This is a genomic window from Mycobacterium sp. 134 (genome assembly GCF_048282715.1).
Lineage (GTDB): Bacteria > Actinomycetota > Actinomycetes > Mycobacteriales > Mycobacteriaceae > Mycobacterium > Mycobacterium septicum.
This window is the reverse complement of sequence record NZ_JBLVUN010000008.1, coordinates 3,857,107-3,912,107: the sequence shown is the minus strand read 5'-3', so window position 1 is coordinate 3,912,107 and position 55,001 is coordinate 3,857,107. Positions and strand designations below refer to the sequence as shown.

Sequence of the window (55,001 nt, the reverse complement as noted above, 5' to 3'; positions counted from 1 at the left end):
CGGCACGCCTCGGCGTGGACGTCCTCCCACGGCAACCCGATCACGTCGACGAGCAACCGCTCGGCCAGCCGGTGCTTGCGCATCACGGCGACCGCGAGGGCGCGGCCCTTGTCCGTCAGTTCGAGGTGGCGGTCGCCGGCCACGTGCAGCAGGCCGTCGCGCTCCATGCGCGACACCGTCTGGCTGACCGTCGGACCGCTCTGGTCGAGCCGTTCGGCGATACGGGCACGCAGCGGCACCACGCCCTCTTCCTCGAGGTCGTAGATCGTTCGTAGGTACATCTCGGTGGTGTCGACCAGATCGTTCATGCGCGCCTTCCCAGCCCAAACGTCACCGCACAGTCTACCGTTCCCGGCGTCTGAACTGCGGCGCAACATCGGGGCGTCGGGCAGGTCACATCGTCGCGGAAAACCCCAGGACATACGGGCAAAAACGACCGGAAACGCCTGGATACGCGATGTGCCCCGCCGGAAAACCGGCGGGGCACATCGTCAGGAGGGACTAGCTGGCGTAGGAGCGGAGCCGATCGGCGCGCTCGCCATTGCGGAGCTTGGACATCACTTCACGCTCGATCTGGCGGACCCGCTCGCGGGACAGGCCGAACAGCTTGCCGATCTGGTCCAGGGTGCGGGGCTGACCGTCGTCGAGGCCGAACCGCAACCGGATCACCTGCTGCTCACGCTCGTCGAGCGTGGCCAGGACGTGGCGGATGTCGGTGTGCAGCAGCTCGGAGATGACCGCGTTCTCGGCCGACATCGCATTCTCGTCTTCGATGAAGTCGCCCAGCGGGGCTTCCTCGTCGGTGCCGACGGGCATGTCCAGGCTTACCGGGTCGCGGCTGTGCTCCAGCAGGTCGTTGATCTTCTCGACCGGGATGCCGGACTCTTCGGCCAGCTCCTCGTCGGTGGCCTCGCGGCCGAGGTTCTGGTGCATCTCACGCTTGATCCGGGCCAGCTTGTTGACCTGCTCGACCAGGTGGACGGGGAGCCGGATGGTGCGGCTCTGATCCGCCATCCCACGGGTGATGGCCTGCCGAATCCACCAGGTGGCATACGTGGAGAACTTGAAGCCCTTGCTGTAATCGAACTTCTCCATCGCGCGGATCAGGCCCAGGTTGCCTTCCTGGATCAGGTCCAGCAGCGGCATTCCGCGACCCGTGTAGCGCTTCGCCAGTGACACCACCAGGCGGAGGTTGGCTTCCAGCAAGTGCCGGCGCGCCGCCTCGCCATCGCGGACCACGGTGGCCAGATCGCGCTTGCGGTTCTCGCCCAGGCGCTTCTTCGTGCTCAGCACGTGCTGGGCGTACAAGCCTGCCTCGATGCGCTTTGCGAGCTCTACCTCATCGGCGGCGTTGAGCAACGCCGTTTTGCCAATGCCGTTCAGATACACGCGCACGAGGTCGGCGGCAGGGCTCTGGGCGTCCAGATCACTGTCGACGCGGCTTGTGGTGGCATTTGCCATGACGGCCTCCTGATCAGCTCGAACTGTCATGATCTACAACGTCGTAGACGCCATGAGAGTTCCCACGGATCTCCGGATTCATACCCGTTGAGCTGCGGTTTTTCCGACCCGACCTGAGAATGTCCTGAGAATAGCTAAAGAAGCCGCTCAGCTGGGGTCATCGTCGCCGGACCGCGCCGCGTCCGGTTGCGGTGGCACAAACGGTTCCTTCTGTAACGCCGGCCGCTCCGCGGTGGGGAACAGTGGGATCCGCTCGCCGCGACCGGCGTAACGCCGTGGCTCCTCGGCGCTGCGCGGGGGACGATCGTTGGCGATCAGCACCGCCATCCAGGGCAGCGGTATCGACGCCACGATGATTGCGAGCGAGATGAGCCCGTTCTGCCAGATGTTGTAGGCGACGGCGGCCAGGATGAGCGCGGGGATACGGAAGGCCATCAGCGTCAGATACTTGCGGACGCGCTGGCGATGCTGCACTTCGTAGGAGGGTGCGGCTTTGGTGATGAGAACCGGGCGGGCTTCCTTGCCGAAATCGTCGCCGAAATCGTCGTCGAAACTCAGCTCGTGGCTTTGTTTCATGCCTCTACTGTTCCACACCTGGACCGCGTGGTGGCAGGCGGATTTCCCTATGCCCTGCAGCCAGGCACAATAAAACCCGCGGACGTGAGGAGCACAATAAAACTATGCAGACCCAGACCATCGAGCGCCCGGACACCGACGAACGCGTCGACGACGGGACCGACGACGACACCCCCAAGTTCTTCCATTACGTCAAGAAGAACAAGATCGCCGAAAGTGCCGTCATGGGCACACATGTGGTCGCGCTGTGCGGCGAGGTGTTCCCCGTGACGAAATCGGCCAAGCCGGGCTCTCCGGTGTGCCCGGATTGCAAGAAGATCTACGAATCGCTCAAGAAGTAACTCACGAAGCGGGCGGCGGCCGGGGCGGTGACAGGGGCTCGGGCATCCGGGATTCGACGGGTGCCTGGGTGCCGCCGTTGAGGGCTTTGTCCTCCAGCCATTCCCGCAGTCTCCTGGCGTGGGTGTCCGGCGCGGGCCACTCCTCTTGAATGGCGGCATTGAGTTCGGCGCCGAGCATGATGGCAAAACCCAGGAAGAACGCGAACAGCAGGAACGCGATCGGCGTGGCCAGCGCGCCGTAGGTGTAGCCGGTGCTGGTGATCCAGGTCAGGTAGATCCGTAACCCGAACGTGGCGACCAGGAACACCACGGTGGCCAGTACCGCGCCGAGCATGAGGCGATGCGTCGGGATCGGTGCGGGCAACGAGACCCGGTACAGGATGGTCACCCCGACGAAGACCGCCAGGAACAACGCTGGGTAGTAGCCGTACCGCAGCACGTTGTCCCAGCTGTCCGGGATGTGTTCGGAAATCGCCCGGGGTCCGAGCGCCAGCAGCGGCGCCAACCCGATCGCTGAGACCAGCATGATCACGTACAGGCCGAGCGCGTAGAAGCGCTGCCGCACCGGATGTCGCAGCGGCGTCTGATCGTGTGCCTCCACGATGGAGTCCACGAAAGCCGACACCGCCGACGACCCGGCCCACAACGAGATCACAAAACCCACCGACACCACCTCGCCCCGGGCGCCCTTCACGATGTCGCGGATCGTCGGTTCGATGATCTCGTTGACGACGTTGGGGGAGAAGAAGCTGTTCGCCGCGTTGATCAGTTGATCCTGGATCGTCGGCAGGGTGTCCGGCCCGAACAACGGTGCGATGTAGGCCAGGCTGCCGAGCATCCCCAGCAGGAGGGGAGGCAATGACAACGCGCACCAGAACGCCGCCTGCGCCGATTCCGAGAAGATGGAATCGTCCCAGCTCTTCGACAACGTGCGTCGAGTGATGTGCCAGATGTGGTGGCGTGATGGTGGTACTGGAAGCGGCTGGCCAGTCATGACCAGTCAAGCATTACTGACGAAACGTGCTCCTGCCCAGGCGGGTGGTGTCCGAGGCGACGGCTGATGGCCGTCAGGCGTCTGCGGTGCTGTTTTCCAGCACCGCGGCCAGCTCGACCAGCTTGGCTTCGTGCTCGTTGGCATGGTGCTGGCAGAAGAGCAGCTCGGCCCCCGAAGGCAACTTCGCGCGCACGCGCGCCGCAGCACCGCAACGATCGCAGCGATCGGCTCTGGTTAGCTCCGGGCTTGTCAGAGTTGCGTTCATGGCTCCTCCGTCTTCTGCTCTGCGCATCTCGGCAAAGGCGCCGTGATTGCGTATGTCTACTCTGTCAGACGTTTTGGATTCCGGCCTTGTTCCCCAGGGGTTCACCGGTGTGTCGTGTCTCACTTGGCCGCCGTGTTGCTGGACAGGCAAGCTGACGGTATGCATCCATCCCCGCGTGTCCTGCTTCACTTGTGCAGCGTCGAGGACTGGCTGACGGCTCAGGGTAGCGGGGAGCACCGTCCGGACTCGCTCGGCGCCCAGGGCTTCGTCCACCTCTCGGCCCCTGAGCAGGTGCATCTGCCGGCGAACCGGCTCTACTCCGGACGCGGCGACCTGGTGCTGCTGCACATCGATCCGGCGAAGCTCACCGATCCGGTGCGCTGGGAGCCGGGGGTGCCGACGGATCCCGAGGCGATGCTGTTCCCGCATCTGTACGGTCCGCTGCCGGTGGACGCTGTGATGACCACCACGGTCTACCAGCCCGACGATCAGGGGCGGTTCGCGCCGCTGGCCGACACGCCGTCGGGGTAGAGCGCAGCTCAGCGGCCGGTGCGGCACGTGACATGCTCGTCACGTGTCCGGCGCAGCCCAGAATCGGCAGGGCGCGGCCACCCGGCTGCGCCTGGTGAAGGCTGCCGAACGACTGTTCGCCGCCCAAGGGGTGGATGCGGTATCCGTGCGGGCAGTCAACGCGGCCGCGGGCCTCGGTGCGGCGTCGGTGCACTACCACTTCGGATCCAAAGATGACCTGCTGCGCGCGGTGCTCACCGATGTCGGTGCGCCGGTGCGTGACGAGATTGCGGCCAATGTGGCGATGCTCGCAGCCGATCCGGATGCGCCCAGTCCCGATGCTCTGGTCCGGGCGGTCACCGGACCGTATCTGAAACTGCTGCTCCGCCACCGGGTCCGGGGCATGCGGTGGATCAAGATCATCGCGCAGATCTCGCAGGAGGACAATCCGGTGCTGCGCGATACCGAGCAGCATCTGCCCGACGAATTGTTCGCACAGGTCCAGCGGGCGTTTCCCGATTCGGATCCGGCCCGCCTGGAACTGCGGTGGGCAATCTCCGTCATGAACTTCATCCAAGCGCTGAGCCGGGCCGACGAATGGCGCCGCAACGGTAGCCGGCTGGATGAGGACGAACTGCGGGACTTCTACGAAGACCTCGTGTGTTTCGTCGTCGGCGGAGTCGATCGTCTCCTCGGCTCCTGACTGATCGGTCCTACCCAGCGGGAGCTTTCGCGGCAAAATTTCTGGATCACTTGATCCAATCATTTGATCCAGATAACGTCCGGGGCATGTGGAATTCGAGCTCGATCAAGTTCGGGGCGTTCCTGGCGCCCTATCACCCCCTCAACGCCGACCCGGCACTGCAGCTGCGGCGCGACATCGATCTGATGGAACATCTCGACCATCTCGGATTCGACGAGGCCTGGATGGGTGAGCACCACTCCACCGGATCCGAAATCGTTCCTGCGCCAGACGTGTTCATCGCCGCGGCGGCCGAACGCACCGAACGCATCCGGTTCGGCACCGGCGTGATGTCGCTGCCGTACCACCACCCGCTGATCACCGCGGACCGCATCACCCAACTCGATCTGCAGACGCGGGGCAGGCTGATCGTCGGCACCGGCCCGGGCAAGATCCCGCTGGACGCGCACATGATGGGGATCAACCCGATCGACCAGCGCCGGATGCAGGGGGAGGCGCTGGAGGCGGTGCTGCGCCTGCTGCGCGGCGAGGTCGTCAACATGGAGACCGACTGGTTCACCCTGCGCGATGCACGGGCCCAGCTGCCCACCTACGATCCGGCCGGCATCGAGGTGGCGACCGCGTCGACCATCTCGCCGAACGGGTCGGTGCTCGCAGGCACGCACGGGTTGTCCCTGCTGTCACTGGCCGCCAGCTCGCCGAGCGGATTCGAGGTGCTCGACCGCAACTGGGGTGTGTACGAACAGGTTTCCGCCGAGAACGGGTATCGGGCGGACCGCTCCACCTGGCGCCTGGTCAATCCGATGTTCATCGCCGAGACCCGGGCCGAGGCCGAACGGGCCGTCAGCCGCCGGATCCATGCCATCGCCGAGTACGTCAACCGGCAGCAGGGCATCCACCCCGACTGGGCACAGACACCCGAGGGCATCGTCAACCAGTGGCGTACCGACAACCTGGGCGAGTTCGGTCAGGTGATCATCGGCACCCCCGAAGATGCGATCGCACAGATCAAGCGACTCATCGAGAAGACCGGCGGATTCGGCACGCTGCTGATCCTGCATGTGGACATGGCCAGTTGGGAGGACACCAAGCGCAGCTACGAACTGTTCGCCTCCGAGGTGGTACCGCATTTCAAGCAGCGCAACGCCGGCAGGCAGGCCAGCCTGCAATTCGCCGAGGACAACAGCGAGTACCTCCTCGGCGGCCTGATCGGCGCAATCACCAAGGCGCACACCGACTACTACGGCCAGGCTGCCGAGCAGCTCGCCGGGCAGGGGGCGTGATGCGCGCGGCGGAGTACTTCGACGGTCGGTTCACCGTCACCGACGTCACCGAACCACCCGCCACCGGGCCCGGGCAACTGCGCATCAAGGTCGCGGCCTGCGGCATCTGCGGTAGCGATCTGAGCATGTCCAAGGATCCGTGCCGGTTCGTCTCGGTCGCGGCCGCCGGAGGGTTCCCGCTCGCCGTGTTCGACCACAGCAAGCCCATCGTGCTCGGGCATGAGTACGCCGGCACGGTCGTCGAATGCGGCCCGGGTGTCACCGATTTCGAGGTGGGCGACCGGGTCGCGGGCATCGGCGTGGCCACCGAGGCCGGCACCGGAATCCCGACGATCATCGGCTATTCCAACGAATACCACGGGGCATTCGGCGAATTCATCGTCGTCGACGGCTTCTGGGTGCGCAAGGTGCCCGACGGTCTGTCACTCGAACACGCCACCCTGGCCGAACCGCTGCACGTGGGCGAGATGCACGTGCAGCAATCGGGCCTCACCCAGACCGACGCCGCCCTGGTGATCGGTTGCGGCTCCATCGGTCTCGGCACGATCCTGGCGGCCAAGGCGCATGGTGCGCACACCGTCATCGCCGCCGAGCCGTCGCCCAAACGCCGCGAACTCGCCCTCAAGATGGGTGCCGACATCGTGGTCGACCCCGATGAACAGGATCCGATCGAGCTCTGGAACTCGCTGCTGGCTCAGGGTAGGGGCGGTTCCGGCATCCTGATCGCCTACGAGTGCAGCGGCCGCGTCGGCACCCTCAACACGCTGACCCACACCCTGCCGTTCGGATCCCGGATCCAGGTCGTCGCTTCACCTTTCGGTGACGAGACGATCATCCCGGTGGTGGCCCAGTTTCGGCAGATCGCGATCAACTTCGGACACGGCCCCTACCACGAGGCCTACGACACCGTGCTGAGGCGGCTGGCCGACGGCGAGATCGACGCCGAGGCGATCATCACGGGTCGCGTGGGACTGGACGGATTGGGCGATGCGTTCGAGGCGTTGCGGGATCCCGAGGCGCACGTCAAGATCCTGGTGCTGCCCGGGGCGTGAGGTCGTGGTGGGCCGGCGCCGGTGATCTCGCGCCAGCTCAGTTGGTGTGGACCGGCGTCACCGGAATCCGGCCCGCGCTGGCGCCGCCGTCGACGGTCAGATCCGCGCCGGTGATGTACGACGACGCATCCGAGGCGAGGAATGCGACGACGTCGGCAACCTCTTCGGGAGTGCCGACGCGCGTGAGCGGTGCACCGGGATGGCCGCCGAGGCCGCGTTCCACCTCAAGGTGGGCGATCATCGGTGTGTCGATCATCCCGGGGTAGACGGTGTTGACGCGAATACCCAAGGGGCCCAGCTCGATTGCCGCGACCTTCGACATGCCGCGCAGGCCCCACTTGGATGCGCCGTATGCGGTGTAGCCCGCGAGTCCCTGAACTCCGGCCTGCGACGAGATGTTGACGATCGATCCGCCGCCGGCGGCCTTCATCGGTTCCGTGACGGCCTGGATACCGAGAAAGGCGCCGATGAGGTTGACCCGCAGCATCTGCTCGAATCCGGCGGTGTCCTGCTCGGCCAGCGGCACCACCTTGCAGATGGCGGCGTTGTTGACCAGTACGTCGACCCGGCCGAACTCTGTGACCGCGGTGTCGACCGCCACGCGCCAATCGGTTTCGCTGCCGACATCGTGGCGGACGAAACGGGCGGCGGCGCCGATCGACTCGGCGACCCGCTCGCCGTCCTCGGAGAGGACGTCGGTCAGTACCACCCGGGCGCCGAGGGCGGCGAACAACCGCGCTTCGGCCTCACCCTGTCCGCGTGCGGCGCCGGTGACGATCGCGACCTTGCCGGACAGGTCCATCAGCTTTGCATCTGTCATCGCTACTTCTCGTTCTGGTCGATGCCGGTCAGCAGGATCTCCGACATCCGGCGGGGGAACTCGGTGACCTTGGCCATGGCCACGATCTGACGCGGCATGACGACATGGCGCTTGTTGCGTTCGACGGCGTCGACGATGGCGGTGGCCACCACCTCGGGCTCCAGCGCGGACGACGGCAGCATGCGCAGGCGCTCGAACCGCTCGATGGTCTTGCGGGCGGGTGTGAATTCCCGGATGTGGTCGATCATGTCGGTCCGCACCTCGCCGAGCTGGACGAGTGTGGTGCCCACTGGCTTGCCCCGCAGTTCGGCGCGGATCCCCGCGGTGAAATGGCTCAGGCCGGCCTTGGAGGTGCCGTACAACGTGACGCCGGGACCCTGCGCGATCGCGCCGTAGGACGACACGTTCACGATGTGACCGCGGCCCCGGCGCACCATCCTCGGCATGGCCTGGCGGCACAGCTCCAGGGGTGCGGCGAGGTTGACCTGCAGGAGGTTCTGCACATCGGAGGCGCTGGCATCGGGGAACAGGCCCACCCGGTCGATTCCGGCGTTGTTGACCAGGATGTCGACCGGACCGTCGGCCTCGACCTGATCCAGCAGTGCCTCGACGGCGGCGGGATCGGTGAGGTCGGTGGGGTAGGCCTTGCCGCCGATCTCCTTGGCCAGCAGGTTGAGCGACTCGGCATCACGCGCCACCACGGCGACGTCGACACCGCGTGCGGCCAGCACCTCGGCGATGCTCTTGCCCAGTCCGCGGCTCGCGCCGGTGACCAGAGCGCGGGTGTTCGCAAGCTTCATGGGTTGCCTTTCAATGGTTTTCAGGAATGGTCTTCGGTGTTCGGTTCGGGGAGCACAGGGCCTCGCGGACGACGGCGCACACGTCTTCGGTGGCCTCGGCCGCGGCGGGGAGGTGATCGGCGAGGTTGAAGAATCCGTGGAAGCCGCGCTCGTAGCGCCGGACGCTGACTTCCGCGCCGCCGGCGGTGAGCATGCGGGCGTATTCCTCGCCCTCCTCGCACAGCGGATCCAGGGCCCCGGTCAGCACGTGCCCATCCGGAAGCCCGGTCATGTCACCGAGAATCGGCGACGCCGACACCTCGGCCTGGGCGCCGCTGGCACCGAGGTACTGCGCGGTGAACCACTGCATGTGCTCGGCGGTCAGCACCCCGCTCTTGGTATGCGGGCTGGACAGCGACGACTTGCGGCGCTGGTCGACCACCGGGTAGATCAGCACCTGGAACGCGATGGGCGGCCCGCCGCGGTCCCGGGCCGTCATCGCCACCACCGCCGCCAGGTTGCCGCCCGCGCTGTCGCCCGCGACCACCAGCCGGGCCGGGTCACCGCCGAGCTCGGAGGCGTGCGCGGCCGCCCATTCGGTTGCGGCCCAGGCATCTTCGACCGCGGCAGGATAGGGATGCTCGGGCGCCAGCCGGTAATCGACCGAGATCACGATCGCGCTGATGCCGTTGGCGAGCCTGCGGCAGCACGAGTCGTGCGAGTCGAGGTCGCAGAGGACGAATCCGCCGCCGTGGAAATAAACCAGTACGGGCAGCCCGGCGCCAGTGTCGACGCAGGAGTCGGCGGGGTCCAGCGGATGGTAGATCCGCACCGGGATGTCGCAGGCAGGCCCGGGAACGGTCTTGTTTTCGACGCTGCTCACCTGCATGGGCCTGGCCGGTCGGCGGCTGGCCTTGAGCCGGGCCCTCACCTCGGCCGCGGCGGCGATGGGGTCGCTGCCCCCGGAGAGGATCGGCGCGAAAGCGTCGCCCATCCGTCCGGCGACCTCGCGCTTCATGGTCTCGTCGGAAGTGGGTGAGCCGCTCACCTGGAACCCCCGGTCAGCTGGCCGCGCAGCACCTTGCCGGTGGCATTGCGGGGCAGCCTGCTGAGGAACTCGACGTCCCGGGGGATCTTGTACCGGGCCAGGTTCGCCCGCACGTAGTCCCTGATGTCGTCGGGGGCCATGGTGGCTCCGTCGATCAGCACCACATAGGCGTTGAGCCGTTGGCCGAAATCGTCGTCGCTGACCCCGATCACCGCCACCTCGTCGACCTCGGGGTGGCTGGTGATCAGGTTTTCGACCTCCAGCGGATAGACGTTCTCGCCACCGCAGATCACCATGTCGTCGTCGCGGCCGTCGATGTAGAGCCGGCCGGTGTCGTCGAAGTGGCCGACGTCGCCGCTGCTCTGCAGCCCGTCGATCGACTCCTTGGTGCGGCCGTCGGTGTAGCCGGCGAAGCTCACGTCACTGCCGGCGAAAACCCGGCCGATCACTCCGGGCTCGGTGATCTCTTCACTCTTCGAGTCGTACAGACGCACCGCGCATCCGACCAGCGCCCGGCCCGCGGTGCGCGGATCGTGCAGCAGGTCCTCGGGCATCGCGACGGTCATGACCGCGAGTTCGGTCGAGCCGTACAGGTTGTAGAGCACCGGACCGAATTCGGCGAGGGTGCGCTCGACCAGGTCGGGTGGCATGGCCGAGCCCGAAACGAAGATGATCTTGAGCGACGACGTGTCGTAGCGATCGCGAACATTCTTGGGCAGAGCCAGGATTCGCTGCAGCATCGTGGGCACCACGACCAGCACGTCGCAGCCGTGGTTCTGGACCGCGCGCAGCGTTTCCTCGGGGCTGAACTTGCGCCGCAGGACCAGGCGGTTGCCCAGCGCCAGCGACAGTACCGCCTGGCCGAGCCCGGTGCCGTGGAACATCGGTGCGGCCAACATGCAGGTCTGGCCGCGCCGGCGCGGCACCCGGTCCAACAGCTGCGCCGAGAACAGGGGAGAGGTCTTGCCGCGCGGGGCGCCCTTGGGCGTGCCGGTGGTGCCGCTGGTCAGCAGCGTCATCCCGCCCGGCTTGGCGGGTGCGGCCACCGGGGCGGGCGAGGTGGCGGCGATCAGGCCCTCCAGCGAACCCTCGACATCGGCTGTCGAGCGTTCATCGGTCCATGCCAGGAAGCGCCGAACCTCCGGATCGATGGCGCTGACCAGGTCGGTGAACTCCTCGTCGTGGATCAGTACGCCGACCTTCTCGCGGGCCGCGACATCGGCGAGCTGCGGCTTGGCGAAGCCGGTGTTCATCAGCAGCAGCTGGGCCCCGACCTTGCCCGAGGCGGCCAGGATGGTGACCAGGCCTCGGTGATCCCGGCACAGCGCCGCGATCACCGAGCCCGCGCCGATACCGCGTGAGTTCCAGGCCCGGGCAAGTGCATTCACCCGGTCGTTGAGTTCGGCGAACGTCACGTCGCCCCATTCGTCGGTGATGGCGACGGCATTGGGATCGCGAATTGCGGCGCTCTCGATCACGGCGGCGAAGCCCCCGAACTGGCGGACCAGCTTGGCCTGCCGGATGCCGTCGGCGGCTCCACCGGACAGGCCCGACTCGCGGAGCACGGCAACGCTGCGGGCGACCACCCGGAGCCGATTGACCCTGGCGACGAGGCCGGCAGGGCGCGGAATAGCTCGCTTCATGGCGCAGACCGTACGGCGCACGGACCTGGCCGCGAGCCACGCAGTCTCGCTGGGCGGGACAGCTTGTCTACTGGGACACACGTTTGGATAAGAGTGATCGCAGCCACAGAAAGAGCCGCAACGGCGGTGAGGACAAGCGAGGTTGAGAATGCGGCGTTTGAAGGGTGAGGACAACAGCTTCCTGGCGTGGGAGAGCTCTGTCCAACCGCAGCACACGATGAAGGCCGTCGTGCTCGACCCGGGCCAGATGGCCGAACCGCTCACGTTCGACCGGCTCAAGACCGCCGTGCAGGGCTGGGTCGATCAGATCGAGCCCATGCAGTGGCAGTTGCTGTCCCCGCGAGTGGGGTTCGGCCGGCCGTGGTGGGTTTCGCGGCCGCAGATCGACATCGAGCACCATGTGCAGCGGACCACCGCTCCCGCACCCGGCGGAGACGAGGAACTCGCCGCGACCATCGGCGAGATCTTCGAGGTGGCGCTCGATCGTGATCGGCCGGCCTGGCAGCTGTGGTACGTCGAGGGCCTGGCCGACGGGCGCGTCGCCCTGGTGCTCAAGATTCACCACGCCGTCGCCGACGGAACCGCCTCACTGCGGCTACTGGAAACCCTCTACAGCGCGGATCCGCAGACGCCGTTGCCGCAGCCGCGGTCGACGCCGTTGCCGAACGAGCGCCGCCCGGCCCCGTGGCTCTGGTGGTCGCTCGTGCTGCGCCACCAGATCGCGGCATTGGCACGTTTCCCGAGCGTCATCGCCCGCACCGCGGCGGTCACCGGGGTGATCCGCCGTCGGCAGAAGGCCGGAAAGCCCGGTTACGCAGAAGCTTTCGCCGCACCGGCCATGCCCTTCAACGAACCGTTCTCGGCCAGCCGCCGATTCGCCTACCGGCGCTGCGACGTGACAGAGATCAAGCGGGTGTCGAAGGCCTTCGGCGTCACCATCAACGACGTGTTCCTCACCATCTGCGGTGGGGCGCTGCGGGACTACCTGGCCGAGAACGGACAGCTCACCGACGAGAGCATGACCGCTGTGGTGCCCGTCTCGATGCGCCCGGACGAAACCGAAGCCGAGTGGGGCAACAAGGTGGCGCGCTGGAACGTCGACCTCGCCACCCACATCGCCGATCCCGTCGAGCGATTGGCGGCCGTCGCCTCGGCGACCCGCACCGCGCGTGAGGTGCAGGCCGAGCGCGACGCCTGGCTGCAGCACGACTGGATGGAGTACTGGCCGCTGTTCTGGTTGTACTCGCGGGTGTTGCCGATCCTCGGGGCCAAGATGAAGCGGCGCCCGATGTTCAGCCTGATCGCGTCCAACATGCGCGGCCCGCAGAACACGCTGTACTGGGGCGGTGCGCCGATCGAACAGCTCATATCCTCGGGGCCGATCGTGTTCCCGATGGGATTGAACTTCACCGGATGGAGCTACCGCGACGAGATGGCGATCTGCGTGCTGACCTGTGGTGATCAGGTGCCGGACCCGTACGGGATCGCCGACCGGGTGCCGCGGGCGCTGGCCGAGTTGTCAGCGCGGGCGAACTCAGCCGGCGCTGGGATCCCCGCCGATCCGTCGGATCGTCAGGCGGTATCCGGCTAGGACGTCGAGCCACAGGCGGGCCACCGGGTCCGTCGCGTCCAGCGCGTGCCGGCTGCCGCTGCTCAGCAGTTGGTCGGCGGCGTTGCGTGCGCGGGTGACCGCCTGACGCAGCGCCGTCGCGGCGCCGGCAGCATCGGCGCTCAGCGCCGTGACGAGTTGCAGCCGCGCGGCGTCGATGTCCGACTCCGCCTTGGCCACCAGTACCGCCGAAGCCGTCAGTTCGGTCGTGTCCTCGCTGCCGTACGAGGTGGCCAATCGCCGGCGGACCTGGCCGACGTGCGCCTGCCACACGCCGGAGGCGGCCCCGATGACGGCGGCAGCCCGCGCGGCTCCGGCGAGGATCCCGTAGGAGGGTGCGACGTCATCGAGTTCTCCTGTGGTACAAGGACTGTCGTCCAGGCTCGCGAACACGGTCTGTGCGTCGACGATCGCGTCGGACACCGCGACGTCGCCGATTCCGGCGGCATCCAGGCCGCGCAGGCCGGCCTGGCGGTCTACCCGCACCGCATCACGCGGGAGAAGGACGCACCGGACCGAGACCCCGTCCATGGCGCTCAGCAGCAGCCAGTCCGCGGACAGCGCACCGGTCACCGACTCCCAGCGGCCCGTCAACCGAAACTGTCCGGCCTCGGCGGTCAACCGTCCCGTCGGTTCCTCGCAGGCGGCGACGAGGGCGCCGGTGTCGGCGCCCCACACCCGTTCGGCGGCAGCATCGCCCAGGCCGGCAACCCCATAGGCCGAGGTGTTGACGGCCGCGGCCAACCACCCGACCGACCCGTCACGCTCGGCGAGGTCGGCCACCGCGGCGACGAAATCGACTGCCTCCGAGGAGGATCGGGACACTGCGTGCCCGCCGTAGCGGACCGGCTGCAGCAACCGCGACGATGGCTCGCGCAGGACGGCAACCGATTCGGCAGCCGAGGCGCCGGGATCGGCGCCGGGTGCACCGGGCGGCTCGGCCATATGACCTCCTGGGAGGGGCGACGAATGGTATCCACGATGGTGACATACCGGACGGGAAGGACAGGGCGGCACTGATGACGCAGAATGTGCGCGCTGCGGTGGGTCAGGCACTGCCGGCGATCGCCGACGCGGCTGCCGATGTCGACCGCACCGGGGCCGTCGACCCGTCGGTGATCAGCGATCTGCACGATGCGGGTTTCTTTGCGATGCTGCGGCCAAAGGCGTTCGGGGGGATGGAAGCCGACCCGGCCGAGTACCTGGCGGTCACCCGCGACCTGTCCGCGGCGTGTACCTCCACCGGCTGGCTGGCCGGGTGGTTGGGGGTCAACACCTGGCATCTTTCGTTGTTCGACGAGCGTGCCCAGCGCGATGTTTGGGGGCGCGATCCGCGGACCCTGCTCTGCGAGTCGTACGCCCCGACGGGCCGGCTCGAACGCGTCGGCGACGAATTCCGGTTGTCCGGCCGGTGGAGCCGGTGCACCGGGATCCTGCACGCGTCCTGGCTCATGGCTGCTGCGGTGCTGGTCGGTGAGGACGGTGCGGCCCAGGATTTCCTGGTGGCCCTGGTGCCGCGAGCCGACTTCGTCGTGGAATCGAGTTGGAACAGCGTGGGATTGCGCGGTATCGGCGCTCACGATGTCGTCGTCTCGGGCGCGGTCGTGCCGCGATACCGGACGTTCGGCTGGGTCAGCGGCGAGCAGCTCGGCAGATTGGCTCCGCTGTACCGGCTGCCGCAACCGACCATGTACACCCACACCGGCACGGTTCCGCTGCTCGGTGCGGCCGAGAACATCCTCTCGGCGTTGCGGCCACGGGCCGGCTCATCGGTCGATCCGGTGGCCATGGCGTGCAGCGACCTCGAGTTGTCGGTCGCCCAGATCGAACGCAACCTCGGCGACCTGATCGACTCCGCACGTGCCGACCGTGCTCCGGACAGCGACCTGGTACTGCGATCGCGCCGGGACCAGGTGCTGGCCTCCGAACGCGCCGTCGAGGCGATCCGGACGTTCATCGCGCATTCGGGCGGCCGCGATACCGAGGACCCGCTGGTGGAGCGGGTGTGGCGCGACGTCCAGACCGCGCAGACCCACGTCGCCAGCAATGTGGAGCAGGTGCTGGCGCTCGTCGGTCGCCACTCGTTCGGCATGGAGGTCGACGAGATCGTCTGGTAGTCGTGGCGTCAGACCCACGCGTCGGAGGTGAGGGTCCGCAGCACGCGGGACAAGAGGTTGTCGGTGGCCTGCGCCTGGGACGGAGCCGCCGACGTGGCATCCCGGCCGGCGCCGAGTTGCTGCGAGATGTGCCGGGCCGCGCGGATCACAAACGGGGCGGTCCGCTGCAGGCGGTGCAACGGGACCGCACCGGTCAGAGACAAGCCCGCCACTTCGCCGTCGGCAGAGCGCAGCGGGGCCGCCACGCTGGTCAGCCCGATCGCCAGTTCCTCGTTGTCGTAGGCCAGTCCGTGCCGCGAGCGGATCCGGGCCAGTTCCCGGTGCAGGGTCTGCAGATCGCCGATGGTGGACCGGGTGGACCGGGTCAGCCGTGGCCCCAGGACCGCGTCCACCTCCTCGGCGGGCAGCTGGGCCAGCATGGTCTTTCCCAGGGCGCTGGCGTGCGCAGGGGTGTGCCCGGCGACGCGGGTGGGCACCACCGCGCTGTTGCGACCGGCCACCTTGTCGAGGTAGACGACGTCGCCGCCGAACAGCACCCCGAGGTGCACCACCAGTCCGGTGTCGGCATGCAGGCGGGACAGGGTGGAGGATGCCACGCTGCGCAGCTGTGAGTGGTCGACCATCCGGGTCACCGGCAGCGGGGAGGCGGCCAGCGCGTAGCCGTCGGGACGGTGCTGCAGGAGCCCGGCACTGTGCAACTGTTTGAGAATCCGGTGCACAGAGGACCGGGGCAGTCCCGTTCGCCCGGCGATCTGGTCCAGCCGCAGGTGCTTGCCCGGTTCGTCGAAGACGTTGAGGATCAGGGCGACACGGTCCACCATCGACACGGCGGTGTCACGCTGTTCGGCGCGTGGTCGTGATGTCGCGTCACTGGCCGATGCCGGCACCTGCGCCCCCTCGGACGTCGAGCAATGGGTCACCCACCATCTCACTCAGCGGGATCGCGCCGCAAGCACCTGACGCAAGTACCCGACCATGGGGGTCAGCACGCGATGCGCGACAAGGGAGTTTTGGATGCGTGGTGTTGAAATGACCAGGGACGTTCTCGACGGCATCAATGACAATGCCGATCGGATACAGGCACTCGGGCCCGTCAACGAGAAGCTGGGCCGGCTCGACAACCGGACGGTCGACGCGCTGCGCGAGTGCGGGGTGATGCACATGCTGCAGCCCGAGGAGTTCGGCGGGATCGAGACCCATCCCGGCGACTTCGCCGAGGCGGTGCTTGAGATCGCCCGGCTGGACGGCTCGGCGGGCTGGGTCGCCGGTTCGGTCGGCGTGCCGCCATGGGCATTGGCCTCGGCCGACCGTCGTCTGCGCGACGAGGTGTGGGAGGCGGATCCCGACGTCTGGATCGCCTCGGCGCACACCCCGGCCGGGGTGCTCCTGCCTGTCGACGGCGGCTATCGCCTTTCCGGCGACTGGCGGTCGGTCGCGGCAATCGATCACTGCGAGTGGGTGGTCGTCGGTGCCCGTGTGGTCGGTACCGGGGATACCGACGGACTGGGGTATTCGCTTGTGCCGCGGTCGGATCTGAGCATCGTCGAGGAATCCTGGGATGCGATCGGGTTGATCGGTACCGGAAGCAAGAGCATCGCGATCGACGACGCGTTCATCCCGGGCCATCGGTTGCTGAACCACGACAGCATCGTCGACGGCACCGCGGCGGGACGCGCGGGCCTGCGCAATCCCATCTACCACATTCCGCTCAGTACCATTGCGCCGCTGGGGATCACGGCCGCGGTGATCGGCATGGCCGAGGGTGCGCTGGCCCACCACGTCGACACGGTGGGCTCAGATGGTCTGGTCTCCGAGCATGCCGCCGCCGAGATCCGGGCGTCGCGGCTGGCGCTGCTCGACACCCTCACGGCGTCGTTCAACCGGGTGTTGGACGGGCCGATCGACCCGGGTATGCGGGCACGTGCACGCCGCGATCAGATCGCCGCGGCCCGCCGGGCGGTGCGTGCGATCGATGAGATCGCCTGCCACTCAAGCGTTGAGGCCCTGCGCCGCACCAGCCCGGTGCAGCGGTTGTGGCGCGATGCCCACGTCGGTCTCGCGACGGTGGTCGGCGAGTCGAAGGCCGTGGCCCCGTAGCTCGCCGCCCACCGTTCTCGTCGCCTTGATCAGGCGTGCGTTCCGCCGTCGATCCGGATCTCGGTGCCGCTGATGAACGCACCGTCGTCGGATACCAGCATCGCGATGACGCCCGCGACCGCGGACGGGGCACCCATCCCGGCACCGCCGGAGGCCAGGTTGGTCGGCATGATCGGCGACAACTTGGCGAACAGCGACCAGTCGCTGTCGGCGGGAACGAGTCCCGGTGTGGCATCGGTGATTCCGGACTTGATGCTGCCCGGCGCCACGCTGACCGCCCGCAGGCCCTGCTTGCCGTACTCCAGGGCGAGCGCATGGGTCATCGCCTGGATGCCGCCCTTGCTGGCCGCATAGGCTGCCATGTACGGATGGGCGAACGCCGCCGACGTCGAACTGAAGTTCACGATCGCACTCTGCGGATTCTCCAGCAGTGCCGGCAGAGTCTCACGGATCACCAGGAACGTCCCCGTGAGATTGACGGTGATGATCTGGTTCCACGCCTGCAGGCTCATCTCGTGGGTGTGCACCGCGCGCAGCATGCCCGCGGCGTTCACCACTGCGTCGAGCCCGCCCAGTGTCTCGACCACGCTACGCGCGCCGTCGACCACCGACGCCTCATCGCCGATGTCCATCGTCAGCGCGGTGAGGCGGTCTGCGGTACCGGCCTCCTGTGCGTCCTGCCGGGTGGTGTCCAGGCCCTCGGCGGAGATGTCGGCGCCGACGACCGCGGCACCCTCGTCGAGCAGCCGCAGTGCGGTGGCTTGTCCGATCCCGGATCCTGCGCCGGTCACCAGGATCCGGCGGCCCTCAAGTCGATTCATGACCATCACTGTCCCATCACGTATTTCACGGTCGGACCGGCGGTCCAGCCGCCGTCGACGGCGATCTCCGCGCCGGTGACGTAGGTGGAGGCGCCGGAGAGCAGGTAGCCGACCGCGCCGGCGATCTCGTCGGCCTCGCCGACGCGGCCCATGGGGGTGTTGGGGTAGTTGCCCTCACCCTGTGCGATGCCGATCTGTGCGGTCATCGGCGTGTAGGTCATGCCGGGATGCACCGAGTTCACCCGGATCCGGTCGGGTGCCAGTTCCACGGCGGCGATCTTGCTGAGGCCGCGCACGCCCCACTTGGATGCGCCGTACCCGGCGGTCAGCGCCAGGCCCATCAGGCCGGCGGCCGAGGAGATGTTCACGATGGAACCCCCGCCCGCGGCGCGCATCGGCGCGATGACCGCCTGAAGGCCGTTGAAGACACCGACCAGGTTGATCTCGAGCACGGTGCGGAAGTGGTCCAGCGGCTCGTGCTCGATGAACTGGCCGGTCGAGATGCCCGCGTTGTTCACCAGGCCGTTCAGGGTGCCGAACTCTGCCAGGGTGAGCTCGACCGCGGATTGCCACTGCGCCGCATCGGTCACGTCGAGGTGGACGTAGCGGGCGTCGGCACCCAGTTCGGCGGCCAGCGCGTCGCCGTCCTCGTCGAGCACATCGGAGATCACCACCTTGCCGCCACGCGCGACGATGTGCCGGGCGAACGAAGCGCCGAGGCCACGTGCGCCGCCGGTGACGATCGCTACGACATCCGACAAGCTGTCCGAATCTGCTTGCATCCCAACAATTTCCTTTCAGGCTAAACCTGGGCCGCAGTCAGGATCGATCCTGGCCGCAGCGCCGCGGTGGATGAACGCAACGATATTCGTCACGGCGATGGGGTGGCCGAAAGTCTCATTCAGCGGGAATGAGTGGTGGAGCGCTGCGACGATGCCGCTCGACGTGCCCCGGGGGCGCCTGGTACCGGTGAGTGAGACAACGGCTGTCCGCTGCGCTCGCTGGTTCGTAACGTGACGAGCCGAATCATGAATCGAAAGGCAACGATGTGACAGCCCAGCCAGCTCCGTCAGGTACCGCCGACAAGTCCGCCACGGTGGATGTGGTCGTGGTGGGAGCCGGTTTCGCCGGGCTGTACGCACTGCATCGCCTTCGCGGGCAGGGCCTCTCGGTGCGGGTGTTCGAGGCCGCCGCCGGGGTGGGCGGAGTCTGGTATTGGAACCGCTATCCGGGTGCGCGCTGCGACGTGGAGAGCGTCGACTACTCCTACTCGTTCGACTCCGCCCTTGAGCAGGAGTGGAACTGGACCGAGAAGTACGCCACCCAGCCCGAGATCCTGGCCTACCTCAACCACGTCGCCGACCGGTTCGACCTGCGGCGCGACATCTCCTTCGAGACCCGTGTGACCGACATGGTGCTCGACGAGAAGACGCTGCGCTGGGAGGTTCGCACCGACCGCGGTGACATCGTGTCCGCGCGGTTCTGCATCCTGGCCGTCGGGCCGCTGTCGAATGCGAACATCCCGGCGATCGATGGCCTCGATTCGTTCGCGAGCGAGGTCTACCACACCGCGCACTGGCCGCACGAAGGCGTTGACTTCACCGGCAAGCGGGTCGGCGTGATCGGCACGGGATCCTCCGGTATCCAGGCGATCCCATACATCGCGAAGGAAGCCGCGCAACTCTACGTCTTCCAGCGCACCCCCAACTACAGCGTGCCGGCCGGCAACATTCCGCTCGATGATGAAACGCGCGCCGCCCAGAAAGCCGGGTATGCCGAGCGGCGCAGGCTCTCGATGCTCAGCGGGGGCGGCTCACCGCATCAGCCTCACCCCGAGTCCGCCCTGGAGGTTTCCGCCGAGGAACTGCGGCAGACCTACGAGCGGCGCTGGGAACTGGGCGGTGTGTTGTTCTCCAAGGCATTCCCGGATCAGTTGGTCACCATCGAGGCCAACGACACCGCACGGCTGTTCTGGGAGCAGAAGGTGCGGGCCGTGATCGACGATCCCGCGGTCGCCGACGTGTTGATCCCGAAGGATCATCCGATCGGTGCCAAGCGAATCTGTACCGACGACAACTACTTCCAGACCTTCAACCGGGACAACGTCTCGCTGGTGAATCTGCGGGCCACCCCGATCGAGCGGATCGACGCATCCGGCCTCGACACCACCGAGGCGCACTACGATCTCGACGCTCTCGTGCTGGCCACCGGATTCGACGCGATGACCGGATCGGTGCAGAAGCTCAACGTGGTAGGCCGGGGTGGCCGGACGCTGAACGAGGCGTGGGCGGAAGGGCCCGCGACCTACCTCGGCCTCGGTGTCCCGGGCTTCCCGAACCTTTTCAACATCGCCGGTCCCGGCGCCCCCTCGGTGCTGGCCAACATGGTGCTGCACTCGGAGTTGCACCTCAACTGGGTCGCCGATGCGATCGCCTTCCTCGACGCCCAGAGCGCCCCGGCGATCGAGGCGCGCGCGGACGCCGCAGCCGAGTGGATGGCCGAATGCACCCGACGTGCTGCCGGAACGCTCATGCCGCAGGCCAATTCGTGGTATCTCGGGGCGAACATCCCGGGCAAGCCGCGGGTGTTCATGCCGTTCGTCGGCGGCTTCGGCGTGTACGGCGAGATCATCTCCGAAGTCGCGGCAGCCGGCTACAAGGGCTTCGACATCCACCAGGATCTGACCGCCTAGCGGTCGAGCGCCGCTCGGATGTCGGCGCACACCTGCCGCCTGGCGGTACCGGCCAGGGTCAGCGCCGACATGGTCATGAACCCGTGGATAGCGCCGGGGTAACTCCGGTGCACCACCGGAACACCCTGGGCTGCAAGCGCTTCGGCGTAGTCTTCGCCTTCGGAGTGCAGCGGGTCGAAACCCGCGGTGATCACCACCGCGGCGGGCAGCCGTGACAGATCCGCCCGCAGCGGCGACGCGTGGGGGTGGCTGCGGTCACCCGTATCCGGAACGTACTGGTCCCAGTACCACGCCATGGCGGCGCGGGTGTTGTAGTACCCCGCCGCGAACCGGCGGTAGGACTCGGTGTCGAAATCCGCGGCGATCACCGGATACAACAGTGCCTGGCACGCGATGTCCGGACCACCGCGATCGCGGGCGAGGATCGCGGTGACGGCGGCGAGATTTCCGCCTGCGCTGTCGCCCGCGACGACGATCTGAGACGCGTCGGCGCCGAGTTCACCGGCCTCACGAGCGACCCAGCACAATGCGGCGTACACGTCGTCGGCCGCGGCAGGCCAACGTGCTTCGGGTGCCAGCCGGTAATCGACGGAAACCACCACCGCACCGATGCCGTGGCACAGGTCCCGGCACAGGTCGTCGTGGGTGTCGAGGTCGCAGAACACGAATCCACCGCCGTGCGCGAACAGCACCACGGGCGCCGGGCCGCCGGAAGACGTTTCCGGCCAGTAGATCCGGACGGGAACATCGCCCTCGGGCCCCGGTATCGTCCGCTCCTCGACCGCGCCGATCGGTTGCGGACGGTCTGGTGCCCGGTACCGGGACCGCACGGCGGCCCTGGCCTCGGCGCCGCTCATCGTCTCGACCGCAGGGAAACCGGTATTCAGTATGGGCAGCAGTTCTGCGATCTCCGGATCGACTTTCATCTCCGCCTGTTCGTCGAGTTGTCCGCGCACGGCAACGGGTCCTTTGGCTCACCGAACCACACCGGCGCCGGCCCTGGTCCGTGTGTTCCGCGCAGCGGGACTCACGGGATCCGGTTCTCGGCCAGCACGATTGAGGCTGGTTTTGTACCGCTGAGCGAGACTGCCCGCCCCTGTCGCACCGCGAGTGCGGACCATCACATGGCCTGGCCCAGTGAGGCGGTCGACACACCGGAGACGGCGCTCGGCGAAATCCATAGTCGGGGAGTCGCATTCGACCGGGCAACCTGAGCCGCCACTGCGGCGCGCTCGACAACCTAATAGATGGAGAGGAAATGGACCGACATAGCAAGTTCGACAACGGCGCCGTACCCGCTGTGCGTCGTCGTTCGAGAACGACATGGAGAGCCCTCGGCATCGTGCTGACCGCCTTCGGCTTCTTCGTGATGTCCGTGCTGCCCGCATGGGCCGCCGAGAACATGCGGGTCACTTTCGTGCGCCACGGTCAGTCCGCGGGCAACACATCGGGGAACATCGATACCTCGACGCCGGGTCCGTCGCTCACCCCGCTGGGGCGAGAGCAGGCCAAGGCGGTGGCCGACAAGCTGGGGGACAACAACTATGACGCCATCTATGCGTCGCAGATGATCCGTACCCAGCAGACCGCAGAACCGATGTCGGCCTATCTGGGTCTGCCGATCCAGGTGCTGCCCGGCCTGCAGGAGATCGAGGCGGGTGACTACGAGGGCACGCCCGAGAGCGGTGCACTGGGTGGTTACCTCCAGTCTCCGATCGCCTGGGCGTTCGCCGGTCAGCTCGGCGCACGCATCCCTGGTTCGATCGACGGCAACGAGTTCGACGCGCGGGTCGACGGCGCGTTGAAGACCATGTACGACAAGGGCGACCGCAACGCGGTCGTGTTCTCCCACGGCGGCACCATCATGTTCTGGACCATGATGAACGCCAAGAACCTCACCCTGGCGGAGAAGGGCATGCTGCTGAGCCAGCACGCACTGGGCAACACCGACTACGTCGTCATCGAGGGAAACCCCGAGGACGGCTGGACATTGGTGGACTGGAACGGCCAGCGGTTCAGCCCCGAGCCGACGTTCGGGCATGAGGTGGGGCTGCAGATGCGGACACTGACCCGCCAGCTCGAAGCGGCCATGAAGCAGGTGACGGACTCGTTCGCCACCGGTGACGTGATCAAGGTTGCGACGGCGATCAACCGCAGCGTGGCCGATGCCTCCTTCTCGGTGGCCAAGTTCAACCGTGCGATCAATGCCGAGGTCATCAAGCGGGTCGGCAAGGCCATCGATCAGGCGCGCAATCCGGATCCCGGTCCCGTGTCTGAGCTCACCGACCAGGTGTCCGACACGGTCAAGAGCGTTGTCCCGGACACGGGTTCGGCCACGGACATGCTGAAGCCACTGAACACTGTGGTGGCGGATCCGAAGGACGCGCCGGAATCGGCCGGTTCCGGCCGCGACGGGACCCAGAAGGTCACCTCCTCGGTGCGGGTCCACGGTGCGACCGATCTGACCGCCGGCAACATGGTCAGGCCCGGCAAGACCTTCGCCGACGCCAGGCGCGCCGGCGAACAGGTTCGTACCGCGCTGTCCGACACCGCCGATCAGCTCAGGTCGACGGTGAAGTCCTCGCTCGGCAGCATCACCGGTGCCGCCAAGAAGGTGTCCGAGAGTCCGGGCGCGCCAAGCGCTTCGCGTGACAGCGCCGGCTCCGAGAAGGTTTCCGCCGATTCGGGCAGCAAGTAAGCAAGTAAGGAATCGGCCCCCTCCGTCAGGCGGAGGGGGCCGATTCTCGTTGTCTGCCGGTTGCGCGAGGAGAACCTAGTCGAGGTAGTCGCGCAGAACCTGCGAGCGGCTGGGGTGCCGCAGCTTGCTCATGGTCTTGGACTCGATCTGGCGGATGCGCTCACGGGTGACGCCGTAGACCTGGCCGATCTCGTCGAGCGTGCGGGGCTGCCCGTCGGTCAGACCGAACCGCAGCCGTACCACGCCGGCCTCGCGCTCGGACAGCGTCTCCAGCACCGACTGCAGCTGATCCTGCAGCAGGGTGAAGGACACGGCGTCGACGGCCACCACGGCCTCGGAATCCTCGATGAAGTCACCGAGCTGGCTGTCGCCCTCGTCGCCGATGGTCTGGTCCAGCGAGATGGGCTCACGCGCGTACTGCTGGATCTCCAGCACCTTCTCCGGCGTGATGTCCATTTCCTTGGCCAGCTCTTCGGGCGTGGGTTCGCGACCCAGGTCCTGCAGCAGCTCACGCTGGATGCGGCCGAGCTTGTTGATCACCTCGACCATGTGCACCGGGATACGGATGGTGCGGGCCTGGTCGGCCATGGCGCGGGTGATGGCCTGGCGGATCCACCAGGTGGCGTACGTGGAGAACTTGTAGCCCTTGGTGTAGTCGAACTTCTCGACCGCGCGGATCAGGCCCAGGTTGCCTTCCTGGATCAGGTCCAGGAACGCCATGCCGCGGCCGGTGTAGCGCTTGGCCAGCGACACCACCAGACGCAGGTTGGCTTCCAGCAGATGGTTTTTCGCGCGATCGCCGTCGCGGCAGATCCACTGGTAGTCGCGTCGCACCTGGGTGGTGAGCTTCTCGCCCTTCTCGGCGAACTCGGCCATCCTCTGGGTGGCGAACAGCCCGGCCTCGATGCGCTTGGCGAGCTCGACCTCTTCCTCGGCGTTGAGCAGGGCGACCTTGCCGATCTGCTTGAGGTAGGCGCGGACCGAGTCGGCCGAAGCCGTCAGCTCGGCGTCCTTGCGCGCCTGCCGCAGCGCCTCGGACTCTTCCTCGTCCCACACGAAGTCGCCGGAGGCCTTGTCCTTCTCGGACGGCTCGGGGTGTTCCTCGTCGGCCTTGGCCGGCTTCGCCGGCGCGGCGGCCTTGGCGTCCTTGCTCTCGCCTTCCTCGGCGTCGTCCTCGTCCTCGTCGTCGCCGGACTCTTCGACCTCGTCGTCGGTGTCGAGATCCTCGTCGAGTTCGAGGTCGGCGTCGTCGACGTCGAGATCCTCACCCGGACCTGACTCGAGGTCTTCGGCGGTCTCCAGATCGTCGTTGACGTCCTCGGGCTTACCCGCCGCGGCCTTCGTGGCCTTCTTGGCGGGCGCCTTCTTGGCGGGGGCGCGCTTGGTGGCGGTACCGCCCTCGGCCTTGGCCGCGGTGCTCTTGGCTGCCCGCTTGGCCGGGGCCTTCTTGGCGGGAGTCTTGGTAGCGGTGCGCTTCACCGGCTCGTCGGTCGCCGGGCTTGCCTTTGTCGCTGCCACGTACACCCTTTCGGTCTCGCGAAATTCTCGGTGGGCATGGGCATACTCCACCGAAAGCGTCTGCTATCGAATGTTGGCGTTCTTATCGGCTGGGATATTCACCGCTATTCGGTAGGCGGCCGCCGAGGACCATTGTAACGACAGTGTGGGTGTTCACCGTGCCGAGCGGCAAATTTCGCCACGTGACCGACCGAAAGCGGCAAAGTTACCCGGCGGTAGGTTGCGTGCCGGTGGGCCCAGGGTCCTGACTGGCCATGGCCGCACCCACGATGCCTGCCGTGTTGAGCAACGCCGCCGGGACGATCGGGGTGCGGATCTTGAGCAGGGGAAGCCACTTGTCGGACTTCCGGCTGATGCCGCCGCCCGCGATGAACAGGTCCGGCCAGATCGCGTTCTCGATCGTCACCAGAACCTTGTTCACCTCTTCGCTCCACCGCGCGTAACTCCACTCTTTGCGTTCCTTGACCGAGGACGCGGCGCGGTGTTCGGCTTCCTTGCCCTCTACCTGCAGGTGACCAAATTCGGTGTTGGGCAACAACACACCGTTGTGGATCACCGCGGAGCCGATGCCGGTGCCGAAGGTCAGCAGGACCACGACACCGCTGTTGGCCTTGCCCGCCCCGTAACGCTCCTCGGCCAGGCCTGCCGCGTCGGCGTCGTTGAGCACGCGCACCGGCTGCCCGCCGATCGCGGCGCTGATCACCTCGGCGGCGTTCACCCCGATCCAGCCCTTGTCGACATTGGCGGCGGTGCGCACGATGCCGTCGGTGACGACGCCCGGGTAGGTGACGCCCACGCTGCCGGTCCAGCCGAACTCGGCCACCACCGCAGCCACCGTTTTCGCCACCGAGTCGGGCGTCGACGGCTGCGGCGTGTCGAGCTTGAACCGCTCGCCGATGAGCTGCCCGGTGTCCAGGTCGACGATGCCGCCCTTGATCCCGCTGCCGCCGACGTCGACGCCGAATCCGCGGTGTTGCGCGTCGGCGGGGGAAACCGGATCTGCCGCGGATGCGTCGGGTGCGGTCATGGGTGCTCCTTTGTGGGACAGGCGGTGAGGCTGTCGGACAGGATGAGGGACAAACCAAGGCGCGTCCCCACCCTAGTCGGTGAACATCGCACCCGCGGCTGGTCCGCCATCCACCGCGAAGCGACTTTTCGGTCAGAAGATGTTGCGATAGGGCCGTGACCGACAACAGTTTCGATGCTCCCGCCTTGCGAGCCGTGGCCGAGCAACTGGCCACCGAAGCCGCCGAGTTCGTCTCGCGCCGGCGCGCCGAGGTGTTCGGCGCCGGCGGTGCGGCGGTACGTGACGACGTGCGGGCTGTCAGATCCAAGAGCACCCCGACCGATCCCGTCACGATCGTCGACACCGAAACCGAACGGTGGCTGCGTGAGCGACTGGCGGTGTTGCGGCCCGCCGAGGCCATCCTGGGGGAGGAGGAGGGCGGTCAGCAGGATGACCGCCCGGGACTGAGCTGGGTGCTCGACCCGATCGACGGCACGGTCAACTTCGTCTACGGGATCCCGGCCTACGCGGTATCGGTGGCCGCGCAGTACGACGGACGGTCGGTGGCCGGTGCCGTGGCCAATGTTCCTGCCGGCGAGGTCTACTCGGCAGCCCTGGGTCACGGTGCTGAAGTGGTGCGGGACGGGCTGCGCACGCAGCTGCGGTGCTCCCGCGTCGAGGACCTGTCCATGGCGCTGCTGGGGACCGGGTTCGGCTACGACCCACCTCAGCGGGCGCGGCAGGCCGCGGTGCTGGCCCAGGTGCTGCCCTCGGTGCGCGACGTGCGCCGCATCGGCTCGTGCGCGCTCGATCTGTGCATGGTGGCAGCGGGTCGGCTGGACGCCTACTACGAAGACGGTGTGCAGGTCTGGGACTGGGCCGCCGCGGCGCTGATCGCTGCCGAGGCCGGGGCGACGGTGTGGCTGCCGACCGTTGCCGGTGCCGAGTACGCGGCTGCTTCGGCGCCGGGCATCGCCGACGCCCTGCACGACGCGCTAGCAGGTGCCGGTATGGATCTTTGACAGCAGTGCGGAATCCGACGGTGCGGTGGCGTCGGGCCGCAGGCTGGCCAGCACGGCCTTGATGTCGTCGTTGCTGGTGAGTTCGCTGAACTCGGTGCCGAGCGCCAGATCGACTGTGGCGTCTGGCCTTTCGTCCTGGAACAGCTCGGTGCAGGGGGCCACCAGCCACACCGCCGCGGCCGCTGTGCGGCCGGACGGGCCGAATCGGATCTGGCCCTGGCATTCCAGCCGCGTGTTGGCGTAGATCGGGTCGTTCGCCGCCTCGGGCTGGGCGAAGCCGAGATCGCGCAGGGCCCCGGCCACCTCGCCGGCCTGGCCGCCCTGGCCGCTGGCGTTGAGCACCCGGATCCTGGTCTCGGCCAGCGGTGCCGGGGTGACTTCGGTCATCGCCGAACTGGCCACCTGCTCGCCCAGCTTGGGGGCGGCCGGATCGGTGGCCGGCGGGTTGTTGCAGACCGTGGCCTCGTGCACATCGGCGGGCTGATTGAGCGCGATGATCCAGACGATCATCGTCACCACGGCGAGTGCGACGAAGAGCACAATGCCCGGTACGAAACTGCGCCGACGGAAGGGCCGACCGTGACGGTCGAAGGCTGTGCCATCGGTGATTTGCGCGACCACACCTGCACTCTAAGGGCAATGGTGTTCGCTGACGCAGTAGAGCTCAGACGGTAGTGTGATGTAAATCACACTGAAACGTGTGGCAATACGGGCACGAATCATTTGGGGAATGCGTTCGACGCTGGTACAAAGCTCTGCTGCAAGGTAAGGGAGGGGACACAGACGATGGCTACCGACTACGACGCTCCACGGCGTTCCGAAGCAGACGAGGTTTCTGAGGATTCGCTGGAGGAGCTCAAGGCGCGTCGCAACGAGGCGCAGTCCGCGGTGGTGGATGTCGACGAATCAGAAACAGCGGAGTCGTTCGAGCTGCCGGGCGCAGACCTGTCCGGCGAGGAATTGTCGGTACGGGTGGTCCCGAAGCAGGCCGACGAGTTCACGTGCTCAAGCTGTTTTCTGGTGCATCACCGCAGCCGGCTGGCAAGCGAGAAGAACGGCGTGATGATCTGCACGGACTGCGCCGCCTGACGGCGGCTCAGCCGCTGCAGCCAGATTCGCGGCTCAGCCGCGGAGCGCACCCAGGACGCGATCCGGATGGCGAGAACTGACGAGCCAGTACGGGGTGGGATCATCCGGATCGTCGAGCACGACCAGCACCATCGGGCCCACCCAGGCCCGGTGGACGACGTAGGCGGCGGGATCGAGTTGGCGACCCAGTGCTGCCGACTTGGCGGACCGCGGCACCTCTGCGGTCCGGGAGATGACGCTCATCGGCAGGTGTGCGTCACCGACCCACAACTCGGTGTCGCCTCCGCCGTGGCGCACCACCTTCAATTCGGTCTTGCTGAACCACATCAGCACAGCCCCCGCCACGCCGAAGAGCAGCACGTACGGCAACCACGCCGGAATGGCCGGGGCGGCCAGGCCGATCTCGAATGCGATGACCCCTGCCAGCACCGCAGCGGGCAGCGACCACCACCACGGCACCCACAAACGTTCGCGGTAGTGAACGCTTTGGGCGGTTGCGCGCGTGTCTGACACGGGGCTCAGAGTAATCTGTGACGTCGTGTCCACCTCTCTGGCGGTCGTCCGATTGGACCGCGAACTACCGATGCCCAGCCGGGCGCACGATGGGGACGCGGGCGTAGACCTCTACAGCGCGCGTGATGTCGAGCTGGCCCCCGGGCAACGGGAGCTCGTGCCCACCGGAGTCGCCGTGGCCATTCCGCACGGAATGGTGGGATTGATCCATCCGCGGTCGGGTTTGGCTGCACGCGTGGGCCTTTCGATCGTCAACAGTCCGGGCACCGTAGACGCCGGTTATCGCGGCGAGATCAAGGTCTCGCTGATCAACCTCGATCCCGACACGCCGATCGTGATCAACCGCGGTGACCGGATTGCCCAGCTGTTGGTACAGCGGGTAGAACTGCCCGAGTTGGTCGAGGTGACCTCGTTCGACGAGGCGGGCCTGGCTGACACCTCCCGTGGCGAAGGCGGCCACGGTTCCTCCGGCGGACATGCGAGTTTGTGATGGCATTCGGAAAACGCAAGAGCAAGGATTCGGCTGACGATTCGGCCGGTCAGAACGATGACGAGCTGGTCGTCGACCAGCCGTCCTCAGCGGTCGAGGCCGATGATGTCGACGAGGGGTCCGACCAGGGCCCGTTCGACATCGAGGACTTCGACGATCCCGCGGTCGCGGTGCAGGGCAGGCTCGACCTCGGCTCGGTGCTGATCCCCATGCCCGACGGCGGGCAGGTCCAGGTCGAGCTGAACGAGGCCGGGGCGCCCAGCGCGGTGTGGGTGGTGACCCCGAACGGGCGGTTCACCATCGCGGCGTACGCCGCCCCCAAGAGCGCGGGCCTGTGGCGTGAGGTGGCAGGCGAGCTCGCCGAGTCGCTGCGCAAGGATGCCAGCTCGGTGAACATCCAGGACGGCCCGTGGGGCCGCGAGGTGGTCGGCGCGGGCAATGGCGGTGTGGTGCGCTTCATCGGCGTCGACGGCTACCGCTGGATGGTGCGCTGTGTGGTCAACGGTGCCCCCGAGACCATCGACGGGCTGGCCGCCGAGGCGCGGGCATCATTGGCCGACACCGTGATTCGCCGCGGTGAAACGCCGCTGCCGGTGCGCACGCCGCTGCAGGTGGAGCTGCCCGAGCCGATGGCCGCCCAACTGCGCGCCGCAGCACAGCAGGCCGCGGTGCAGCAGGCCGCCCAGCAGCTCGCCGCTGCCACTCAGGCGTTGCCGCAGGATCAGCCTCCGGCCGAGCCGGTGGCGCGCCGCAGTGAGCAGGGCTCGGCGATGCAGCAGCTGCGCACCATCACCGGCGGGTAGTACACCCGCGCATCAGCCTGCGACGGTGTCGCTGGCGGCCTCCTGCAGCGCCGCCACGCAGGCGGCACCCAGCACGCCGGTGTCGAGTCCCATCTGTTCGAGGGTGACAGACCGCAACGCCGCCTGCGGTGCCGCGGCCACCCATTCGTAGCCGACCTCGGCCGGATGCACCGGATCGTCGGTCGCCACCGCGACGCCCATGGGTACCCGGAGCTGTTCGAGTTCGGCACTGCCGGGTGCGCGGTAACCCGAGGCTTCCTCCATCGCATCGGGCAACGTCGGCCACTGGCCCACCCAGGAACGGGCGAGTTCGTCGGCCAGCCACGGCGGGCTGGAGGCGCGCATCTGCGCGACCGTGGCCGCCAGCCCATCCCGGCGCAACAGCTCCGCCGACTGCCGGGCCAACAGCGCGGCAGGGGCATGCTGGGAGGAGCCCGTCCATGGCGGCAGGGCGGCCAGCACCGCCACCGTGTGGCCGGGATGGTCCAACGCCCACCGGAGCGCCACGACGGCCCCGATGGACACTCCGCCGACGGCGATCGGGCCCGAACGGGCCGCGTCGTCCAGCGCGTGCAGGTAACCCTCGACAAGCCGGTCCGGAGTCGGTGGCGGCGTCACCACCAGAGCTTCGGCGGCGTGCAGCGCACCCGAAAAGGCCCGGTAGACGTAGTTGTCGTCGGACCCGGTACCGGGCAGCAGAACGGTTGGGACACCGCGCAGAATGACGCTCATCACACGATCGTGCCTGCCCCGTCAAATCGTCGGCGTGCCGACCCACACCCCACGTGGCATTCCCCCCGCAAGAGGTCTACCGTGGCCTTGGTTGGGCAGATTCACAGTGGATCTGCAGAAGGTCAGGAGAGGCCATGGCTACGGCCGAAGGGTATCTGCGCCGGCTTACGCGACGCCTGACGGAAGACCCCGAACAGCTTGATGTCGAAGAGCTCAGCGACGAAGCCGCCAATACCGGCGCGCTCAGGGCGATCGATGCTCAGCGCGGCCAGGAAGTGACGATGGTCGGCACCCTGCGCAGCGTCGAATGTAACGGCAAGGGGTGTTCCGGCGGCATCAAAGCCGAACTGTTCGACGGTACCGACACGGTGTTGTTGGTGTGGCTGGGGCAGCGCCGCATCCCGGGTATCGAGTCCGGCCGCACCCTGCGGGTGCACGGCCGGGTCGGCAAGCTGGAGAACGGCGCCAAGGCGATCTACAACCCCCGCTACGAAATCCAGAAGTGAGTCAGCCCGACAACAACGCGCCCCCGCAATCCGAGAGTGAGCCGGCGCCGACCCCTGCCCATGGTGGCGGACGGGCCGTGCTCGACCAGATGGGCGGCATCAGCGGCCTGATCTATTCGTCGCTGCCGGTGGTGGTTTTCGTCCCGGTGTCAACGGCGTTCGGGCTGTTGCCCGCGATCGCCGCCGCACTCGGCGTGGCGACCCTGATCCTGATCTGGCGGTTGATCCGCCGCGATTCCATTCAGCCCGCGGTGTCGGGATTCTTCGCCGTCGGCGTCAGCGCGCTCATCGCCTATCTGGTGGGGGAGTCGAAAGGCTATTTCCTGCTTGGCATCTGGAGTTCGCTGATCTATGCCGTGGTGTTCGGGGTGTCGGTGGTGATCCGGCGCCCGGTGGTCGGCTACATCTGGGGCTGGGTGAATTCACACGACCGGGCCTGGCGCGATGTCCGTAGGGCCGTGCTGGCCTTCGACGTCGCCACGCTCACGTGGGTCGCGGTGTTCGCGTCGCGATTCCTGGTTCAGCAGTACCTCTATGACTCCGACCAGACCGGCTGGCTGGGCTTCGCGCGCATCGCGATGGGCTGGCCGCTGACCGCCGTCGCCGCGTTGGTGACCTACCTGGCCATCCGGGCCGCGCAGCGTGCCGTACACGCCCAGGACGCCGCAGCGCCGGTCGAGCGCGACACCGCCGGCTAGCGCGGCGCCGGACGCAGCAGCAGTTCGCGCAGTTCGTCCTCGGACTCCGTGACGGCCACGAACAACAGCTCGTCGCCACCCTCCAGCGGCTCGTCGGACTCGGGCACGATCACCCTGGCGCCACGCAGGATCGTCACGAGAGCGGTGTCACGGGGCAGATCGAGGCGTTTGACGGGGCGCCCGCCCCATGGGGTGTCGTCGGGCAGTGTGATCTCGACCAGGTTGGCCTGCCCCTTGCGGAACTCCATCAGGCGCACCAGATCGCCGACTGCGACGGCCTCCTCGACGAGTGAGGCGAGCATGCGCGGTGTCGACACCGCCACGTCCACACCCCAGTTCTCGTCGAACAGCCACTCGTTGCGGGGGTCGTTGACGCGGGCCACCACCCGGGGAACCGCGAACTCGGTTTTGGCCAGCAGGCTGACCACGACGTTGACCTTGTCGTCACCGGTCGCCGCGATCACCACGTCGAATTCCTCGAGCTTGACCGACTCCATCACGCTGAGCTCGCAGGCGTCACCGAGCCGCCAGTGCGCGGCCGGGATGGCGTCGACGTCGATATGGTCGGGATTGCGCTCCAGCAGCGTCACGTCGTGATCGCTGTCGAGCAGCTCGCGAGCGATGGAGCGCCCCACGGCCCCGGCCCCGGCGATGGCAACTTTCATCAGTGAGACTCCAAGTCGTCGCTGGGCGGCAGCGCCGCGATGGCCAGCGCCTCGGCGATGTGGCCGGACACGGCTGCCACGTACACCTGGTCGCCGGCCTGGATCACGGACTTCGGTTCGGGCAGGTAGCCGTTGCCGAACCGGATCATGAAGGCCACGCGGCCGCCCGTGGCGGCCTCCAGATCGGTGACCAGGTGCCCGGCCCAATCCTGGTGCAGCGGAAGTTCGGCCACGCCCACGTTGCCCGAGGGATCGCGCCACTTGGTGGTCTCGGTCTCCCTGGTCAGCACGTTGAGCAGACGATCGGTGGTCCACGGCACCGTGGCCACGGTGGGGATGCCCAGCCGCTCATAGACCGCGGCACGCTTGGCGTCGTAGATGCGCGCCACCACGCGCTCGACACCGAACGTCTCGCGGGCCACGCGGGCCGAGATGATGTTGGAGTTGTCGCCCGAGGAGACCGCGGCGAAGGCTCCGGCCTCCTCGATTCCGGCGCGCAGCAGCACGTCGCGATCGAAGCCCATCCCGAGCACCCGCTCGCCGGTGAACTCCGGCGAGAGCCGGTGGAACGCGGTGCTGTCGCGGTCGATGACCGCGACCTCGTGGCCGATACGGGCCAGGCTGTCTGCGAGGGAGGCGCCCACCCGGCCGCACCCCATGACGACTACACGCACCCGACGGTCCTTTCCGGTGGCAGAAACGCGTTGTTGCGCTGTCCGTGCCATCGAACGCTACAGCTTTGTGACGACTTTTCCCGTTCGGGCTTAGTCTTGGCTCTCGTGTCCAAGCTTTCGACGGCGACGCGCCGGTTGGTACTGGGGCGGCCGTTCCGCAGCGACAAGCTCTCTCACACCCTTCTGCCCAAACGGATCGCCCTGCCGGTGTTCGCCTCCGACGCCTTGTCGTCGGTGGCCTACGCGCCGGAGGAAATCTTCCTGGTGCTGTCGGTGGCGGGGCTGACGGCCTACTCCCTGACGCCGTGGATCGGCCTGGCGGTCGCGGGCGTCATGCTGATCGTGATCGCGAGTTACCGGCAGAACGTGCACGCATATCCGTCCGGTGGCGGGGATTACGAGGTCGTCACCACGAACCTCGGACACACCGCCGGGCTCACGGTCGCCAGCGCGCTGATGGTGGATTACGTGCTGACCGTTGCGGTGTCGATGTCGTCGGCGATGTCGAACATCGGGTCGGCGGTGCCGTTCGTCGCGCAGCACAAGGTGCTGTTCGCGGTGGTGGCGATCCTTCTGCTGGCCTCGATGAACCTGCGCGGGCTGCGGGAATCGGGCACCGCGTTCGCGATTCCCACCTACGCCTTCATGATCGGCATGTACATCATGCTGGGCTGGGGGCTGTTCCAGATCTACGTTCTGGATCATCCACTGCGCGCGGAATCCGCCGGTTTCGAGATGCGTCCCGAACACGGCGAGGTGCTCGGCTTCGCACTCGTGTTCCTGGTGGCCCGGGCGTTCTCCTCGGGTTCGGCAGCGCTGACCGGTGTCGAGGCGATCAGCAACGGGGTGCCCGCTTTCCGTAAGCCTAAGTCTCGCAACGCTGCGACCACCCTGCTGCTGCTCGGGGTGATCTCGGTCACCCTGTTCATGGGGATCATCCTGCTGTCCAAGGCGACCGGGGTGCAGATCGCCGAACGGCCCCAGGAGCAGTTGATCGGCGCGCCTCCCGATTACCACCAGAAGACGCTGATCGCGCAGCTCGCCGACGCGGTGTTCCACAACTTCCCGGTGGGTCTGTACCTGATCGCGGGCGTTACCGCGTTGATCCTGGTGTTGGCGGCCAACACCGCGTTCAACGGGTTTCCGGTGCTGGGGTCGATCCTGGCCCAGGACCGGTTCCTGCCGCGGCAGCTGCACACCCGCGGGGACCGGCTGGCATTCTCCAACGGCATCCTGTTCCTGGCCTTCGCCGCGATCGCCTTCGTGGTGGCGTTCCGCGCCGAGGTGACCGCGCTGATCCAGCTCTACATCGTCGGCGTGTTCGTGTCGTTCACCCTCAGCCAGATCGGCATGGTCCGGCACTGGACCCGGTTGTTGCGCACCGAAACCGATCCGGCGGTGCGGCGGCACATGATGCGGTCACGGATCATCAACGCGGTGGGTCTGACGGCCACCGGGACGGTGCTGGTGGTCGTGGTGGTGACCAAGTTCCTCGCCGGTGCCTGGATCGCCATCCTGGCGATGGGTGCGCTGTTCGTCATCATGAAGCTCATCCACAAGCACTACGAAACCGTGGCCCGCGAGCTCGAGAAGGAGGACGAGGAAGCGGGCGACATCGTGCTGCCGAGCCGCAACCACGCGGTGGTCCTGGTGTCGAAGCTGCATCTGCCGACCAAACGGGCGCTGGCCTACGCCCGGGCCACCCGACCGGACGTGCTGGAGGCGATCACGGTCAGCGTCGACGACGCCGAGACCCGTGCGCTGGTGCACCAGTGGGAGGACAGCGATATCAGCGTGCCGCTGAAGGTGATCGCCTCTCCCTATCGTGAAATCACCCGGCCGGTACTCGATTACGTCAAACGGGTCACCAAGGAATCGCCGCGGACCGTGGTGACGGTGTTCATCCCCGAATACGTCGTGGGGCACTGGTGGGAACAGGTACTGCACAACCAGAGCGCGTTGCGGCTCAAGGGCCGGCTGCTGTTCATGCCCAACGTGATGGTGACATCGGTTCCGTGGCAATTGAGTTCGTCCGAGCGGTTGAAGGCGCTACAGCCGCGCGCCACCCCGGGCGACGCTCGCAGGGGATTCCTCGAATGACGGAACTCACGCTGACCACGGGACCGGCGGCCAACGGCGGCAGTTGCGTGGCCCGCCACGACGGCCGGGTGGTGTTCGTCCGTTACGCCCTGCCCGGCGAGACCGTGCGGGTCAAGGTGCTCGACGAACGTGGGTCGTATTGGCACGCCGAGGTCGTCGAGGTCGTGGAGCCTTCCGTCGACCGCGTCGATCCGCTGTGCCCGATCGCCGGGGTCGACGGCGCCGGGTGCTGCGATCTGGCGTTCGCCGAGCCGGAGGCGGCGCGGCGGCTCAAGGGTTCGGTGGTGGCCAACCAATTGGCCCGGCTGGGCGGATTCACCTGGCGCGACGAACAGACGGCAGTCGCCGAACCGGTCGGTGCCGGGGAAGTCCGCGGCTGGCGGACCCGCGTGCGGCTGGACACCACCGCCGACGGCCGGGCCGGATTCCACCGGTACCACAGCGCCGAGCTGGTCACCGACCTCGATTGTGGACAGCTGCCCGCGGAGCTGACCGACGGCCTGGCCGAGATGCGTTGGACGCCGGGTGCGCACGTGCACGTGGTCCTGGACTCCGACGGCCGCAGGCACATCGTGCAATCAGGCCCCAAGGCGACCGGCCGTAAAGGCAGCCGCGCGGGTGGTCCGAAAAATACGACACGGGTCGTCGAAGGCGATTACGAGGCGGTGCAGCGCGTCGGCGGGCGGCAGTGGATGCTGCCGGCGACGGCGTTCTGGCAGGCCCACCGTGATGCGGCGGCCCTCTACAGCGGGTTGGTGGCCGATTGGTCAGGGCTGCAGCCGGGCATGACGGCGTGGGACCTGTACGGCGGTGCCGGGGTGTTCGCCGCGGCGCTGGCCGACCTGGTCGGGCCGGACGGACGCGTGCTGACTGTCGACACCTCACGCGGGGCATCGCGTGCGGCACGCAGCGCGCTGGCCGACCTGCCCTGGGTCTCGGTGGTCACCGAATCGGTGCGTCGCGCGCTGTCGGCCGAGTCGGGACGTCCCGACGTCGCGGTGCTCGACCCGCCGCGCACCGGCGCCGGCCGGGAGGTGATCGATGCGCTCGCCGCCACCGAGGTGCCGAGGGTTATCCACATCGGTTGTGAGGCAGCGTCATTCGCCCGGGACATCGGGCTGTACCTGCGGCACGGTTACGCCGTGGAGGAGCTGCGGGTGTTCGATTCCTTCCCGCTCACCCACCATGTGGAGTGTGTCGCGGTGCTGACCCGCTGACTCGGGTGGCCCCGCGCGGCTCACTCGTGGGCGTCGGGCCCCATCGTCGGGGTGGGGAAGTGCGCATAGGTGGCCCGGTTGCCGCCCTGGGCCCTCGACTGGTTCATCGCGGTGTCGGCCAGCCCCACGAGGGCGTCGACGACCTGCGGGGTGGGCAGTTCGGTCAGCGGGCGCAACTGGCTGCAGGCCGTGCCGATGCTGGCCGTCAGGCGCATGGGCGTGGTGGTGATGGCCATCCGGATCCGGTTGACCAGTGGCGAGGGGTCGTTGGTCTTGAACACGTCGGCGATCAGGAATTCGCTGTCGGACACGTGGGCCAGCGGGACCTTGTGGCGCACCGTCTCACGGATGGCCTGCGCGACGGCGACCCGGGCGTGGAACGTGCTGTGGCTGCCGTCCATGTCGCTGAGTAGCGCCATGTCGTCGATGCCGACCGCCACGACCACCAGGTACTGATCGTCGTGGCGGCTGTGGGAGCCCAGCATCGTGGCGGTGTGCATGTCGAACGCCTCGCGGTTGAGCAGACCGGTCAGCGGGTCGATCTCGGCCGGGTGCTGAACCTTGTCGGGTTCGATCAACTCGACTGCCATCCGGCACAACGCCGAGGTACTCAGGATCACCAGGACTGCGACCAGCGTGCCCACGGCCCCCAGCCAGACATCGGTCAGCCCCACCCGCACGCCCAGGAAGGCCACCACCGCGCTGGAGGTCACCCAGGTCAGGTACAGGACCCGGCGACTGTGCAGGAAGGCCGTATAGGCGGTGATCAGGCTCAGGGAACTGGACCCCATCAGCCCGACGACCGGGTCCACCAGCAGGATGCAGGTCGCCGCGATACAGGCCGTGCCGATGGACACGACGGTCCACGACTGGGTGCGGCTGGGCCATTGCCGCCGCCACCACCATTGCGCCAGGGTCAGGCCGCCGACGGCCACGGCCACAGCCACGTATTGCAGGCCGCCGTGCGGGCCCTTCGGGCTGACCAGCAACAAAAGCGGAACCAGGCTCAAACCGACGATGGTGACCCCGACGAGGCGCTGCATCTGGATGCGCTTGCCCTGCGCAGCGAGCAGCGCGGTACGCGCGTAGTAGTTATCGAATGGACTCAACCCGCACCCCGGAGTAATCGACTTCGCCTTCACCTTACGTAATCATGAGAGCCGCGGTTTTGTCGCCGGTTTGAGGCGCTGCCACGGACTTCGCCGGTATTTGCTCGACCACCTCACCTGTTAGCGTTTACCGCAGGTGTGCCGGGAAGTCTGGTCGGCGTTCGATGCATGCTGACCACAGGAGCCCCATGAGCAATCGCCGTGAACACAGCAGCCGCCGTCTGCTGGCGCGCGGGTCCTGGCCGGAGTGGCAGCGGGTCTCCGAACTGCTGCGCACCGAGACGGTCGGCGGGGCGTTGCTGCTGGCTGCCGCCGGCGCGGCGCTGGTATGGGCCAATTCGCCGTGGTCATCCGGCTATCACCGGCTCTCGGAGTTCACCGTCGGTCCGCAGTCCCTGCATCTTGACCTGAGTCTGTCGGCCTGGGCGGCCGACGGCCTGCTGGCGATCTTCTTCTTCGTCGTGGGCGTGGAGCTCAAGCGCGAGTTCGTCGCGGGCGATCTGCGGGATCCGGCCCGTGCCGCACTGCCGATCGCGGCTGCTGTGGGCGGCATGGTGGTGCCCGCGGCGATCTTCGTCGGGATCAATCTGTTCTCGGGCCATCCGGAGAACCTCGGCGGGTGGGCCGTGCCGATCGCCACCGACATCGCCTTCGCCCTCGCGGTGCTGGCCGTGGTGTCCACCCACCTGCCCACGGCGCTGCGGATCTTCCTGCTGACGCTGGCGGTCGTCGACGATCTGCTGGCCATCACGGTGATCGCCCTTTTCTTCACCGACCACGTGGCGCTCGGGCCCCTGGTGGCAGCGCTGATCCCGATCGGGCTGTATGCGGTCGCGGTGCAGCGGGGGATGCGTCAGTGGTGGATCCTGCTGCCGCCGGCGATCCTGGCCTGGGCGCTCGTGCATGCCAGTGGCGTCCACGCCACGGTGGCCGGGGTGTTGCTCGGTTTCACCGTTCCGGTGCTGGGCCGCCACTCCTCGGCGGAGCACTTCGAACATCTCGTACGGCCACTGTCCGCGGGGTTCGCGGTGCCGGTGTTCGCGTTCTTCGCCGCGGGCGTGACGGTCGGTGGCTGGTCGGGCTTCGCGACCGCGTTGTCGCATCCGGTGACCATCGGGGTGATCGCCGGGCTGGTGCTCGGCAAACCCATCGGCGTGCTGGGAACCACGTATTTGCTGGCCCGCTTCACCCACGCGAGCCTGGACGAGGATCTCGCCTGGCGGGACGTGCTCGGAGTCGCGATGTTGGCCGGGATCGGTTTCACGGTCTCGCTGCTCATCGGGGAACTGGCGTTCGGGCACGCCACCATCGCCGACGACGACGTGAAGATCGCGGTGGTCACCGGATCGGTGGTGGCAGGCCTGCTCGCCGCGGTGGTTCTGGTGTCGCGTAATGCCGCATATCGCCGGATTCACGAGCTGGAAACCGTCGATGCCGACCACGACGGTGTGCCCGACATCTATCAGCCTCGGCAGGACTGACTTCGGGATGCGTGCGTACACTGGCTGGATGCTTGAACAGGTCCGCGGTCCCGCTGATCTGCAGCACCTGTCACAGTCCGAGCTGACTGATTTGGCACAGGAAATCCGTCAGTTCCTGATCCACAAGGTCGCTGCAACCGGTGGACATCTAGGCCCCAATCTGGGTGTCGTCGAACTCACCTTGGCGTTGCATCGTGTGTTCGATTCGCCACACGATCCGATCATCTTCGACACCGGCCATCAGGCCTACGTGCACAAGATGCTGACCGGGCGCGCACCGGATTTCGACACGCTGCGGATGAAGGACGGCCTGTCCGGATACCCGTCGCGCGGCGAGAGCGAGCACGACTGGGTGGAGTCCAGCCACGCCAGCACCGCCCTGTCCTACGCCGACGGTCTGGCCAAGGCCTTCGAGCTGACCGGGCACCGCAATCGCCATGTGGTGGCGGTCGTCGGTGACGGCGCCCTGACCGGTGGCATGTGCTGGGAGGCGCTGAACAACATCGCGACGGGTGGCCGCCCGGTGGTCATCGTCGTCAACGACAACGGCCGCAGCTACGCGCCCACCATCGGCGGATTCGCCGATCACCTCGCGGGCCTGCGCCTGCAGCCGGCCTACGAGCGCATCCTGGAAGAGGGCCGCAAGGCCGTGCGCGGGCTGCCCGTGGTCGGGGAGTTCTGCTACCAGTGCATGCACAGCATCAAGGCGGGCATCAAGGATGCGGTCGCCCCGCAGGTGATGTTCACCGATCTGGGCATCAAGTACGTCGGGCCGATCGACGGTCACGATGAGCACGCGGTGGAGAACGCGCTGCGCAACGCCCGCGGCTTCAATGCCCCGGTGATCGTTCACGTCGTGACCCGCAAGGGCATGGGCTACGCGCATGCCGAGAACGACGAAGCCGAGCTGATGCATCAATGCGGTGTCATCGACCCGGAGACGGGGCTGCCGACGAAGGCCTCGGGTCCTGGTTGGACCTCGGTGTTCTCCGACGAACTGATCAAGATCGGCACCAAGCGCCGTGACATCGTGGCGATCACCGCGGCCATGCCCGGCTCCACGGGGCTGAGTGCGTTCCGGGATCGGTTCCCCGACAGGTTCTTTGACGTCGGCATCGCCGAGCAGCACGCCATGACCTCGGCGGCCGGGCTGGCCATGGGTGGCCTGCATCCGGTGGTGGCGATCTACTCCACGTTCCTCAACCGCGCGTTCGACCAGCTGATGATGGACGTCGCGCTGCACAAGCTGCCCGTCACCGTCGTGCTGGACCGGGCCGGCGTCACCGGACCGGACGGGGCCAGCCACAACGGGGTCTGGGACCTGTCGATCCTGGGTGTCGTCCCGGGCATCCGGGTCGCCGCCCCCCGCGACGGGGCGCGGCTACGAGAAGAACTGGGCGAGGCCCTGGCGGTCAATGACGGCCCGACCGCCCTTCGGTTCCCCAGAGGGGATGTGAGCGAAGATATTCCGGCAGTCGAGCGGCGCGGTGGCATCGACGTGCTCGCCGTCCCGGCAACCGGTCTGACCGACGACGTGCTGCTGGTCGCGGTGGGCTCGTTCGCGACGATGGCCCTGGCGGTCGCCGAGCGGCTGCGCAACCAGGGCATCGGTGTCACGGTGGTGGATCCGCGTTGGGTGCTGCCCGTTCCGGAGGCCCTCGGTGAGCTGGCCCGCGATCACAAACTGGTGGTCACGGTCGAGGACAACGGTGTGCACGGCGGCATCGGCTCGTCGGTGTCCGCAGCGCTGCGCCACTCCGAGATCGATGTGCCGTGCCGCGATCTCGGTGTCCCGCAAGTCTTCCAGGACCATGCTTCGCGAGGAGAGGTGCTTGCCGAGATCGGTCTGACCGACCAGCACATCGCCCGTCAGATCACCGGGTGGATCGCCGCGATCGGCGCGCCGGAGGGCGAGCAGGAAGTCAGCCACCGGGTCGACTAGGAATCGTCGGGCCTGTCGCGAATGTGGTCGGCGCCGGCCCGGTGTAGTCGCAGCACGAAGATGGCGATCGCCAGGACGAGCACCAGAGCGCCCAGCACGCCGACCTGCACGATGGCGCGGGCGAACTCAGGTCCCTTGTCGAACAGGTTGGCCGCGTCGACCGACACCACGACGATTTCCTTGATGCAGGCCAGGATGCCGACTATCAAGAACGGCTCGGCGACGAGCTCGCGGGATCGCAACGAGGTCCGCACGGCGTACAGCAGCTCCACGAAGATGAAGACCAGCAGCAGGCCGTCGAGCATTTCCAGCATGACCTGAGTGGTCGGGGAGTCGCCCAGGTGCAGCAGAATTCTGACCTGAGCGATGATCAGCACGACCGACCCGGTCAGCAGGAGCGCCGCGATCGACCAGTAGACGCCATCCTCGACGATCCTCAGCGCACGGTCCGCGAAGCGCTCCCGCTCCTGCTCGTCGTCCGTTTCTTCCCGCTGCGCCACCGCACCGACGATATTCCAGTCGCGGCGAGGTCATGGGCGAAATCGGGTCGCGAACGCCGGGACGCGCGGTCAACTAGGTTGCAGACATGGACGCCGAATTGCAGAGCTGGAAGGACGCCGGGCAGTTCTTCGACTACCTGGGTTTCGACATCTTCTACCGGGTCGAGGGAACCGGACCGAATCTTCTTCTCATCCACGGCTATCCGTTCAACTCGTGGGACTGGTCGCTGATCTGGCCCACGCTGACCGAGCGGTTCACCGTCATCGCGCCGGACATGATCGGGATGGGTTTCTCCGACAAGCCCGTCGCCTACGGCTACTCGGTGCCCGACCACGCCGACATGCACGAGGCGCTGCTGGATCACCTCGGGGTCGACAGCGCCCACATTCTGGCCCATGACCTGGGAGTGTCGGTCGGCCAGGAACTACTGGCCCGCCACGAGTCCGGTGGACGGTCCTACGGGGCACTGGGCATCGAATCGATCACCTGGCTCAACGGCGGGTTGTTCAACGAGGCCTACACCCCGCGGCTGCTGCAGAAGGCGATGTCGCGAACCCCGTTGGGCGACATCATGAGTCCGCTGCAGGGCAGCCGGTTCTCGCGCCGGATCGTGGAGCCCACCATCAACGAGATGTTCGGGGTGAACACCAAACCGTCGGCCCAGCTGATGGAGAAGTTCCACCAGATCCTTGAGTACAACGACGGCAAGCGGGTCATCCACAAGGTCGGCCGGTTCGTCAACGACCGCTACACCTACCGGAACCGGTGGGTGCGGGCCATGCGGGAGACCGAGGTGTCGATGCGGCTGATCGATGGGCCGTCGGACCCGAATTCAGGTAGGCACATGGCGCAGCGCTATCTCGAGGTGATTCCCGATCCCGACGTGGTGATGCTCGCCGACGACATCGCGCACTGGCCACAGATCGAGGATCCGCAGGGCGTGCTGTCCCATTTCCTGGCTCACATCGACCGCATCGGCGGGTGAGCCGAAGAGTCAGTCGGCGCTGAGTGCGGCGGCCAGCACCGGCGCCGTCAGCTCCCGCTGCCAGGGGCGGACGTTGGCCTCGACCAGGAATTCCGACACCGCGGTGGCCACGTCGCCGGCCGGACGCCAGTCCCAGCACAACCGGCGCACCACCTCGGGGGTGATGAGGTTCTCGGAAGGCACCGATACGCGCTCGGACAGTTCGGCCAGGCCGGCGCGGGCGGCTTCGAGCCGTGCCGCCGCTTCCGGTTTGCGCCTGGCCCAACGGGCCGCCGGCGGCGGGCCGCTCTGGGTGTCGTTGGCCTCTGGCGGGTCGGTGCTCTCCCTGGCCCGGTTCAGTGCGTCCAGCCAGACCTTGGCGCTCTTCCGCTGCTTGGAGCCACCGAAGACCGGCAGTGCGATGAGCTCGTCGACCGTCTTGGGATCGGCCGTGGCCGCGTTGATGATCGCCGAGTCGGGCAGGATCCGTCCGGGCGCGATGTCGCGGCCGCGGGCGATGCTGTCGCGGGTGGTCCACAGCTCGCGGACGGCCGACAGCGCCTGTGGGTTGCGCACCTTGTGGATGCCGGAGGTGCGCCGCCAGCGGTCACGCCGGGTGGGCTGGGCCACGTAGGTGCGCAGGTACTCGAATTCCTGTGCCGCCCAGTCGGTTTTGCCCTGCTCTTCGAGGACCGCGGCGATCGCGTTACGCAGTTCCAGCAGCACCTCGACGTCCAGCGCGGCGTAGTTGAGCCATTCCTGCGGCAGCGGGCGCTTGGACCAGTCGGCGGCGCCGTGCCCCTTCATCAACTGCAGGCCGAGCAGCCGTTGCACCATCGCGGCCAGGTTGACCCGCTCGAAACCCGCCAGCCGGCCGGCCAGCTCGGTGTCGTACAGCCTGGCCGGGCGCAGCCCGATCTCGGACAGGCACGGCAGGTCCTGGTCAGCGGCATGCAGCACCCATTCGTCCTGGGACAGCGCATCGGCGACCGGCGCCATCGCGTCGATGGGGGAGCCGCCGCCGTTGACCGGGTCGATCAGCGCCGTACCCGAGCCGGCGCGCCGGATCTGCACCAGGTATGCGCGGTTGGAGTAGCGGAAGCCGGACGCCCGTTCCGCATCGATGGCGAAGGGACCGCTGCCTTTGGCGAGAGATGTTGCGGCAGAGGATATTTCACCGGCGGTGACGCAGACCTCGGGAACCCCTTCGGCGGGCGACAGCAGCGGGGTCGAGTCGGCCTCTTCGGGCTCGGCTGGTTCTGGGTCTTCGTCAGTCATCTCACGCGCGGGTACGGGAACTCAAGTCGGTCACACCTGCCGGGGGCAACCCTGCAGCGTGCTCAAGCACCTCACAGAATGCCTCCACATGCGGCCCCAACTCCAGGTTGGTGGCGGTCCAGGAGGCCCGCAGTTCGAGCTGGTGTGCCCGCGGCGGGCCAGAGATGTCACCGTAGCGCACCGAGGTGGTGGCGGTGACAGTGCCGCCCAACGCGGTGACGTGTTCGGCCCTTGATTCCAGGGCGTCCACCAGCCAGCTCCAGGCCACCTCGGGCAGCAGCGGGTCGACGGCTTCGCTGGAATCCAGGTCGGCCTGGATATACGCGACGAGCCGCATGGTGCCGTCCCAGGCCTCGGCCCCCTCGGGGTCGTGCAGCAAGATCAGCCGTCCGAACGCGTCACCCTCGGATCGCTCCGGGATGACCGCGGTGTCGGGATGTCGGACCTCGGCGCCCAGCGCGTAGCTGTAAGGCGCCAGCCGCTGTGGCGGGCGTATCGGACCCAGTTCGATTTCCGGCCGTACGGTGGTGGCGTTCATCGCCGCCACCGCCGTCCGGAACTGGGCCGGTTCGGCAGAGGTCACGGCGTTTGACGCTAGCGGATACGGGCAGGACGGGACGCAGGCGCGCCGAAGTCGCGGCGTCACGAACCGGCAACGGTGCGTGCCCACGGGCACGTGGCACCATAGGAGCCGATGAATACCCGCCGGGAGCTGCCCGATTCCCCCTATCTTGCCGCCGTGAGCGGCCGCACCCCGCACCGTGTGCCGGTGTGGTTCATGCGGCAGGCCGGCCGCTCGTTGCCGGAGTACCGCGCGCTGCGTGCCCAGCACCGCATGCTGGAGGCCTGCTTCGACCCCGAACTGGTCTGCGAGATCACCCTGCAGCCGGTGCGCAGGCACGGCGTCGACGCCGCGATCCTGTTCTCCGACATCGTGGTGCCGCTGAAGGCTGCCGGGATCGGTCTGGACATAGTCCCGGACGTGGGACCGGTGATCGAACACCCGATCCGGTCGGTGGCCGATGTCGAAGGCATGAAACCGCTTGATCAGGCACAGGTTTCGCCGGTGACCGAAGCCGTCTCGATGCTGGTGGGCGAGCTGGGCGAGGTGCCGCTGATCGGCTTCGCGGGCGCGCCCTTCACCCTTGCCTCCTACCTCGTCGAGGGCGGCCCCAGTCGTCACCACGAACGCACCAAGGCGATGATGCTCGGTGAGCCGGCGACCTGGCACGCGCTGATGACGGCATTGACCGATCTGACCATCACCTTCCTGCAGGCCCAGGTCGACGCGGGGGTCGACGCCCTGCAGGTGTTCGACTCCTGGGCCGGGACGTTGTCACTGGCCGACTACCGCACCTACGTGCTTCCGCACACCACGCGGGTGTTCGCCACCATGGCCGCAGCGGGCGTGCCGATGACCCATTTCGGTGTCGGCACCGCGGAGCTGCTCGGGGCGATGTCCGAGGCCTTGGGCTCGGCGCCGGCCACCATGGTCGGGGTGGACTGGCGCACCTCGCTGGTCGACGCCGCGGCCCGGGTCAAGCCGGGCTGCGCGCTGCAGGGCAACCTCGATCCGGTGGTGTTGCTGGCGGGCTGGCCGGTGGCCGAGGTGGCCGTGCGGCGCGTGGTCGACGACGGGCGTGCCGCGGTGGCGGCCGGAGCGGCGGGTCACGTCTTCAACCTTGGCCACGGTGTGCTGCCGGCGACCGACCCCGGCATCATCACCGAGGCGGTGACGCTGGTGCACTCGCTGTGAGTGCGTCCTATTGCGTTGTCGGCGGCGGTATTTCAGGACTCGTCGCGGCGTATCGCTTGCGGCTCGCGGCCGGACCGCGGGCCCAGATCACCCTGCTCGATCCGGCTGACCGGCTCGGCGGTGTGCTTCGCACCGAACGGGTCGGCGGGCAACCGTTCGATGTCGGCGCCGAGGCATTCATCGTGCGCAGACCCGAGATGCTGGACCTTCTGGCCGAGCTCGGCCTGGCCGGCCGCCGGGTCAGCCCCACGGGTACCCGGCCGCTGATCTACAGCGGGGCGCGGCTGCACCAGCTGCCGCAAGGCACGTTGCAGGGCATTCCGGCGCAGGCGTCGTCGTTGCTCGGGCTTGTCGACGACGAGACCGTGGCGCGCATCCACGACGAGCGCGCTCGGCCCCTGCGGTGGAGCCGGGGCGCCGATCCGTCTGTCGCCGAACTGGTCGGTGACCGGTTCGGCTCGCAGGTGGTGACCCGGTCCGTCGACCCGTTGCTCACCGGCGTGTACGCGGGGTCCTCGGCGACGATCGGATTGCGCTCGGCGGTGCCGTCGCTGGCGGCCGCGCTGGACCGCGGGGCGCACAGCCTCACCGAGGCGGTGCGTGAGGCGCTGCCGCCCCCCTCGGACGCGCCGGTGTTCGGTGCGGTCGACGGCGGTTACACGGTGCTGCTGGAGGAGCTGCGTCGCCGGGCCGATGTGCGCTGGGTCCAGGTTGCCGGGGTGCGGGTGGATCGTCGCGGACAGGGTTGGTCGGTGCTCGACGACGAGGGTGCCAGTTGGCACGCCGACGCGGTGCTGCTGGCGGTTCCGGCGCCGCACCTGCCGTCGCTGATCGAACACATCGCCCCGCGTACGGCGGCCGCGGCCAGACGTATCCGGGTGGCCTCGGCGGCAGTCGTGGCCCTGGCGCTGCCGGGCGGAACACCGCTGCCGCAGCAATCGGGTGTGCTGGTGGCCGCGGGCGAGCATCTCAACGCCAAGGCGGTCACCATGTCGTCGCGCAAGTGGGGCCGGCGCGGGAACGTCGAAATGGTGCGGTTGTCGTTCGGGCGCTACGGCGACGACATGGCCGCAAACACGGGCGACGACGATCTGCTGGCCTGGTCGGCGCGCGATCTGAACACGCTGTTCGGGGTCACCGTGGACCCGGTGGACAGCCATGTGCACCGCTGGATCGACGCGATGCCGCAGTACGGCCCCGGCCACGGTGATCTGGTCGCTGAACTGCGTGCGGGACTGCCCCCGACGCTCGCGGTGGCCGGCGGTTATCTGGACGGGATCGGGGTGCCTGCGTGTGTGGGCACCGCCACCCGGGCGGCCGCGGAACTGGTGTACAGCGGCGTGGCACGATAGGCGTATGGCCAAGCTCGACTACGACGAACTGAACTCCACCATCCGCTACCTGATGTTCTCGGTGTTCGCGGTGAGCCCCGGGGAGCTGGGCGACGAACGGACCCCGGTGATCGACGAGGCGACGGCCTTCTTCAAGACCCAGGAAGAGCGTGGCGTGGTGGTGCGCGGCCTGTACGACGTGGCCGGCCTGCGGGCCGACGCGGACTTCATGGTCTGGACCCACGCCGACAACATCGAGGCGCTGCAGGCGACCTACTCGGACTTCCGGCGTACCACCGCGCTGGGCCGGGTCAGCGACCCGGTGTGGAGCAGCGTGGCGCTGCACCGCCCGGCCGAGTTCAACAAGAGCCACGTCCCGGCCTTCATCGCCGGTGAGGACCCGGGCAACTACATCTGCGTGTACCCGTTCGTGCGTTCCTACGAGTGGTACCTGCTGCCCGACGAGGAGCGTCGCCGCATGCTCTCCGAGCACGGCATGGCCGCCCGCGGCTACAAGGATGTGCGGGCCAACACAGTGCCCGCGTTCGCCCTCGGCGACTACGAGTGGATCCTGGCCTTCGAGGCGCCCGAGTTGCACCGCATCGTCGACCTGATGCGCGACCTGCGCGCCACCGACGCCCGTCGCCACACCCGCGAGGAGACGCCGTTCTTCACCGGCCCACGGGTCAGCGTCGAGGACCTGGTCGCGAAGCTGCCCTGACCTGGGTTTTTAGTTAGCGGGTCTACCCTCGCGGACATGACTGCTCCGCAAGAATCCGATCGCTTCGAAGAGATGTACCGCGACGAGCGGACTGCGCACGGACTGCCCGCCGCGACGCCATGGGACATCGGTGGGCCGCAGCCGGTCGTGCAGCAGCTCGTCGCGCTGGGCGCCGTTCGGGGCGAGGTGCTCGATCCTGGTACCGGGCCCGGTCACCACGCCATCCACTATGCGTCAAAAGGGCTGTCGGCCACGGGTGTTGACGCGTCACCGGCCGCAATCGAGCGGGCTCGGCAGAACGCCCGGAAGGCGGGTGTGACGGTGGACTTCCAGGTGGCCGACGCGACGAAGCTGGAGGGGCTGGAGGGGAGGTTCGACACCGTCGTCGACACCGCCTTCTACCACGTTTTCACCGATGAGCCAGAACTGCAGAATTCGTACGTGCGGGCGCTGCACCGGGCCACGAAACCCGGTGCGCGGCTGTACATGTACGAGTTCGGTGAGCACAACGTCAACGGCTTCAGGATGCCGCGTTCGATGTCTGTAGACGATTTCCGTGACGTCCTCCCGGACGCCGGCTGGGAGATCACCTATCTCGGAACCACGACCTATCAGGGCAATGTCAGCGTCGAGGTCTTCGAGATGATGGCTGCTCGCAACCCTGACATGGCCGACGGGATGACCCCGCTGCTGGAACGGTTGCGGGTGATCGAACCGTGGCTGGTCGACGGCCGGGTGCACATGCCGTTCTGGGAGGTGCACGCCACCCGCGTCGACTGATCACCGCGTGTTGACGGTGACGAATTCGGTAATGGCGTCCTGCATTTGAGTCAGGCCGGGTTCTTCGAGCGGGTAGTGGCCCGCATTGGCCAGCATCACCGTCTGCACTGGCACGCGGGTGATGCGCGACAGCACGGGCTGGCTCAATTCGATTGGGGTCCAGCGGTCTTCGGCGGGCTGGGTCAGCAGAATCGGGCAGGCGTCGAATTCGGCCGGTTCGACGGCCGGGGTGTAGTTCAAATAGCTGCTGAGGAAGCGGATGGGCACCCAGTTTCCGCCGGACGTGCGGTCGGCGGTCATGATCTTCAGGGCGGCACGGTCGTTGACCAGGGCGGACATCTTCGAGGCCAGGGTCATCGGGATGCGCACGCGCGCCGCGGGAGTGCGGGCCAGTAGATCCATCGCGGGGACACCGAACCGCGCGGTCAGTTTGTCGTGGGCGGTGTCGTTGCGGACCTTCCGGTTGCGCTGATCCAAGAAGGTCATGCCGACGATTCCGCGCAACGTGCCTTTCGGCGCTTTGGCGGCGACGTGATAGGTGAGCATGCCTCCGGCGCTCAGGCCGTAGAGCACGATCGGTCTGTCGTCCCTCGATTGTTCGTAGGCCAGGAAGTCCACCACGAGATCGACCCAGTCGTCGTAGGACACCGGGGCGCCGGGGCGGACCTGGGTCAGGCCGTACCCGAGGTTGTCGAGTGCGACGGTTTCGAAGCCGCGCTGCGCCAAGGGGGCCCCGACGATCAGGCTCATCTGCCTGCCGTTGGTGCCGACGCCGTGATGCAGCACGATCTTCGCCCGGGCGTCGGGGCTCGCGTAGCGGTCCAGGTGTACTCGGTGTCCGTTCCAGTCCCAGAACTCTTCGGCGGGAGCCGTCTGGTCGGTCAGTCGCAACCGATCGGGAAGGTAGTTCTGTAGGCGACGCCAGGCCTGCTGATCACGGTAGAACTCTCCATGTGGAATCTGTTCCATAATTGGAATCTACTCCAAATATGGATTCGAGTACAGTTCCGGGAGTGGATGAGCGCAACGTCACTCGGACCGCCCGGCGAGCGGAGGCCAATCGCCAGGCGATCATCGACGCCGCGGAGGAACTGCTCACGGAGGGCGGCATGAATGCCGTCACCGTGGAAGCCGTGGCCGAGCGCGCCGACGTCGCGATCCAGACCGTCTACAACCGGGTGGGGCGCCGGCCGGAAGTCCTGGTGGCCATCGCCGAACGTGCCGTCGACGAGAATCGCCGCTACATGGACGCCGCCTTCGCGGCCGAAGGCACCCCCACCGAACGGCTGATTGCCGCGGCGCGGGCGTATCTGGATTTCGCCTGGCATCGGCCCCACCAGTTTCAGGTGCTCAGCAATCCGCCCGAGGAGCCGCAGACCCTCGAGCGCATCGCCGACAAGATCGACGAGCAGATGGGAAAGCTCGCCGCTGTTCTGGCCGCCGGTGTGGCCGACGGAAGTTTCGCGCTGTCAGTTCAGCCCGACGCCGCCGCGGTCGCGCTGTGGGGAATGATGGACGGCATCCTCGACCTCGGGTGGCGCGCGGACCGCAAAGTGGTTGAACCGCAACGACTGCGGGAAATAGCTGAGTTCGCGATGGCAACCGTGCTGAACGGAATCCTGGCTCGGTGACTACGGCCGCCCGTCACTCCGGCTTGGGCACCAGCTTCAGCGAGATCGAGTTGATGCAGTACCGCTGATCGGTTGGAGTGGGGTAACCCTCGCCCTCGAACACGTGCCCCAGGTGGCTGTGGCAGTTGGCGCACAGCACCTCGACGCGGCGCATGCCCAACGAGGTGTCCGACCGCAGGATCACCGCGGCGGAATCCGCCGGATCGAAGAACGACGGCCAACCGCAGTGGGATTCGAACTTCTCGGTGCTGCGGAACAGCTCTGCGCCGCACGCCCGGCACTCGTACACGCCTTCGGTCTTGGTGTCGGTGTACTCGCCGGTGAAGGGCCGCTCGGTGCCCGCCCGGCGCAGCACCGCGAACTCCTCTGGAGTCAGTTTCTCGCGCCACTCGTCATCGGTCAGTTGCAGCTTGGGACCGTCGGTCGTCATACCCCCAAATTACGTGGTGCCCAGGGGTGCGCGCCAGGTACGACAGATCTGTATGAGCCGGGGCGTCGCGTTCACGGCGATCCGCCACCGGGGCTTACGCGATCGAGGTCGACGCCACGGTCGAGCGGATACCAGGACGTGCAACTGCGAAGAAACTCGGTTGCGACCGGCCTCGCGGAAAGTGACGCCGCACGCATCGCGTGCGCCTTGAACGCCTGCGCCGCCCGACTCAATTGATATTGCACTGCCTCGAAGTTCCTACCGGATGTGAATCCGCCGTCGCCCCAGATGGTGATCTCGATACCCGGATCTCGCATCAGCGCGTGTACCTGCGTGCGGATCGGGTTGGCGGGCGACAGCACGCCGATCCCGACTGCCAGCGCGGCGGGTCTGGAGGTGAACCACGACGGGTCCGATTCGGTGTCGGCATGCGTGGCACTGACACCGAGTATCGCCAGCGGTTTCGCGTCGCAGTCGGGAGGGATGACCGCCTCGATGCGCCACCCGGCCCGGACGCGGTCGATCATCCATCCTCCCGCTGCGCACACCGCCTCGCCGACGTCGTCGGTGACGAGCGTCATTGTGTATCGGCTCAGCGACTCGCCGCTGCGCACCAGACCCGAGCGCTGGTGTTCGGTAGGCCTCCCGTCACGGAAATGGCCGGAGTCTCGGTCGTTCATTCGAATCAACCCCACTTCATGGCGATATGCGTTCGGGCGGTGACCGACCGACGAATGCTCGGGCGCCGGCCGGCCTGCTTCGGATACATCGCAGTGTGACACCAGCGGCATGATATGTAAACAAGAGGCGGCCACCTGCGGTGCCAGGTTCGGCCCCGATGTCGATGCGCGAGTGCGCACCGGCGGTTGCCGCATTCGGAGAGTGCCCATATTGAAAGTGTTGATGTACAGGAGTATTGGCGGCATCGGCTGGTTTCACGCTCGGGGGATGCCGCGGGGGCATCGCGACGAGTGATGGGGATAGGTCGCGGGAGCTGTGCGCGGGCGCCGACTGCTGCGAAGTTTTATGCATTACATATCGAGCTAGTCGCGTTACGAAGAAGAAGTGTCCGATCGAGTCAAGGTGAGGGTTTCCCGGGCCGGTAGTGCACGAGCTGTGGAGCCGCCTTGCCTGGATATTCTTTGTCGCCGGTCGATTCGCGGAGTTGTGGCCATGCCACCGGAGAATCAGCATGTCCTGGTCGTCTGTTGACATCAATGGGGTCCGGTGTAATAGTCCAGGGCATCAATCGAAAACGATGTTTTCAAAACTGCGCGTCGCGCGATGGAATCGGAGGTAGCGTGGCTGACGAGGCGGCGCCGACGGCGTGGAAGAACCCGATGGCATGGCTGCCCCACTCGATCGCCGAGGCCGCCCTGTCGGGGACCGGCGGTGACGATGTCGAGATGGCCGCGGCGTGGGCTCACCTTCAGGAGCGCCTGTCTGCGGCAGAGCAACTCGTGGTGTCTACGCCGGTCAACAAGAACCGGCTGGACTACGCCGCGGGCATGCGCCACCTGATGATTCTGTTGGCAGTCGGGATCGACATGGCGCTGCGGGTGGACCCCGATCCGATCCTGGCGGTCACCCGCGCCAGGATGGATGACGTGGTCACCTGGGGACTGGAGTGCCCGGACTGCGTGTACATGAATGCCAACCTCCGTGCCGGCGAGACCTATCGGCTGTTCGGCAACCGGGGCACTGCCCGCTACGTGGGGTTGCAGACCATGGACGGGATGGCAGCGACCGCCAACCGGCTTGTCGACGAACTCGAGGTGGACCCTGACGGGAACTTCGAGGCGATCCTTTCGGCCGACGAACACGAGGGGAACTGGCTGCAACTCGCCGGGGACCATCCCACGCTGACGGTGCGGAACTTCCTCTACGACTGGGACTCCGAGACTCTGGCGAGGTTGCAGATCGAGCGCATCGGCGATGAAGTCGAACCAACAGATCGGTCCGTCGACCTGGATGTCTCGGTGGCACGTCAGCTGTTCGCGCTGGGCGAGTTCGTCTACGACAACCTGAAATTCTTCCTGGACTTCGGTGCCATGGCCGAGGCCAATGGGTTCGTCCCGCCGATGGACATGAGTTCGATGGGGGCGGCCGCCGAAAATCGGCCCGTCATCGGGCGATTCGAGTTGGATCCTGATCAGGCGCTGATCCTCGAGTTCACGCCGCCCGAAGGTGTGTACTGGAGTATCTCGCTCGGCAACCCATGGCTGGAGACGATCAACTACGGGCGGCACCAGTCCAGCCTCAACGGTCACCAGGCGGTCGAGGATGCCGACGGGAAGGTCCGTTTCGTGCTGTCGGCACGGGATCCAGGCGTGACCAACTGGCTGGACACTGCCGGACACAGCAATGGCGCAATGCTCTTGCGTTGTGTGCGAACCGAAAGCGCGCCGGTGCCCGAGACGCGTGTCGTCAACCTCGACCGGGTGACATCGGCGTTGCCTGCCGGCACCAGCATGACGACCCCTGAAGTACGTGCCCGGGTCATCGACGCGCGTCGCCGCGCGGTACACGAGAGGTTCGTCAGATGACATTGTGTGCCGACGAACTGGAGGAGGGTGCGTGCGCCGCCACCGGTCTGGAGGACTTCGGTACGTCCTACTACCGAGAGGGCCTCGAGCGGACGGTGGACGCGCTGAACAACGAGGCTCAGCTCAACGACCTGGGCCGGGTGATGCAGCACGCGACCATCAGCAACGCCCTGATCCAACGGCTCAAGATCATCGACACGTACAAGCGGCATCCCGAGATCGACGACGAGGTGATCGAGGGTCCCGTCGTCATTCTCGGACTGCCGCGCACCGGCACAACAGCTTTGGGACAACTGGTGGCGAACGACCCGCAATTCCGGTCATTGCGGACCTGGGAATCGCAGGCACCGACGCCGCCGCCGGAAGCGGCGACGCAGCACACCGATCCGAGGATCGCCCAGGCTGCCGAGGGCATCGCGATGATCAATCAGATGTTCCCCGACTTCAAGGCGATGATGAGCAGTGAGCCCGAAGCGGCGACCGAATGCCAGGATCTGATGGGCATGAGTTTCCGTACCTACCACTTCGACGGTGTCGTTCGAGTGCCGGGATACGTGGAGTGGCTGCTGCGGACGGATATGCGCGAAACGTACGAATACCACAAGCAGGTGCTCAAGCTCTTGCAATGGCACTGTAAGCCGAGCTTGTGGCACCTGCGGACACCCGTGCACATGTTCGCCCTCGACGCTTTCGTCGAGACGTATCCCGACGCGAAATTCCTTTGGAGCCACCGTGATCCGGCGAAAGTTCTGGGTTCGGTATGCAGTCTGATCGCCTATATCCGCAGCTGGAGCAGCGACTACACCGACCCGGCGGAGCTCGGTGCGGAGCAGTTGGCATGGTGGGTCGAGGGCATGGGCCGAGCCATGGACTTCCGTAGGAAATTCGGCGATGACCGCTTTGTCGATGTGTCGTTCGCCGACCTGCAGACCGACTCGGTGAGGACGGTGGCCGACAGCTACGCCAAACTGGGCCTCACCTTCACCGACGCCGCGCGCGCCAAGGTCCAGGAATGGGCGGACGGGCACCAGCCCGGCCAGCGAGGAATGCACAACTACGAGCTGGCGGACTACGGACTCACTGAAGAACAAGTCCGGGAAGCATTCGGCGAATACCTCGCGACCTACGACGCGACAGCCTGATGGAAACCGCTACCGCGGGCGGCAGGAAGAAGCTCGAGCCAGATCCACGGATTCGCAGCGCAATTCTGACCGCCGCCGCCGAGATCGTCCGCGAGGACGGCGTCAGTGCCCTCAGTATCGCGGAGGTGCTGAATCGGTCGAAACTGGGCACCCGGGCGTTCTATCGGCATTTCGATTCGAAGGACCAGCTCGTATCGGCGCTGTTCCTTGAGATGGCGCGCGCCGAGGTGCAACGGCTCGAGCGGCACATGGCGGCCGCCCCCGACGCGATTCGTGCCGTGGCCGCCTGGATCGATGGTCGACTGGACCTCGCGTTCGACGCAGGCATCCGTTCAGACCTGCGTCAGATGTCGCTGGAGGCCCAATCCCAGATGTTCGCCGCGCCCGAATTGGTCGGTCCGGCCTATCGCGAGATGCTCCGCCCACTCGTCGACCAGCTCGAAAACGGCCGGCACACGGGACTGTTCGACGACATAGACCCCGAGGTCGAGGTCCTCTCGATTCAGGGCGTCGTGTGGTCGAACGTCGAGCGTCAATGGGCAACGCCGGGTTGCGACCTCCAGGAAATCCGGGCGCATGTACTGCGCTTCTGCCTTCGCGGGCTCGGAGTTGCGCCCGAGATCATCCAAGCAGTCGTGAACGAACCACGGTCTGAGCGCAAACCGTTGAAGCGCAACGTGTCCAAGAGCCGCGTGCGCACACGATCGAGATAGGGAGAACATGGATCTGGGTCTGGCTGGTTCGGCTGCCGTTGTCACCGGCGGCAGCAAAGGCATGGGATTGGCCATCGCCGAGGCCTTGGCGGCCGAAGGGGCCCGGGTGGCGGTGATGGCGCGTGGTCGCGAAG

58 protein-coding genes (2 of these 58 only partly in view) are annotated in these 55,001 nt (G+C 67.3%); 30 read left to right on the top strand and 28 right to left on the bottom strand.

Annotated elements, in window-relative coordinates; genetic code table 11:
- From ACNQVK_RS23385 to ACNQVK_RS23375, 3 genes are all read right to left on the bottom strand, one after another.
- Nucleotides 1-308, bottom strand: the 5' end (the start) of a protein-coding gene (locus ACNQVK_RS23385) for a metal-dependent transcriptional regulator (protein ID WP_055113255.1). It extends 382 nt beyond the left edge of the window; 308 of the gene's 690 nt are visible here — the first part of the coding sequence; it begins with the start codon at nt 306-308; its stop codon lies beyond the left edge, outside the window.
- 193 nt (nt 309-501) lie between these two features.
- The gene (locus tag ACNQVK_RS23380; protein ID WP_273732164.1) at nt 502-1,491 is read right to left on the bottom strand and encodes a sigma-70 family RNA polymerase sigma factor; all 990 of its coding nucleotides are present in this window, start codon (nt 1,489-1,491) and stop codon (nt 502-504) included.
- A gap of 117 nt (nt 1,492-1,608) precedes the next feature.
- A complete protein-coding gene (locus ACNQVK_RS23375) occupies nt 1,609-2,055 on the bottom strand; it encodes a DUF3099 domain-containing protein (RefSeq protein WP_235732471.1) in 447 nt (148 codons plus the stop codon).
- Between the two features lie 86 nt (nt 2,056-2,141).
- On the opposite strand from ACNQVK_RS23375, the gene ACNQVK_RS23370 reads away from it, so the two are divergent.
- Entirely contained in the window at nt 2,142-2,378 is a 237-nt protein-coding gene (locus ACNQVK_RS23370) for a DUF3039 domain-containing protein (RefSeq protein ID WP_044517849.1), read from the top strand.
- 1 nt (nt 2,379) lies between these two features.
- Here the strand turns inward: ACNQVK_RS23370 and ACNQVK_RS23365 are convergent, their stop codons facing one another.
- Nucleotides 2,380-3,372, bottom strand: coding sequence for a YihY/virulence factor BrkB family protein (locus ACNQVK_RS23365; protein WP_418031429.1), 993 nt, complete (start codon nt 3,370-3,372; stop codon nt 2,380-2,382).
- A gap of 73 nt (nt 3,373-3,445) precedes the next feature.
- Nucleotides 3,446-3,637, bottom strand: coding sequence for a DUF7455 domain-containing protein (locus tag ACNQVK_RS23360; RefSeq protein WP_044517852.1), 192 nt, complete (start codon nt 3,635-3,637; stop codon nt 3,446-3,448).
- Between the two features lie 159 nt (nt 3,638-3,796).
- Here ACNQVK_RS23360 and ACNQVK_RS23355 point away from each other — a divergent pair, with 159 nt between their 5' ends.
- From ACNQVK_RS23355 to ACNQVK_RS23340, 4 genes are all read left to right on the top strand, one after another.
- A complete protein-coding gene (locus ACNQVK_RS23355) occupies nt 3,797-4,168 on the top strand; it encodes a DUF952 domain-containing protein (RefSeq protein ID WP_418031428.1) in 372 nt (123 codons plus the stop codon).
- 43 nt (nt 4,169-4,211) lie between these two features.
- Nucleotides 4,212-4,850: a TetR/AcrR family transcriptional regulator gene (locus ACNQVK_RS23350; RefSeq protein WP_418031426.1), complete on the top strand. Its 639-nt coding sequence runs from the start codon at nt 4,212-4,214 to the stop codon at nt 4,848-4,850.
- Nucleotides 4,851-4,936: 86 nt separating this feature from the next.
- Nucleotides 4,937-6,133: an LLM class flavin-dependent oxidoreductase gene (locus ACNQVK_RS23345; protein WP_418031425.1), complete on the top strand. Its 1,197-nt coding sequence runs from the start codon at nt 4,937-4,939 to the stop codon at nt 6,131-6,133.
- A complete protein-coding gene (locus ACNQVK_RS23340; protein WP_418031424.1) occupies nt 6,133-7,185 on the top strand; it encodes an alcohol dehydrogenase catalytic domain-containing protein in 1,053 nt (350 codons plus the stop codon). Before ACNQVK_RS23345 ends, ACNQVK_RS23340 begins: the two co-directional genes overlap by 1 nt.
- Before the next feature lie 37 nt (nt 7,186-7,222).
- Here the strand turns inward: ACNQVK_RS23340 and ACNQVK_RS23335 are convergent, their stop codons facing one another.
- From ACNQVK_RS23335 to ACNQVK_RS23320, 4 genes are read right to left on the bottom strand one after another with little or no spacing between them, the layout of a single operon-like run.
- Nucleotides 7,223-8,005 (bottom strand): glucose 1-dehydrogenase, encoded by a 783-nt coding sequence (locus ACNQVK_RS23335; protein ID WP_418031423.1) that lies wholly within the window; start codon nt 8,003-8,005, stop codon nt 7,223-7,225.
- 2 nt (nt 8,006-8,007) lie between these two features.
- Entirely contained in the window at nt 8,008-8,805 is a 798-nt protein-coding gene (locus ACNQVK_RS23330; protein WP_418031422.1) for an SDR family NAD(P)-dependent oxidoreductase, read from the bottom strand.
- 10 nt (nt 8,806-8,815) lie between these two features.
- Nucleotides 8,816-9,832: an alpha/beta hydrolase gene (locus ACNQVK_RS23325; RefSeq protein WP_418031421.1), complete on the bottom strand. Its 1,017-nt coding sequence runs from the start codon at nt 9,830-9,832 to the stop codon at nt 8,816-8,818.
- Complete coding sequence (locus ACNQVK_RS23320) at nt 9,829-11,475, bottom strand: AMP-binding protein (protein ID WP_418031420.1); 1,647 nt, start codon at nt 11,473-11,475, stop codon at nt 9,829-9,831. Before ACNQVK_RS23320 ends, ACNQVK_RS23325 begins: the two co-directional genes overlap by 4 nt.
- 148 nt (nt 11,476-11,623) lie before the next feature.
- Here ACNQVK_RS23320 and ACNQVK_RS23315 point away from each other — a divergent pair, with 148 nt between their 5' ends.
- Nucleotides 11,624-13,066 (top strand): wax ester/triacylglycerol synthase family O-acyltransferase, encoded by a 1,443-nt coding sequence (locus tag ACNQVK_RS23315; protein ID WP_418031419.1) that lies wholly within the window; start codon nt 11,624-11,626, stop codon nt 13,064-13,066.
- On the opposite strand, the gene ACNQVK_RS23310 is transcribed toward ACNQVK_RS23315, so the two are convergent.
- Nucleotides 13,010-14,029 carry a hypothetical protein gene (locus ACNQVK_RS23310; RefSeq protein WP_418031418.1) on the bottom strand — a complete coding sequence of 340 codons (1,020 nt, stop codon included), beginning with the start codon at nt 14,027-14,029 and terminating at the stop codon, nt 13,010-13,012. The genes ACNQVK_RS23315 and ACNQVK_RS23310 overlap by 57 nt on opposite strands.
- Nucleotides 14,030-14,103: 74 nt before the next feature.
- On the opposite strand from ACNQVK_RS23310, the gene ACNQVK_RS23305 reads away from it, so the two are divergent.
- A complete protein-coding gene (locus ACNQVK_RS23305; protein WP_418031417.1) occupies nt 14,104-15,201 on the top strand; it encodes an acyl-CoA dehydrogenase family protein in 1,098 nt (365 codons plus the stop codon).
- Between the two features lie 8 nt (nt 15,202-15,209).
- Here ACNQVK_RS23305 and ACNQVK_RS23300 read toward each other — a convergent pair whose 3' ends face one another.
- A complete protein-coding gene (locus tag ACNQVK_RS23300; RefSeq protein WP_418031416.1) occupies nt 15,210-16,088 on the bottom strand; it encodes an IclR family transcriptional regulator in 879 nt (292 codons plus the stop codon).
- 142 nt (nt 16,089-16,230) lie between these two features.
- Between ACNQVK_RS23300 and ACNQVK_RS23295 the strand changes: the two genes are divergently transcribed.
- Nucleotides 16,231-17,298 (top strand): hydroxylase, encoded by a 1,068-nt coding sequence (locus ACNQVK_RS23295; protein WP_418031415.1) that lies wholly within the window; start codon nt 16,231-16,233, stop codon nt 17,296-17,298.
- Nucleotides 17,299-17,327: 29 nt separating this feature from the next.
- Here ACNQVK_RS23295 and ACNQVK_RS23290 read toward each other — a convergent pair whose 3' ends face one another.
- Nucleotides 17,328-18,119 carry an SDR family NAD(P)-dependent oxidoreductase gene (locus ACNQVK_RS23290; RefSeq protein ID WP_418031414.1) on the bottom strand — a complete coding sequence of 264 codons (792 nt, stop codon included), beginning with the start codon at nt 18,117-18,119 and terminating at the stop codon, nt 17,328-17,330.
- 5 nt (nt 18,120-18,124) lie between these two features.
- Nucleotides 18,125-18,901, bottom strand: a complete 777-nt coding sequence (locus ACNQVK_RS23285; RefSeq protein WP_418031413.1) for an SDR family oxidoreductase — start codon at nt 18,899-18,901, stop codon at nt 18,125-18,127.
- A gap of 266 nt (nt 18,902-19,167) precedes the next feature.
- Between ACNQVK_RS23285 and ACNQVK_RS23280 the strand changes: the two genes are divergently transcribed.
- On the top strand, nt 19,168-20,811 hold the full coding sequence (locus ACNQVK_RS23280) for a flavin-containing monooxygenase (RefSeq protein ID WP_418031412.1): 1,644 nt from the start codon (nt 19,168-19,170) through the stop codon (nt 20,809-20,811).
- On the opposite strand, the gene ACNQVK_RS23275 is transcribed toward ACNQVK_RS23280, so the two are convergent.
- Nucleotides 20,808-21,737 (bottom strand): alpha/beta hydrolase, encoded by a 930-nt coding sequence (locus ACNQVK_RS23275; RefSeq protein ID WP_418034276.1) that lies wholly within the window; start codon nt 21,735-21,737, stop codon nt 20,808-20,810. The genes ACNQVK_RS23280 and ACNQVK_RS23275 overlap by 4 nt on opposite strands.
- A 332-nt stretch (nt 21,738-22,069) precedes the next feature.
- On the opposite strand from ACNQVK_RS23275, the gene ACNQVK_RS23270 reads away from it, so the two are divergent.
- The gene (locus tag ACNQVK_RS23270) at nt 22,070-23,509 is read left to right on the top strand and encodes a histidine phosphatase family protein (protein ID WP_418031411.1); all 1,440 of its coding nucleotides are present in this window, start codon (nt 22,070-22,072) and stop codon (nt 23,507-23,509) included.
- 75 nt (nt 23,510-23,584) lie between these two features.
- On the opposite strand, the gene ACNQVK_RS23265 is transcribed toward ACNQVK_RS23270, so the two are convergent.
- Both ACNQVK_RS23265 and ppgK read right to left on the bottom strand, forming a co-directional pair.
- On the bottom strand, nt 23,585-25,027 hold the full coding sequence (locus ACNQVK_RS23265; protein WP_418031410.1) for an RNA polymerase sigma factor: 1,443 nt from the start codon (nt 25,025-25,027) through the stop codon (nt 23,585-23,587).
- A 205-nt stretch (nt 25,028-25,232) separates the two neighbouring features.
- On the bottom strand, nt 25,233-26,054 hold the full coding sequence (gene ppgK / locus ACNQVK_RS23260; RefSeq protein ID WP_273732148.1) for a polyphosphate--glucose phosphotransferase: 822 nt from the start codon (nt 26,052-26,054) through the stop codon (nt 25,233-25,235).
- A 155-nt stretch (nt 26,055-26,209) separates the two neighbouring features.
- Between ppgK and ACNQVK_RS23255 the strand changes: the two genes are divergently transcribed.
- Nucleotides 26,210-27,055, top strand: a complete 846-nt coding sequence (locus ACNQVK_RS23255) for an inositol monophosphatase family protein (RefSeq protein WP_418031409.1) — start codon at nt 26,210-26,212, stop codon at nt 27,053-27,055.
- On the opposite strand, the gene cei is transcribed toward ACNQVK_RS23255, so the two are convergent.
- On the bottom strand, nt 27,029-27,676 hold the full coding sequence (cei, locus tag ACNQVK_RS23250) for an envelope integrity protein Cei (RefSeq protein ID WP_276125776.1): 648 nt from the start codon (nt 27,674-27,676) through the stop codon (nt 27,029-27,031). The genes ACNQVK_RS23255 and cei overlap by 27 nt on opposite strands.
- 165 nt (nt 27,677-27,841) lie before the next feature.
- Between cei and ACNQVK_RS23245 the strand changes: the two genes are divergently transcribed.
- Nucleotides 27,842-28,144 carry a DUF4193 domain-containing protein gene (locus ACNQVK_RS23245; RefSeq protein ID WP_003880601.1) on the top strand — a complete coding sequence of 101 codons (303 nt, stop codon included), beginning with the start codon at nt 27,842-27,844 and terminating at the stop codon, nt 28,142-28,144.
- Between the two features lie 33 nt (nt 28,145-28,177).
- On the opposite strand, the gene ACNQVK_RS23240 is transcribed toward ACNQVK_RS23245, so the two are convergent.
- Nucleotides 28,178-28,657, bottom strand: a complete 480-nt coding sequence (locus ACNQVK_RS23240) for a DUF3093 domain-containing protein (protein ID WP_418031408.1) — start codon at nt 28,655-28,657, stop codon at nt 28,178-28,180.
- A gap of 25 nt (nt 28,658-28,682) precedes the next feature.
- Here ACNQVK_RS23240 and dut point away from each other — a divergent pair, with 25 nt between their 5' ends.
- On the top strand, nt 28,683-29,147 hold the full coding sequence (gene dut / locus ACNQVK_RS23235; RefSeq protein WP_044517877.1) for a dUTP diphosphatase: 465 nt from the start codon (nt 28,683-28,685) through the stop codon (nt 29,145-29,147).
- Nucleotides 29,147-29,950, top strand: a complete 804-nt coding sequence (locus ACNQVK_RS23230; RefSeq protein ID WP_418031407.1) for a DUF3710 domain-containing protein — start codon at nt 29,147-29,149, stop codon at nt 29,948-29,950. Before dut ends, ACNQVK_RS23230 begins: the two co-directional genes overlap by 1 nt.
- Before the next feature lie 12 nt (nt 29,951-29,962).
- Here the strand turns inward: ACNQVK_RS23230 and ACNQVK_RS23225 are convergent, their stop codons facing one another.
- Nucleotides 29,963-30,682, bottom strand: coding sequence for an alpha/beta fold hydrolase (locus ACNQVK_RS23225; protein WP_418031406.1), 720 nt, complete (start codon nt 30,680-30,682; stop codon nt 29,963-29,965).
- 134 nt (nt 30,683-30,816) lie between these two features.
- Between ACNQVK_RS23225 and ACNQVK_RS23220 the strand changes: the two genes are divergently transcribed.
- Nucleotides 30,817-31,188 carry an OB-fold nucleic acid binding domain-containing protein gene (locus ACNQVK_RS23220; protein ID WP_044517882.1) on the top strand — a complete coding sequence of 124 codons (372 nt, stop codon included), beginning with the start codon at nt 30,817-30,819 and terminating at the stop codon, nt 31,186-31,188.
- Nucleotides 31,185-31,886 carry a DUF3159 domain-containing protein gene (locus ACNQVK_RS23215; RefSeq protein WP_044517884.1) on the top strand — a complete coding sequence of 234 codons (702 nt, stop codon included), beginning with the start codon at nt 31,185-31,187 and terminating at the stop codon, nt 31,884-31,886. The genes ACNQVK_RS23220 and ACNQVK_RS23215 overlap by 4 nt, the downstream gene beginning before the upstream one ends.
- Here the strand turns inward: ACNQVK_RS23215 and ACNQVK_RS23210 are convergent.
- Nucleotides 31,883-32,551, bottom strand: a complete 669-nt coding sequence (locus ACNQVK_RS23210) for a potassium channel family protein (protein WP_418031404.1) — start codon at nt 32,549-32,551, stop codon at nt 31,883-31,885. The two genes, ACNQVK_RS23215 and ACNQVK_RS23210, sit on opposite strands and share 4 nt — an antisense overlap.
- On the bottom strand, nt 32,551-33,225 hold the full coding sequence (locus ACNQVK_RS23205) for a potassium channel family protein (protein WP_418031403.1): 675 nt from the start codon (nt 33,223-33,225) through the stop codon (nt 32,551-32,553). The genes ACNQVK_RS23210 and ACNQVK_RS23205 overlap by 1 nt, the downstream gene beginning before the upstream one ends.
- Before the next feature lie 105 nt (nt 33,226-33,330).
- On the opposite strand from ACNQVK_RS23205, the gene ACNQVK_RS23200 reads away from it, so the two are divergent.
- Both ACNQVK_RS23200 and ACNQVK_RS23195 read left to right on the top strand, forming a co-directional pair.
- A complete protein-coding gene (locus tag ACNQVK_RS23200) occupies nt 33,331-35,325 on the top strand; it encodes an APC family permease (RefSeq protein ID WP_418031402.1) in 1,995 nt (664 codons plus the stop codon).
- The gene (locus tag ACNQVK_RS23195; RefSeq protein WP_418031401.1) at nt 35,322-36,542 is read left to right on the top strand and encodes a class I SAM-dependent RNA methyltransferase; all 1,221 of its coding nucleotides are present in this window, start codon (nt 35,322-35,324) and stop codon (nt 36,540-36,542) included. Before ACNQVK_RS23200 ends, ACNQVK_RS23195 begins: the two co-directional genes overlap by 4 nt.
- Nucleotides 36,543-36,562: 20 nt before the next feature.
- Here ACNQVK_RS23195 and ACNQVK_RS23190 read toward each other — a convergent pair whose 3' ends face one another.
- Nucleotides 36,563-37,651, bottom strand: a complete 1,089-nt coding sequence (locus ACNQVK_RS23190) for a GGDEF domain-containing protein (RefSeq protein ID WP_418031400.1) — start codon at nt 37,649-37,651, stop codon at nt 36,563-36,565.
- Between the two features lie 188 nt (nt 37,652-37,839).
- On the opposite strand from ACNQVK_RS23190, the gene nhaA reads away from it, so the two are divergent.
- On the top strand, nt 37,840-39,132 hold the full coding sequence (nhaA, locus tag ACNQVK_RS23185; RefSeq protein ID WP_418031399.1) for a Na+/H+ antiporter NhaA: 1,293 nt from the start codon (nt 37,840-37,842) through the stop codon (nt 39,130-39,132).
- Nucleotides 39,133-39,160: 28 nt separating this feature from the next.
- Nucleotides 39,161-41,074 carry a 1-deoxy-D-xylulose-5-phosphate synthase gene (dxs, locus tag ACNQVK_RS23180; protein ID WP_418031398.1) on the top strand — a complete coding sequence of 638 codons (1,914 nt, stop codon included), beginning with the start codon at nt 39,161-39,163 and terminating at the stop codon, nt 41,072-41,074.
- On the opposite strand, the gene ACNQVK_RS23175 is transcribed toward dxs, so the two are convergent.
- Nucleotides 41,071-41,574 carry a phosphate-starvation-inducible PsiE family protein gene (locus ACNQVK_RS23175; RefSeq protein WP_418031397.1) on the bottom strand — a complete coding sequence of 168 codons (504 nt, stop codon included), beginning with the start codon at nt 41,572-41,574 and terminating at the stop codon, nt 41,071-41,073. The genes dxs and ACNQVK_RS23175 overlap by 4 nt on opposite strands.
- A gap of 86 nt (nt 41,575-41,660) precedes the next feature.
- Here ACNQVK_RS23175 and ACNQVK_RS23170 point away from each other — a divergent pair, with 86 nt between their 5' ends.
- On the top strand, nt 41,661-42,560 hold the full coding sequence (locus ACNQVK_RS23170) for an alpha/beta fold hydrolase (RefSeq protein ID WP_418031396.1): 900 nt from the start codon (nt 41,661-41,663) through the stop codon (nt 42,558-42,560).
- 9 nt (nt 42,561-42,569) lie between these two features.
- Here ACNQVK_RS23170 and ACNQVK_RS23165 read toward each other — a convergent pair whose 3' ends face one another.
- The gene (locus ACNQVK_RS23165; protein ID WP_418031395.1) at nt 42,570-43,817 is read right to left on the bottom strand and encodes an HRDC domain-containing protein; all 1,248 of its coding nucleotides are present in this window, start codon (nt 43,815-43,817) and stop codon (nt 42,570-42,572) included.
- Between the two features lies 1 nt (nt 43,818).
- Complete coding sequence (locus ACNQVK_RS23160; RefSeq protein WP_418031394.1) at nt 43,819-44,400, bottom strand: DUF3000 domain-containing protein; 582 nt, start codon at nt 44,398-44,400, stop codon at nt 43,819-43,821.
- Between the two features lie 111 nt (nt 44,401-44,511).
- On the opposite strand from ACNQVK_RS23160, the gene hemE reads away from it, so the two are divergent.
- The 4 genes from hemE to ACNQVK_RS23140 are packed head-to-tail and all read left to right on the top strand — an operon-like array spanning nt 44,512 to nt 48,405.
- On the top strand, nt 44,512-45,573 hold the full coding sequence (gene hemE, locus ACNQVK_RS23155; RefSeq protein ID WP_418031393.1) for a uroporphyrinogen decarboxylase: 1,062 nt from the start codon (nt 44,512-44,514) through the stop codon (nt 45,571-45,573).
- Entirely contained in the window at nt 45,570-46,925 is a 1,356-nt protein-coding gene (locus tag ACNQVK_RS23150) for a protoporphyrinogen oxidase (protein WP_418031392.1), read from the top strand. The genes hemE and ACNQVK_RS23150 overlap by 4 nt, the downstream gene beginning before the upstream one ends.
- Before the next feature lie 4 nt (nt 46,926-46,929).
- Entirely contained in the window at nt 46,930-47,625 is a 696-nt protein-coding gene (gene hemQ / locus ACNQVK_RS23145; protein WP_090425337.1) for a hydrogen peroxide-dependent heme synthase, read from the top strand.
- A gap of 36 nt (nt 47,626-47,661) precedes the next feature.
- A complete protein-coding gene (locus ACNQVK_RS23140) occupies nt 47,662-48,405 on the top strand; it encodes a class I SAM-dependent methyltransferase (RefSeq protein ID WP_418031391.1) in 744 nt (247 codons plus the stop codon).
- Here the strand turns inward: ACNQVK_RS23140 and ACNQVK_RS23135 are convergent, their stop codons facing one another.
- Nucleotides 48,406-49,374 (bottom strand): alpha/beta hydrolase, encoded by a 969-nt coding sequence (locus tag ACNQVK_RS23135; RefSeq protein ID WP_418031390.1) that lies wholly within the window; start codon nt 49,372-49,374, stop codon nt 48,406-48,408.
- Nucleotides 49,375-49,418: 44 nt separating this feature from the next.
- On the opposite strand from ACNQVK_RS23135, the gene ACNQVK_RS23130 reads away from it, so the two are divergent.
- The gene (locus tag ACNQVK_RS23130) at nt 49,419-50,036 is read left to right on the top strand and encodes a TetR/AcrR family transcriptional regulator (RefSeq protein ID WP_418031389.1); all 618 of its coding nucleotides are present in this window, start codon (nt 49,419-49,421) and stop codon (nt 50,034-50,036) included.
- Between the two features lie 13 nt (nt 50,037-50,049).
- On the opposite strand, the gene msrB is transcribed toward ACNQVK_RS23130, so the two are convergent.
- Nucleotides 50,050-50,466, bottom strand: coding sequence for a peptide-methionine (R)-S-oxide reductase MsrB (gene msrB, locus ACNQVK_RS23125; RefSeq protein WP_418031388.1), 417 nt, complete (start codon nt 50,464-50,466; stop codon nt 50,050-50,052).
- 71 nt (nt 50,467-50,537) lie between these two features.
- Nucleotides 50,538-51,146: a hypothetical protein gene (locus tag ACNQVK_RS23120; protein ID WP_418031387.1), complete on the bottom strand. Its 609-nt coding sequence runs from the start codon at nt 51,144-51,146 to the stop codon at nt 50,538-50,540.
- A 660-nt stretch (nt 51,147-51,806) separates the two neighbouring features.
- Here ACNQVK_RS23120 and ACNQVK_RS23115 point away from each other — a divergent pair.
- The 4 genes in view from ACNQVK_RS23115 to ACNQVK_RS23100 are tightly spaced (at most 7 nt apart) and all read left to right on the top strand, a layout consistent with a single transcriptional unit that may run on beyond the window.
- The gene (locus tag ACNQVK_RS23115) at nt 51,807-53,012 is read left to right on the top strand and encodes a DUF1214 domain-containing protein (protein ID WP_418034274.1); all 1,206 of its coding nucleotides are present in this window, start codon (nt 51,807-51,809) and stop codon (nt 53,010-53,012) included.
- A complete protein-coding gene (locus tag ACNQVK_RS23110; RefSeq protein WP_418031386.1) occupies nt 53,009-54,154 on the top strand; it encodes a sulfotransferase family protein in 1,146 nt (381 codons plus the stop codon). Before ACNQVK_RS23115 ends, ACNQVK_RS23110 begins: the two co-directional genes overlap by 4 nt.
- The gene (locus ACNQVK_RS23105; RefSeq protein ID WP_418031385.1) at nt 54,154-54,867 is read left to right on the top strand and encodes a TetR/AcrR family transcriptional regulator; all 714 of its coding nucleotides are present in this window, start codon (nt 54,154-54,156) and stop codon (nt 54,865-54,867) included. Before ACNQVK_RS23110 ends, ACNQVK_RS23105 begins: the two co-directional genes overlap by 1 nt.
- A 7-nt stretch (nt 54,868-54,874) precedes the next feature.
- A protein-coding gene (locus ACNQVK_RS23100) for an SDR family NAD(P)-dependent oxidoreductase (protein ID WP_418031384.1) crosses the window boundary here: on the top strand, nt 54,875-55,001 show its beginning. 677 nt of this gene lie beyond the right edge of the window; 127 of the gene's 804 nt are visible here — the first part of the coding sequence; it begins with the start codon at nt 54,875-54,877; its stop codon lies off the right edge, out of view.

What these genes read in the sequence shown, in the direction of transcription:
- ACNQVK_RS23330 (WP_418031422.1), bottom strand. Translation starts at nt 8,805, where the DNA reads ATGAAGCTTGCGAACACCCGCGCTCTGGTCACCGGCGCGAGCCGCGGA.
- ACNQVK_RS23285 (WP_418031413.1), bottom strand. Translation starts at nt 18,901, where the DNA reads ATGCAAGCAGATTCGGACAGCTTGTCGGATGTCGTAGCGATCGTCACC.
- ACNQVK_RS23310 (WP_418031418.1), bottom strand. Translation starts at nt 14,029, where the DNA reads ATGGCCGAGCCGCCCGGTGCACCCGGCGCCGATCCCGGCGCCTCGGCT.
- ACNQVK_RS23290 (WP_418031414.1), bottom strand. Translation starts at nt 18,119, where the DNA reads ATGAATCGACTTGAGGGCCGCCGGATCCTGGTGACCGGCGCAGGATCC.
- ACNQVK_RS23105 (WP_418031385.1), top strand. Translation starts at nt 54,154, where the DNA reads ATGGAAACCGCTACCGCGGGCGGCAGGAAGAAGCTCGAGCCAGATCCA.
- ACNQVK_RS23270 (WP_418031411.1), top strand. Translation starts at nt 22,070, where the DNA reads ATGGACCGACATAGCAAGTTCGACAACGGCGCCGTACCCGCTGTGCGT.
- ACNQVK_RS23115 (WP_418034274.1), top strand. Translation starts at nt 51,807, where the DNA reads ATGGCATGGCTGCCCCACTCGATCGCCGAGGCCGCCCTGTCGGGGACC.
- ACNQVK_RS23170 (WP_418031396.1), top strand. Translation starts at nt 41,661, where the DNA reads ATGGACGCCGAATTGCAGAGCTGGAAGGACGCCGGGCAGTTCTTCGAC.
- ACNQVK_RS23370 (WP_044517849.1), top strand. Translation starts at nt 2,142, where the DNA reads ATGCAGACCCAGACCATCGAGCGCCCGGACACCGACGAACGCGTCGAC.
- ACNQVK_RS23355 (WP_418031428.1), top strand. Translation starts at nt 3,797, where the DNA reads ATGCATCCATCCCCGCGTGTCCTGCTTCACTTGTGCAGCGTCGAGGAC.
- nhaA (WP_418031399.1), top strand. Translation starts at nt 37,840, where the DNA reads ATGAGCAATCGCCGTGAACACAGCAGCCGCCGTCTGCTGGCGCGCGGG.
- ACNQVK_RS23305 (WP_418031417.1), top strand. Translation starts at nt 14,104, where the DNA reads ATGACGCAGAATGTGCGCGCTGCGGTGGGTCAGGCACTGCCGGCGATC.
- ACNQVK_RS23295 (WP_418031415.1), top strand. Translation starts at nt 16,231, where the DNA reads ATGACCAGGGACGTTCTCGACGGCATCAATGACAATGCCGATCGGATA.
- dxs (WP_418031398.1), top strand. Translation starts at nt 39,161, where the DNA reads ATGCTTGAACAGGTCCGCGGTCCCGCTGATCTGCAGCACCTGTCACAG.
- ACNQVK_RS23245 (WP_003880601.1), top strand. Translation starts at nt 27,842, where the DNA reads ATGGCTACCGACTACGACGCTCCACGGCGTTCCGAAGCAGACGAGGTT.
- ACNQVK_RS23220 (WP_044517882.1), top strand. Translation starts at nt 30,817, where the DNA reads ATGGCTACGGCCGAAGGGTATCTGCGCCGGCTTACGCGACGCCTGACG.
- ACNQVK_RS23135 (WP_418031390.1), bottom strand. Translation starts at nt 49,374, where the DNA reads ATGGAACAGATTCCACATGGAGAGTTCTACCGTGATCAGCAGGCCTGG.
- ACNQVK_RS23320 (WP_418031420.1), bottom strand. Translation starts at nt 11,475, where the DNA reads ATGAAGCGAGCTATTCCGCGCCCTGCCGGCCTCGTCGCCAGGGTCAAT.
- ACNQVK_RS23195 (WP_418031401.1), top strand. Translation starts at nt 35,322, where the DNA reads ATGACGGAACTCACGCTGACCACGGGACCGGCGGCCAACGGCGGCAGT.
- hemE (WP_418031393.1), top strand. Translation starts at nt 44,512, where the DNA reads ATGAATACCCGCCGGGAGCTGCCCGATTCCCCCTATCTTGCCGCCGTG.
- ACNQVK_RS23365 (WP_418031429.1), bottom strand. Translation starts at nt 3,372, where the DNA reads ATGACTGGCCAGCCGCTTCCAGTACCACCATCACGCCACCACATCTGG.
- ACNQVK_RS23110 (WP_418031386.1), top strand. Translation starts at nt 53,009, where the DNA reads ATGACATTGTGTGCCGACGAACTGGAGGAGGGTGCGTGCGCCGCCACC.
- msrB (WP_418031388.1), bottom strand. Translation starts at nt 50,466, where the DNA reads ATGACGACCGACGGTCCCAAGCTGCAACTGACCGATGACGAGTGGCGC.
- ACNQVK_RS23380 (WP_273732164.1), bottom strand. Translation starts at nt 1,491, where the DNA reads ATGACAGTTCGAGCTGATCAGGAGGCCGTCATGGCAAATGCCACCACA.
- ACNQVK_RS23120 (WP_418031387.1), bottom strand. Translation starts at nt 51,146, where the DNA reads ATGAACGACCGAGACTCCGGCCATTTCCGTGACGGGAGGCCTACCGAA.
- hemQ (WP_090425337.1), top strand. Translation starts at nt 46,930, where the DNA reads ATGGCCAAGCTCGACTACGACGAACTGAACTCCACCATCCGCTACCTG.
- ACNQVK_RS23335 (WP_418031423.1), bottom strand. Translation starts at nt 8,005, where the DNA reads ATGACAGATGCAAAGCTGATGGACCTGTCCGGCAAGGTCGCGATCGTC.
- ACNQVK_RS23140 (WP_418031391.1), top strand. Translation starts at nt 47,662, where the DNA reads ATGACTGCTCCGCAAGAATCCGATCGCTTCGAAGAGATGTACCGCGAC.
- ACNQVK_RS23360 (WP_044517852.1), bottom strand. Translation starts at nt 3,637, where the DNA reads ATGAACGCAACTCTGACAAGCCCGGAGCTAACCAGAGCCGATCGCTGC.
- ACNQVK_RS23165 (WP_418031395.1), bottom strand. Translation starts at nt 43,817, where the DNA reads ATGACTGACGAAGACCCAGAACCAGCCGAGCCCGAAGAGGCCGACTCG.
- ACNQVK_RS23230 (WP_418031407.1), top strand. Translation starts at nt 29,147, where the DNA reads ATGGCATTCGGAAAACGCAAGAGCAAGGATTCGGCTGACGATTCGGCC.
- ACNQVK_RS23225 (WP_418031406.1), bottom strand. Translation starts at nt 30,682, where the DNA reads ATGAGCGTCATTCTGCGCGGTGTCCCAACCGTTCTGCTGCCCGGTACC.
- ACNQVK_RS23345 (WP_418031425.1), top strand. Translation starts at nt 4,937, where the DNA reads ATGTGGAATTCGAGCTCGATCAAGTTCGGGGCGTTCCTGGCGCCCTAT.
- ppgK (WP_273732148.1), bottom strand. Translation starts at nt 26,054, where the DNA reads ATGACCGCACCCGACGCATCCGCGGCAGATCCGGTTTCCCCCGCCGAC.
- ACNQVK_RS23340 (WP_418031424.1), top strand. Translation starts at nt 6,133, where the DNA reads ATGCGCGCGGCGGAGTACTTCGACGGTCGGTTCACCGTCACCGACGTC.
- ACNQVK_RS23210 (WP_418031404.1), bottom strand. Translation starts at nt 32,551, where the DNA reads ATGAAAGTTGCCATCGCCGGGGCCGGGGCCGTGGGGCGCTCCATCGCT.
- ACNQVK_RS23275 (WP_418034276.1), bottom strand. Translation starts at nt 21,737, where the DNA reads ATGAAAGTCGATCCGGAGATCGCAGAACTGCTGCCCATACTGAATACC.
- ACNQVK_RS23315 (WP_418031419.1), top strand. Translation starts at nt 11,624, where the DNA reads ATGCGGCGTTTGAAGGGTGAGGACAACAGCTTCCTGGCGTGGGAGAGC.